We start from the raw sequence: 54961 nt of genomic DNA, 5'->3' as shown, positions 1-54961 counted from the left end.
CACCGACGCCGGCTGGGGTTTCAAATGGAACGTGGATCGGCGCATGGCGCCGGTCCACCGCCTTGAGCTGCGCGCCGACCCGGGCGGCTGGCCGGAGATGGACGCCCAGCGCGCGGAGGTGGACGCCCATTTCGCCAGGAGGGCGGCGGATAATCCGCATCTGTGGAACGGCCCCATATTGCTGCTGCGCGATTATGCCTTTGCCGACGGGGTGCTCTCCGGCGGCTTCCGGCACACGGATTTTGCCGCCTTCACCTTTTGGCGGGATGAAGGCTGGCGCGACCTCGGCATGGTCAACGCCTTCGCACTTGCGGCCATCGAGGGCGCGGACGGCGGCTTCATCCTGGGGGTGATGGGCGCGCACACGGCCTCGGCCGGGCGCACCTATTTTCCCGGCGGCACCCCCGATCCGTCCGACATCACCGCCGACGGGCGGGTGGACCTCCACGCCTCCATGCTCCGCGAGCTGGAGGAAGAGACCGGCCTGCTGCCCTCCGACATCGCCCGCGATGACGGCTTCACCGGCCTGTTCGATGGCCCGCGCGTGGCGCTGCTGGGCCGGCTCGTGTTCGACGCCCCGGCCGAGGCTTTGGCCGCGCGCATCCGTGGCTTCCTGGCGCGGGAGGAGCAGCCGGAGCTGTCCGACGTGGCGGTGGTGCATTCGGAAGCCGACATCACCCCTGCGATGGCGCCGTTCGCCGTGGATTACATGCGGGCGCGCTGGGCGGCGCGGGGGTAGGGCGGCCTTGGCGCTGTCCGCTCAGACTGCGATGCCATCCGAGCGGTGCGTTCTCTCGCGGCTGGAACTGCACGGGTCGCCGTGAATGATCCGGTTGCTGATCTCCCGCTCGACCTGATCACACCAGCGGGACGGGGCGTAGTCCCTCTCCCCCTCGAAAGCTTCGGCGGGACGACAGCGCGCCAAGGCCCCGACCAGCCGGGCGGCGATGCTTGTCCATCTGTGATGAGACACCTTCTCAAACCTCTTCCACGCAAGCCGCTTCAGAGGGCTTGCGGCGCTGCTGAACGCCAATGATCCCAAAGGGGGGAGTGCCATGTTGCCATGGCATGGCGCCCCCTCACCTCCACCGGCGGGGGGCCGTCGCATTGCCTCAGGCGTATTGCGCGAGGCCGAGGCCGAGGGACCAGTTCTCCTTCGTGCCTTCGATGAGGTTCACGAACACGTCCTCGGGCCGGATGCCGGGGCTTTCGCCGAGCAACTCCGCGATGCGCCGGAACAGCGCCTTCTTCTGCTCCACCGTGCGGGTGTTCATGGCGCTGATCTGGATCAGCACGAGGTCGTCGCTCCGGGCGATGCCCCCATAGGACGCGCCATAGCGGAACGTGCCGGCGTCATGCTCGCGGATGGTCATGAACTGGTCGTCTTCCGGCACGTTGAAGGTTTCGCGCATGGCACGGTAGAGGCCATCGAAGATCGCCTGCCGGTAGGCTTCCGGCTTGCCGGCGCGCAGGGAGATGTGAACGAGGGGCATGGCAGGTCCATTCGCTGTTGGGCTGACGCGAAGCTAGGCCCAGCTTCGTCATTTTGATATGCTATCGATGATGATATCAGTGATAACATACCAATATGATTGATCGCCCCCTCGACCTGGATGCGGTGCAGGCCTTCCTGCGCATCGCCGAGCTTGGCAGCTTCACGCGGGCGGCCGAGGCCATGCGCACCACCCAGGCGGCGGTGAGCCTGAAGCTGAAGCGGCTGGAACAGCGGCTCGGCTGCCGGCTGGTGGAGCGCACGCCGCGCCATGTGCAACTGTCCGAGCGGGGGGAAGCCTTCCTTGACCATGCCCGCGCGCTGCTGGAGGCCCATGACCGGGCCCTTGCCCAGTTCTCCGAGGTCCGGCAGCGCCTCACCATCGGCATCAGCGACCATGTGGCGGGGCCCGAGCTTCCCGCCCTGATCGCGCGTATGAACGCGCAGGACCCGCAATTGCTGATCGAGATCCGCATCGGATCGTCGGGTGATCTGCTGCAAAGCTTCGACCGGCGGGAACTCGACACGGTGATGGTCCGCCTGCATGCCGGGCGCAGCGACGGGGAGGTTCTGACAGAGGAAAAATTTGGCTGGTTCGCCGCGCCCGGCTGGCAGCACCGTGCCGGCGAGCCCCTGCCTTTGGCCACCATGGCCGAGCCCTGCGGGGTGCGCGCCATGGCCGGGCAGTTCCTGGATGTGGCCGGGGTGCGCTGGACCGAGGTGTTCGTCGGCGGCGGCGTCGCGGCGGTGGCCGCGGCGGTCATGGCCGGGCTCGGCGTTGCCGCCCTGGCGCCGCGCATGCTGCCGTTTGGTGCGGTCGACGTGGGGCCAAGGCTCGGCCTTCCGGACCTGCCGCGCCTGCCCGTGCTCCTGCACACGCGGGTGAAGGATGGCCGGCCGCGCGCTGCGCTCGCCGCGCTTGCGGCGGCCTTCAGGAGCGTGGTGCGCGGCTAGGGTGCGTTACCGCTTAAGCGCGCGCATAGCGCCCCCCTTGCGCCCGCGCCCTCCCTCCGGTATGAGCATCCTCCCGATCTATCGAGCGAAGAGTAGAGCGCCCCGTGTCGTCCCGTGCGACCAAGACTGCCGCTTCTGCCCCCCGGACCCTCATGGTTCCGGGCAACGCTCTGATTCTGCGCGCGCTTCTTCTCCTTAGCCGCCCCTGAGGGCCGGCCGGGCTTTGCCTGGGCACTCAGGGGACACGCCGCCGCCGGGTTGAAGACCTGGCGCCCGTTTCGGCTTATGATCCGGCAAAACCGCGCCCGACCGATGAAGGGCTCCGCCGGACCGCCAGAAGGACCGTTCCGATGACCGACACTTCCTCCGCCCCCGTCGCCGGCAAGCCCTTATCCGACCGCGACCGCGTCATCATCTTCGACACCACCCTGCGCGACGGCGAGCAGTGCCCCGGCGCCTCCATGACCTTCGAGGAGAAGCTGGAAGTCGCCGCGCTCCTCGACGAGATGGGCGTGGACGTGATCGAGGCCGGCTTTCCCATCGCCTCCATCGGCGATTTCGAGAGCGTGGCGGAGATCGCCCGCCGGACGAAGAATGCCACCATCGCCGGCCTCTCCCGCGCCGCGCTCAACGACATCGACCGCTGCGCCGAGGCGGTGAAGCACGCCCGCCGCGGGCGCATCCACACCTTCCTGTCCACCTCGCCGGTGCACATGAAGTACAAGCTCCAGAAGCAGCCCCACGAGGTGCTGGAGATGGTGGTGGCCTCCGTCACCCGCGCCCGCAACCATGTGGAGGACGTGGAGTGGTCGGCCGAGGACGGCACCCGCACCGAGATGGACTTCCTGTGCCGCTGCGTGGAAGCCGCCATCAAGGCCGGCGCCACCACCATCAACATCCCGGACACGGTGGGCTACACCACTCCGGCGGAGTATGAGGCCCTGTTCCGCACCGTGATCGCGCGGGTGCCGAACTCGGACAAGGCCATCTTCTCGGTGCACTGCCACGACGACCTCGGCATGGGCGTGGCCAATTCGCTGGCGGGCCTTGCCGGCGGCGCGCGGCAGATCGAATGCACCGTCAACGGCATCGGCGAGCGCGCGGGCAATGCGGCGCTCGAAGAAGTGGTGATGGCCATCGAGACCCGCTCGGACGTGTTGCCCTATCGCTCTGGCATCAACACCAAGATGCTCACCCGCGCCTCCAAGCTGGTGTCGGCGGTGACCTCGTTCCCGGTGCAGTACAACAAGGCCATCGTGGGCCGGAACGCCTTCGCCCATGAGAGCGGCATCCACCAGGACGGCATGCTCAAGCACACCCAGACCTACGAGATCATGACGCCGGAGAGCGTGGGCGTCTCCAAGACCTCGCTGGTCATGGGCAAGCATTCGGGGCGCGCCGCCTTCCGCGACAAGCTCAAGACCATGGGCTATGAGCTGGGCGAGAACGCCCTGAACGACGCCTTCACCCGCTTCAAGGACCTCGCCGACCGCAAGAAGGTGGTCTACGACGAGGATATCGAGGCGCTGGTGGATCAGGGCATCGCCGCCGCCTACGACCGCATCAAGCTCATCTCCCTGTCGGTCATCGCCGGCACCCGCGGGCCGCAGCGCGCCACCATGCGGCTGGAGGTGGACGGCGTCGTGAAGACCGAGGAGGCCGAGGGCAACGGCCCGGTGGACGCCACCTTCAACGCCATCAAGGCGCTGGTGCCCCACCAGGTGAAGCTCGACCTCTACCAGGTCCACGCCGTGACCGAGGGCACCGATGCCCAGGCCGAAGTCTCGGTGCGGCTCGAGGAGAACGGCAAGGCCGTGACCGCCCGCGCGGCGGACCCGGACACGCTGGTCGCCTCCGCGCAGGCCTACATCACCGCGCTCAACAAGCTGCACATGAAGCGCCAGACCATGAACCCGCAGAGCGCCGTCGGCTGATCCGGCCCGCCACCGCAAGAGACGGCACGCGCCTGTCCCAATTGGAAAGGCCGCCCGGTTGGGCGGCCTTTTTCTTTGGCCGGCGAGACGGCGCAAACAGGCTTCACCGCCGGCGCGCCGCGCACGGCGCAGGCCCGGCGCCGCGAAAATTGCGCGACGCCTTCGGTCCGGATTTATCCATTGCGCTGCCGCATGACGGTAGCGAGTATATTAATAGATTACAATGAGTTAGCCAAGATTGTGCGGTGCGCTCCGGCGCCGCGGCGGCAAGTATCGCGCCGGTCTCGATACCGGAGCGGCATTCTCACGAGACGGTTACCTCCATTTCGGGCTTGACGGTTGCCGCTACGCGACCTTCAAAAGAAGAAAGGGCGTTCGTCAGAAACCCCCTGGAGGAGGAAATCCCATGCGTATCCTGTCAGCGGCGCTGGCCTTCGCGGCCGCGCTCGGACTTTCGACCGGAACGGCCACCGTCGCCGGCGCCCAGGCCTATCCCAGCCGCCCCATCACCATGGTCGTGCCCTTCGCCGCTGGCGGGCCCACCGACACCGTGGCGCGGCTGGTGGCCGAATCCATGTCCAAGTCGCTCGGCCAGCAGGTGATCGTGGAGAATGTGGGCGGCGCCGGCGGCACCCGTGGCGCCGGACAGGTGGCCAAGGCCGCGCCGGACGGATACACGCTGCTGCTCCACCATATCGGCCACGCCACCGCCGCCAGCCTCTACCGCAAGCTGCCCTACAACCCGGCCACTGATTTCGAGGCGGTGGGCCTCGTCACCGCCGTGCCCATGACCCTCATCGCCAAGAACGGCTTCGCCCCCAAGACCATGGCCGAGGTGGTTGAGTTCGTGAAGGTGAACAAGGACAAGGTCACCTACGGCAATGCGGGCGTCGGCTCGGCCTCGCATTTGTGCGGCATGCTGCTGATGTCCTCCATCGGCGCGCAGATGACCACGGTGCCCTATCAGGGCACGGGCCCGGCCATGAACGACCTCGTGGGCGGCCAGATCGACCTCATGTGCGACCAGACCACCAACACCACCGGCCAGATCAAGGGCGGCAAGGTGAAGGCCTATGGCGTCACCACCAAGGACCGCGTGAAGTCGTTGCCCGACGTGCCCACCATGCAGGAAAGCGGGCTGAAGGACTTCGAGGTGGCGGTCTGGCACGGCGTCTACGTGCCCAAGGGCACGCCGAAGGACATCGTGGACAAGCTGAACGCCGCCATCAGCACGGCGCTGGATGATCCCAAGGTGATCGCCCGCTTCGCCGACCTCGGCACCGAGCCGGAGCCCAAGGACCGCCGCAGCCCGGCTTTCCAGAAGGATTTCGTGATCGCCGAGATCGCCAAGTGGAAGCCGATCATCCAGTCCGCCGGCGTCTACGCCGACTGATGGTTGAGGCGCCGGTCAGGCGCGTGGCGCGAAAGGCTGGCGCCGACAGGTAAAGGCCACCAAGAACAGACGGCCGCACGTGCCGCCGAACGTTCCGCCCGGGGGAGACATCCTCCGGGCGGTCCCGTCCCGGCACCCGCGTGCCCGGCCGCACCCTCACCTTTCACACCGCCGCCGAGGCGCTCATGCACATCATCCGCAATCCCAAGGACGTCCTTTCGGGCCTTCTCTTCATCGTCCTCGCGCTGCTTTTCGCCTGGCAGACGCAGGACTTGCCCATGGGCACCTCGGTGCGCATGGGGCCGGGCTACTTCCCGCTGCTGCTCGCCATCCTGCTCGGGCTCCTGGGGCTGATCGTGCTCGTCAACGGCCTGCGCTTTCCCGGCGAGATGCCGAGCGGCATCGCCTGGTGGGCGCTCGGCATCATCACCGTCGCGGTCCTGTTCTTCGGCTTCGCGGTGCGCCCGCTGGGCTTCCTGCCGGCGCTCGCCATCTCGGTGTTCGTCTCGGCGCTGGCGAGCCGCAAGTTCCATGTGGTGACCGCCCTCGCCATCACGGCGGTGATGGCGGTGTTCGCCTGGGCGGTGTTCATCAAGGGTCTGGGCTTGCCGCTGCCGCTGCTCGGCCCGTGGCTCGGCGGCTATTGAGGGAGGACGGTTATGGAACTCTTCGACAACCTCGCCCTCGGCTTCTCGGTCGCGCTCTCGCTGCAGAACATTCTGTACTGCTTCCTGGGCGTGCTGCTCGGCACCCTCATCGGCGTGCTGCCGGGCCTTGGACCCATCGCCACCATCGCCATGCTGCTGCCCATCACTTTCGGGCTGCCGCCGGTGTCGGCGCTGATCATGCTGTCGGGCATCTATTACGGCGCCCAATATGGCGGCTCCACCACCGCCATCCTCATCAACCTGCCGGGCGAATCGTCTTCCGTAGTGACCGCCATCGACGGCCACCAGATGGCGCGGAAGGGCCGCGCCGGGGCGGCGCTGGCCACGGCGGCGCTGGGCTCCTTCTTCGCCGGCACGGTGGCGACCTTCCTGCTTGCCCTGTTCGCCCCGCCGCTGGCGGATCTGGCGCTTCAGTTCGGCCCGCCGGAATATTTCTCGCTGATGGTGCTGGGCCTCATCGCCTCGGTGACTTTGGCGTCCGGATCGGTGGTGAAGGCCATCGCCATGATCGTGCTGGGCCTGCTGCTGGGCCTGTCGGGTCAGGATATCTACACCGGCGCGCCGCGCTTCACCTTCGACCTGCCGGAACTCTCCGACGGCTTCGACTTCGTGGCGCTGGCCATGGGCATGTTCGGCGTCAGCGAGATCATCCGGAATCTTGAGGACGAGCACCAGCGCTCCCTGGTGGCGGCCAAGGTGAAGAGCCTGATGCTCACCAAGGACGAGTTCAAGCGCATCATCGGCCCGGTGCTGCGCGGCACGGCGCTGGGCTCCTTCCTGGGCATCCTGCCCGGCGGCGGGGCCATGCTGTCGTCCTTCGCCGCTTATTCCATCGAGAAGAAGATCTCGAAGACCCCGCAGGAGTTCGGGCGCGGCGCCATCGAGGGCGTGGCGGGACCGGAGAGCGCCAACAATGCCGGCGCGCAGACCTCCTTCATCCCCATGCTGACCCTGGGCATTCCCTCCAACCCGGTGATGGCGCTGATGATCGGCGCCCTGATCATCCAGGGCATCACGCCCGGGCCGAACGTGGTCACCGAGAAGCCGGACCTGTTCTGGGGCGTCATCGCCTCCATGTGGATCGGCAATTTCATGCTGGTGCTGCTGAACCTGCCGCTGATCGGGCTGTGGGTGCGGCTTTTGACCGTGCCGTACCATGTGATGTTCCCGGCCATCATCGCGTTCTGCTGTATCGGTGTTTACAGCGTGAACAACAATACCTTCGACGTCTATTCCATGGCCCTGTTCGGGGTGCTCGGCTACGCGCTGGTAAAGCTGGACTGCGAGCCGGCGCCGCTGCTGCTGGGCTTCGTCATCGGCCCCATGCTGGAGGAATACCTGCGCCGCGCCATGCTGATCTCGCGCGGCGACCCCATGGTCTTCGTGACCCGGCCCATCTCCGCCATCCTGCTGGGGCTGGCGGCGGCGGCCCTGGTGGTGGTGCTGCTGCCCTCGGTGCAGAAGACCCGCGAGGAGGCGTTCAAGGAATAGGGATGAGCCGGGAGGGGCGGGCTTCCGCAGCGGGTAACGACATGCCTGTGGAAAAACCGCCCCTCCCGCTCTTGCCAGCCCCGAACGCATTCGCTATACGAACGCCTCCTTCCGGGGGCAACCTTGGAACGGGCGCATAGCTCAGTTGGTAGAGCAGCTGACTCTTAATCAGCGGGTCCTAGGTTCGAGCCCTAGTGCGCCCACCAAATAATCCCAACACGTCCAGCGGATTTCAGGTGGTTCCGGTCCCGAGGCTCGGGACGATAGCGGGACAATCTCTTGCTGCGTCCTTGGGGCCTCCTTGCGGGCTCCTGGCGGCGGCGTCCGCAACACTTTGCGATCAATTGTCGTCCCCTCGCCATTCCCGATTCGGCGCGACGACTTGCTCGAGAGCGCTGGCGCGGCGCCTCGGTGTGAGACACGCCCCCGTCGGTGCGGAGGCCGTTCACATGGAACGTTCAATGGAACATTCACGTGGAACGATTGACGCGGCGCAACGTTTTCTCTCGCAGTCGCGGTCAGGCTTGCACGCCGTGGCAGCATGCGTTGATCGAGGAACGAAAATCATGGCCGACGCAAATCTCGCTCAGGACACCCGCGCGAACATCGAAGCGCAGATCATCGAGTTGAGGAATGAGATGGGCCGCCTGAGCAAGTCGCTTCAGGCGCGCGCTTCAGATGTCGCCGAAGATGCCGAGGATGCCTTTGAGACGGTAAAGTCTCGCGCGGCTGGCGCGGCTAAGACCGTCCGCCGGCAGGCTCACGTGGTTTCCGAGGCCATCGGGGACAATCCCGGCACGGCGGCTGCGGTGCTTTCGTCTGCGGGCGTCATGGGGCTTCTGGTGGGCTTCGCCGCCGGCTACATCCTGGCGAGCGGCTCGCGGCGCTGAGCGAGCCGTCGGTCGGTTCTGACCCGAAGGGAGCCTTTCATCCGCGCCGTACCGTCGCGGGGAAGGCCGCCTCATGGGGGTATGGCATGGTGATCGCCGAGGCCAGGGCGCCGCTGGCAAAAAGAGCCGTTGAAGAGCGGTCCGGCAGTGCAGTGCAGCAGGCAAAACGCCTCCCCTTACCGCAATGCGGCAAGAATATATTACCCCCAGACCAAGGAACGGGGTGAAGTCTGCGCGAATTTCTGCTCTACTCTGCGTCCAACAAAGGCTCCCGGAACGACGGGGCGCGGGAGGGATATTGTGACATTCGAGACGAACGGTCGTTCGCGCCGGCCCATTGGACGTGTTGCGGCGAGGAGCATCGCCGCGGGTGATGACATCGCGGGCGACGACATGGCGCGTCAGAGCGCGGCGGTTGTGGTTGTTGCGCTGTCCTGCGCGGCTTCGGGCCTCCTGATGGGGCTTTGCCTGGCGGCTGCCCACTGGCCGGCCTTGGCGTTTGTGTTCGGCGCCGTGCTGGCGGGTACGGGCGCGTGGTTCGCCAAGGGTCTCGTCGCCCAGATCAAGGGCTGATCTCGCGATTTTTCAGGATGGCGTGCGGCCGGCGGGTCGGACGCCATCTTTCGTTTGGGACCAAGCCGTTGTGGACCCTGCTGTTTGCCGGCGCCGCCATGGGCCACCTGCTTTTTCGTCCGCTCGCGCGGTCATCAGTCAGCGGCGAAGGGATGGCGCGCGCTGGCCATCCGCGCCAGCACGTCCGTGGGCCGGGGCGTGCCGCTCACTGCCCGCGCGATCGCAAGGCGCGTGGCCTCGTGGTTGAATGCCTGGATCTTGGCGTTGTCGCTCGCATCCCAGTGGATGAAGACCCCGACGCAGATGAAGACGTCATCGGCCTCCTCCACCGGAATGATGCCCTCGGCCACGCAGTCGGTGACCGCCTTGGCCACCGCATATTGCGCCGGGCCGAACATCTGCACCGCCTGGCGGGCATCCTTGATGGTCACCTTGTTGAACAGCACGGTGGCGGGCTTGGCGAGGAGATTGGGCTCCACCACGGCCAGCAGGGTGGTGAAGCCGTCCTTGTTGTTGGTCAGGGCATTCACGAACGCGGTCTCGGCGGAGGAGCCGCGCGGGCCCATGATGAGGTCGATATGGGCCACTTCGTTGCCCTCGCCCACCAGGGCCTCGCCCACCATCAGGCGATCGATCTTCGGCATGAAACCTCCAAAACTACGCGACGTGCTGAACGGCGCCCCCGGCCTTGCCGGGGCCATTGCGCTGTTGATGCAATAACCTGACCGTGCCGGGGTCAGCGTTTGTCGCAGTGTGCTGGCCGTGGATCTGGCGTGGATCGGGCCGCGCGCCCGAGGCCGGCCTACAGGACCTCGAACGGCAGGTTCCCGGTGGCGGCGGCGCCACGGCCGTCGCGTACCGTCACGAACACGCGGTAACGGCCCGGCGGCAGGCCGGCGATGCGGACCCCGACCGGGTGGGGATCGTGGATGGCCTGGGAAAAGCTCGGGGGCACCGGCTCGGGATCGCCGCCGACGCTGCGCACGGCGGTCTCGGCCATGACCTGCCATTCCACCTTCAGCGAATCGCCGTCCGGGTCGGTGGCGGCGAGGCGGACATGGGTTTCGCCATCGGCGGCCATGCGCGACGGCCCGGCGAAGGCGAGGGCGAGGATGCGCGGGGCGTGGTTGGCCCCGCCCGGCGGCGTGCCGCCCCAGATGTCGGCCATGGCTTCCACGGTCTCGGTCCATTCGCCGGTGGGCAGCAGCAGGGAATACCAGGTGGGCGTCACCTCCTGCTTGTGGCCCCACAGGAAGGGCATGGCGCCCACGCCCGCCTGCCGGGCCGCGAGCAGGTAGCGCCGCACGCGATCGGCCTTCTGCGAGGAGGTGGGCTCCATCGGCGCGCCCCACGGCGCGGTGGGGGCGTCCCAGTGGCCCTGTGCGCCCATTTCGGTGAGCATGATGGGGCCGGTCCAGCCCTGGGCCCGGGCGCGCTTTGCCGAGGTGAGCAGGCCGTCGCCATAGCCGTTGATGCCGAGGACGTCGATGCTCGGCGCATGGCGCTTGACGAGCGCCGCCTTGTCGTTGCCCACCTCGGCGACGGCCGCCATGGTAGGGTGCTGGCTGTCCAGGGTCTTGACGAGCCTGGCGGCTTCCTCGATGGCCGGCCACACCGACATGGCCTCCTCGGGGGAGAGGTCCACCTCCACCTCGTTGCCGATGCCCCACATGAGCAGCGCCGGATGGGTGCGATAGCGCTCCACCATTTGGCGCAACACCTCCAGCTGCTGGGTCACGGCGGAGCGGTTGGCATAATCGAAGCCGACGCGCGGATGGCCGAGCCAGAAGCCGACGATCACCTTCAGCCCGGCCCGCTGGGCGGCGTCGAGGATTTCCCCCGGCTCCTGGCCGTAGGTGCGCACCACGGTGGCGCCGAGGGCTTTCAGCTCGGTGAAGCGGGCCTCGCCGCTGGCGCCGTTGGGAACAAAGGGCTTGCCGTCCACGACGATCTCGGCGCCGCGCACGCTGACCTGCGCGGCGTGAGGGGAGGACGGCATCAGGAACGCGCTGAGCGCGATGAGGAGCATACGACGCACGGGAACCAGACTCGCGTTGAAAACCTTGGCCACTGCACTGCACCATGGAGCGGGCAGGACCGTGACGGCAACATCAACTTATTGCGGGCGGCCGCGTCGGCGCCCTTCCGCCAAGGCTGAGGCGGGGAGCGGGTGAACCGGGCGACCGATCTGCTATAAGGCCGGCGTTCGCGGCTGAAGCTGAGGTTTTCCGCATGTTCGTGCTGGCCCATCTCTCCGATCCCCATCTCGGCCCCATCCCCGAGGCGCGGATCTCCGAGCTTCTGGGCAAGCGCTTCTTCGGCATGATGAACTGGATCGGCGCGCGGCGGCGCAATTTCGGCGCGGCCACCCTCGCGCCGTTGATCGCCGACATGCTGGCCCAGGCGCCGGACCATATCTGCGTCACCGGCGATCTGGTGAACGTGAGCCTGCCGGCGGAATTCGACACCGGCGCCACCTTCCTCGCCTCCCTCGGCGCGCCCCAGAAGGTGAGCGTGGTGCCCGGCAACCACGATGCCTATGTGCGCTCGGCCATGCACTATCACCTGGAGCACTGGGCGCCGTTCCTCGCCGGCGACGACACCCACCCCCACACGCCGGTGGATGTGGACGCCTTCCCCTATGTGCGCCGGCGCGGGGCGGTGGCGGTGGTGGGCGTGTCCACCGCCGTGCCCACCGCGGTGTTCCTTGCCAGCGGGCACGCGGGTCGCGCGCAGCGGGCGCGGCTCAAGGCCCTGCTGGAGCAGCTCAAGGCCGAGGGCCTGTTCCGGGTGGTGATGATCCACCATCCGCCGGTGGGCGAGCGCCCCTTCCACCGCGACCTGCGCGACGCCGCGCAGGTGCGCGCGGTGCTGGCGGAGGCGGGGGCCGAACTGGTCCTGCATGGCCACGACCATCGCGCCTCCCTCGGCCAGATCCCGGCCGATGCCGGGCCAATCCCGGTGGTGGGCGTGCCCTCCGCCTCGGCCGGGCCCACATCGGAGCGCGGTCCCGGCGGCTATTGCCTCTATCGCATCTCCGGTGCGCCCGGGGCTTGGCGCTGCGACATGGAACGGCGCGGCTACGCAAAGGACGCGACGAGCGTCCAGTCGCTGACGCGGCAGGTGCTCATCGGGGAAGAGTATCCATCCTGACCGCTGTGGCGAAAGAGCGCCGACGAAACGGCCTGGATATGACTGATTGTAGGAAAGTGTAATAACTTGTAATTAAAGGCTGATTACAGAACTTTAAGTTGTCCGCGGGCGGCGCCCGGCCGATGCTTCCTTCGCCCTTTGAAGGAGGACTGCACATGAAACGAGCCGTCATTGCCGCCACCGCCGCTGCACTCATCGCCGGCTCGGCGGCGACCTTTGCCGCCAATTCCAACGCCGGTCCCGACACCGGCGGACGCTGGCATCCCAGCGCCGAGGATCGCGCCATCCTGACCGACGCGCGCATCGTCGCCCTGAAGACCGCGCTCAAGCTGACCCCCGACCAGGAGAAGCTCTGGCCCGGCGTGCAGTCGACGCTGCAGCAGGTGTCGAAGGATCGCATGGCCCGCCGCGATGAAGCCCGCGCCGTCCGTCAGGCTGCCCGCGACGCCAACACGGCACCCGATCCCATCGCCCGCATGCGCGCCATGGCCACCCGCATGGATGCCGGCGCCACCGACCTGCGCAAGATCGCCGACGCCGCCGATCCGCTCTACAAGACCCTGGACGACGGCCAGAAGCAGCGCCTGAACCTGATGCTGCGCCAGCAGTTCCACGGCGGCGGCGGGCATCACGGTCCGCGCGGCGACGGCCCCCGCCGCGGCTGATCGGCTGACCCCTGCGGTATCGGTTCACGACCGATGCCGCAGGGGTCCGCCCCGGCAATTCCAACGCCTTGATCGACGGCCGGTGATCCCGTCATCGGCCATCGCGGTCGGCGCAGCGCTGCATCCAGCCGCGCCTTTCATGAGGGTCCTTCATGGGTCCGTTGATCATTATTGATTTTCATTAGGCCCTGCCAATCCATAGAATGGCGAGTGAAAGGCGCCACCAGGTGCCGCACAGCGAGTCATTCCATGTCTGCCACGTCCTCGGTGCCGGCGCCCTCCGGCGCGCGGCATGCGCTTCCGGCCATGCTCATTCTGGTCGCCGGCTGCGTCATCGCCCTCATCACCTTCGGCCCGCGCTCGGTGTTCGGCCTGTTCCTCTTGCCCATGTCGCAGGAGTTCGGCTGGGGGCGTGACGTGTTCGGCCTCGCCGTGGCGCTGCAGAACCTGCTCTGGGGCCTCGGCTCGCCGTTCGCGGGCGCCATTGCCGATCGCTTCGGCACGGTGCGGGTGATGTGCTGCGGCGCGCTGCTCTATGCCGCCGGCCTCGTCCTCATGGCCTATGCCGATACGCCCGGCATGCTGCATCTCACCGCCGGCGTGATGGTGGGCTTCGGCCTGTCCGCCGCCTCGTTCAACCTGGTGCTGGCCGCCTTCGGCAAGCTTTTGCCCGACCAGTGGAAGTCCATCGGCTTCGGCGCGGCGACCGCGGCGGGCTCGTTCGGCCAGTTCCTGTTCCCGCCGCTCAGCCGCGCGCTGATGGACACCATCGGCTGGCACGAGACGCTGATCGTGTTCGGCGCCGCGCTGCTCATCGTCATGCCGTTCTCGCTGGCGCTGGCGACCCGCGGGGTCGCCGCGGCAAAGCCGGGCGCGGCGGCTGCGGCGCCGCAGCAGGGCATCGGCGCCGCCATCGGCGAGGCGCTGCGCCACCCGAGCTACGTCATGCTGGTGCTCGGCTTCTTCACCTGCGGCTTCCAGCTCGCCTTCGTCACCGTGCACATGCCGGCCTTCCTCGTGGATAACGGCATGAGCCTGTCGGTGGGCGCCTACACGCTGGCGCTGATTGGCCTGTTCAACATTTTCGGCTCGCTCACGGCGGGCTACCTGTCCAGCCGGGTCTCGCGCAAGTGGCTGCTGGCGTGGATCTATGCCGGGCGGGGCGTGGCCATCGCCGTGTTCGTGCTGATGCCCATCACGCCGCTCAGCTGCTACGTGTTCGGGGCGGCCATGGGCTTTTTGTGGCTCTCCACCGTGCCGCCCACCTCGGGCCTGGTGATGCTCATGTTCGGCACCCGCTACATGGCCATGCTGTACGGCTTCGCCTTCTTCTCCCATCAGGTGGGCGGCTTCCTCGGCGTGTGGCTGGGCGGGACGCTCTATGTGGCCACGGGCTCCTACAACTGGGTGTGGTGGCTGTCGGTGGCGCTGTCGTTCGCCTCCGCCGCCATCAACCTGCCCATCAAGGAGCGCCCGGTGGCGCGGGCGCCAGTGGCGGCTTAGGGCCTACCTGCTCTAAACCTCCGCCACAGTTCGGGCACGCCGGGCGTTTAAGCCCCAACCAGAGGTCGGAACCGCGCCCCTTTCGCGACATGGAAGGCACGGTCCCGGCAAAATCCGCCGCGGTGGGAGACTTGGGTGTTCTCCTGCTGTTCCGGACTCTTGACAACAACCCGTGGTCTCTGCGCAACGTGGTGGGGATCCAACAGGTATTCGCGAACGAGCCATGCGCAGCATCCTTTTCGCGGCCTTGGGCTTTGCCGCATTCGCCAGTGGCCCGGCCTTAGCCCAGCAGAACTCCGGCCAGCAGCTCTCCGCCCAGCAGGCGCGCGAGTTTGCGGTGGGCAAGATGTTCTCCTTCAGCTGCTTCGAGGGATCGAAGGGGGCAGGGCGAATCTACCCCGACGGCTCCGTCGCCGGCATGATCACCATGCCCGACAGGGAGCCGCGCTTTGTCCGGCTGCCGGCCAACACCCTGCGCGTGCGGGGGGAAAATGTGTGCGGCTTCGTCAAGGGCATGACCTTCGAGCCCTGCTTTGATCTGGTGAAGACCGGGCCGGGCTCCTTCCGCGGCTCGCTGGCCGGCGTGCAGACCATGTGGTGCGAGTTCGTGAGCGCGGGCGGGGACAAGTCCCAGGTGGCCTCGCGCCGCGCCAAGTCCAAGCCCCGCAGCTCCACCGCCGAAGCCTCCGCGGAATAATCCCGGCCGGTCAGACAGCCCGTCGGCCGTCGGCCTGAGCCTGCGCGAGGTCGTCCCGGCGGCGCTCAAGGCAATGCCGTCGGCGCGGGTCTTCAGCCTTCGACCGACAGGCCTTCCGCCGTCGCCATCGCCTCGCGACCTTCGATGCGCCCGCGCAGCTTGCCGATCTCGCGGCCCGCATGCTCCATGAAGGTGCGCACCCGCGCCGTGGCCTTGATGTCCGGATGGGTGAGCAGCCACAGGCCCGATTCCACATCCGCCTGCGGCGGCATGACCTGGACGAGGCCGGGCGTCACCGCGGCGATGAAGCAGGGCAGCACCGCGAGCCCGATGCCCTCGGCCGCGGCTTCCGCCAGCCCCAGCACCGTGTTGACCCGATAGATGATGCGCTCTTCATCCACCCGCTCGCGCAGCCATTTGGCTGGCTTGATGCCGCCGAGATTGTCGGAAAACCCGATCCAGTCGTAACGCCTGAGGTCGCTGGTGCCGAGCGGGGTGGCGGGGGCCAGATCGGCACGGGCATAGATGGCCCAGGCGATGGAGGCCATGCGCCGGCCCACCAGCGTGTCCCCGGGCCGGTCGCTGGCGCGGATGGCCACGTCGGCGTCGCGCTTCGACAGGCTGAGGGACTGGTTGGAGATGACCACGTCGAGCCGGATCTCGGGGTAAGCCTTGAGGAAGGAGGCGAACACGGGCGTGAGCATGTGCACCAGCAGGGTGTCGTTGGTGGTCACCCGCAATTCGCCGGAGGGGCGCAGGTCCTGGCCGGTGATTCGGCGCTCCACGGAGAGCACCTCGTCGGCCATGCGCTCGGCGAGGCGGACCATCTCCTCGCCGATGGCGGTGGGCACGTAGCCGGAGCGCGCGCGCTCGAACAGCCGTGCGCCGAGCTGGTCCTCCAGGGCGCCGAGCCGGCGGAACACGGTGGAGTGGTTGACCCCCAGCTGCTCGGCCGCGCCCGCGAGCGAGCCGCTCTGCGCGATGGCCTGCACCAGGCGGAAATCGTCCCAGGCGATCATTGCAAAACCCACGCACGCATTTGATTTGCGCAAATGCAAACTTCAACTTGATTTCCTGAGTATGGCGTTGCGGCTTTGCGAAAGCTAGAGGTGGTGCCACATCAAACCGGAGATCACTCCCATGGTTGACACCCGCACCGCCCCCTACGGCCTCTTCCTCCTGCGCGTGGCGCTGGGCCTCATGTGGCTTTCGCACGGCCTGATGAAGGTATTCATCTTCACCGTTCCCGGCTTCGCCGGCTTCCTCACCAACAAGTTGGGCCTGCCCGGCTTCCTCGCCATCCCCTTCATCGCGGCCGAAGTGATCGGCGGCCTGCTGCTCATCGGCGGCGTCTATGCCCGCCAGGTGGCCATCCTGCTCATCCCCGTCATGCTCGGCGCCCTCAACTACCACCTGCCCAACGGCTGGGTGTTTTCCGCGGCCGGCGGCGGCTGGGAATATCCCGCCTTCCTCGTGGTGACGTCCCTGGTGGTGGCCCTCGCCGGTGAAGGCGCCTATGCGCTGAAGCCCGCCGCCCTCATCCCCGGCGGCCGCCGCGCCCTCGCCTGATCCTTTCCCCGCGAGCACGAAAAAGGCCGGCTCCGCGAGGGGCCGGCCTTTTGTGTTTCAGAGCGTTTTCGAGCGAAGTGGATACCGGTTCGCGTAAAGAAAACGCGTAAACTCAATGACCTAGAGCATTTCCCCGATTCAGTGAAACGGGGAAATGCTCTAGAGGCGTGTCGCGCCTCGTGGGCCATGAGCCAAGCCCGCGCGGCGTTTGAGCGTGCCCATTTGGTCTCGGTCAAAGACCGAGGCCGATGGCATCAATGGGCGCGGGAGAGGCAGAAATCCACGGCTTCCATCAGCGCGTCCTTGGCCGGGCCGTTGGGGAACAGGGCCAGCGCATCCTTGGCGATGGCGCCGTAGTGGCGTGCCCGCTCCACCGTATCGGCGATGGCCCGGTGGCGCGTCATCAGGCCGATGGCCTGGGCGAGGTCGGCATCGTTGCCCTCGCCCTTTTCCAGGCAGCGCTGCCAGAAGGCGCGCTCGGTGGCGTCGCCGCGGCGGAAGGCGAGCAGCACCGGCAGGGTGATCTTTCCCTCGCGGAAATCGTCGCCCACGTTCTTGCCGAGCTTGGCCTGGCTGCCGCCATAGTCGAGGGCATCGTCCACCAGCTGGAAGGCGATGCCGAGATTCATGCCGTAGGAGCGGCAGGCGGCCTGCTCGGCCTTGGGCCGCTGGCCCAGCACCGCGCCCACTTCGCAGGCGGCGGCGAACAATTCGGCGGTCTTGCCGCGGATGACGGCGAGATAGTCGTCTTCGGAGGTGGCGGTGTTCTTGGCGGCGGCGAGCTGCATCACCTCGCCCTCGGCGATGACGCAGGCGGCGGTGGCGAGGATGTCAAGGCAGGTCATGGAGCCCACCTCCACCATCATCTTGAAGGCCTGGCCCAGCAGGAAGTCGCCCACCAGCACACTGGCCTCGTTGCCCCACAGCTTGCGGGCGGCCAGCTTGCCCCGGCGCATGTCGCTCTCGTCCACCACGTCGTCGTGGAGGAGGGTGGCGGTATGCATGAACTCCACCGACGCCGCGAGCTTCACATGGCCGTCGCCCCGATAGCCGGAGAGCGCCGCGCAGGCGAGCGTCAGCATCGGCCGCAAGCGCTTGCCGCCGGAGGAGATGAGGTGGTTCGCCACCTCGGGAATCATCGCCACGTCGGAGCCGGTGCGCGCCAGGATGGTGGCGTTCACACGTTCCATGTCCGCTTTCACCAGGGCAACCAGGGCCTCGATGGACGGCTCGTTGGGCTCGAACGGTAGGACGAGGGCCAAGAAACGCTCCCGCTTGTCTTTCTTTGGGGCGCACCATAGGGATGCTGACGGGCAACGTGCAAGCGCCGGGCGGTTTTCTTAATGCCGGGCCGCTGCGCACATTGCCGCTAGGTCGGGTGGAATACGATGCAGGAGCTGGTGCGGACCAACGATCTGGTGCTCATCGGCGCCATCGAGGCGCTGTTTGCCTCTGCCCAGATCGGGCACATGGTCGCGGACCAGTACATGAGCGTCATGGAAGGCACCATCGGTATCCTGCCCCGCCGCCTGCTGGTGGTGGACGAGGATGTGGATCGCGCCCGGCGGCTGCTTCAGGAGGCCGGCTTCGGCGCGGCGCTCCGCGATGCCAGCTGACGAAGCGGCATCCACCGTCGCCGGCGCCATCACCACCGACAGTGTTCTCGGCGGATGCCTGACGCTGCGTCAGCCGCTGGCCGGCCACCGGGTGGGGCACGACGCCCTGCTGCTGGCCGCCTTCGCTCCGTCCGACCGCCGCCGCGTCGTGGATCTCGGCGCGGGGGTGGGCAGCTGCGGCCTCGCCTTCCTCACCCGCGTGCCGCAGGCGCAGGCGGTGCTGGTGGAGATTGCGCCGGAGCTGGCCGATCTGGCGCGGGACAATGCGGCGTTGAATGGCCTGTCCGCGCGGGTCGAGGTGGTGGCGGCCGATGTCACCGGCCTCGGCCGGCCCTCCGGGCCCGCGCTGCCGCCGGCGGGGGCGGCGGACCTCGTGCTCACCAACCCGCCCTTCAATGATACGGCGCAGCACCGCACCTCCCCGGATGATGCCCGCGCCCGCGCCCACATGGCGGGTAGCGCGTTGCTGAAGGACTGGGTGCGCGCCGCCGACCGCTGCCTCGCGGCGCGGGGCGTCATCTGCCTCATCCATCGGCCGCAGGCGCTGGCGGAGCTTCTCGCCGCCCTCGATGGCCGCTTCGGCGCGGTGGAGATTTTGCCGGTGCATCCGCGTCCCGACCGGCCGGCGGTGCGGCTTCTGCTGCGCGCGGTGAAGGGGCGCCGGACCCCGCCGACGCTGCTGCCGGGCCTTATCCTCGCCGCGGCGGACGGCACCCCCACCGCCGCCGCCGATGCGGTGTTGCGACACGGCGCAGGTCTCGCGCAGGCGGGTCTCGCGCAGACCTGAAGGTGGGCGGCGTTTCAGTTCGAAGATCTGCCGCTGCGACCGGGACGCGGCGGAACCCTCTCCCGCTCCGAAGCCGGATGTTTCCGGCTTCGGCTCTTTGGGAGCCGAACTCGGCAACAGCCGAGTTCGGGTGAGCCGGATGTTTCCGGCTTCGGCTCTTTGGGAGCCGAACTCGGCAACAGCCGAGTTCGGGTGAGCCGGATGTTTCCGGCTTCGGCTCATGGGAGCCGAACTCGGCAACAGCCGAGTTCGGGCGGGGGAGGGCAGGGAGGGGGCAAGCCCTCTCCGCCGTCCCGCCGCTGGTTGTCTGCCCCGGCGCCTCTGCCCCCTCCCCAACCCTCTCCCGCAAGCGGGAGAGGGAGTCGGCCGGCGCGGGGTGGAGAGCAGGGTTCACCGGCGGCTCTTTTCAAACTGAGGCGCAGTCCTGAAGGTGCGCGGCTTGGGTACTGTCGCCTTGAGCGCGTCACGCCTTGAGCGCGTCACGCCTTGAGCGCGTCACTTGCGCACCCTACATCTGGACCATGGCCGACAGCTTCCTCTCCTCCCTTTCGCGCCGCGTCAGCGGCATCCTCCCCAAGGCGTGGCGCCGGGACCTGCCGGTGGTGCCGGTGGTGCGGCTCTCCGGCGCCATCGGCATGCAGACGACGCCGTTCGCGCGCAGCCTGTCGCTGGCCGGCACCGCGCAGGCGCTGGACAAGGCCTTCGCCGTGAAATCGGCGCCGGCGGTGGCGCTGCTCATCAATTCTCCGGGCGGCTCGCCGGTGCAGTCGCACCTGATCTTCCGGCGCATCCGCGCGCTGGCGCAGGAGAAGGAGAAGCACGTCTTCGCCTTCGTGGAGGATGCGGCGGCGTCCGGCGGCTACATGATCGCCTGCGCGGCGGACGAGATCTTCGCCGATCCCTGTTCCATCGTCGGCTCCATCGGGGTAGTGACGGCGGGCTTCGGCTTCGACAAGGCCATCGAGAAGCTGGGGGTGGAGCGGCGCGTCTACACCGCCGGCACGCGCAAGGTGACCCTCGACCCGTTCCGCCCCACCCAGCCGGAGGACGTGGAACGGCTGGACGTGCTCTTGAAGGAACTCCACACCGTGTTCGTGGACCTCGTGCGGTCGCGGCGCGGCGACGCGCTGCCGGCCGACGACGAGACCCTGTTCTCCGGCGAGTTCTGGCTCGGCACCCAGGCGGCGGGCCTCGGCCTCGTGGACGGGCTGGGCGACGTGCGCTCCATCCTGAAGGCGCGCTATGGCGAGGAGGTGCGGATGCCGCTGGTGCAGGGCGCCTCCGGCTTCCTGCTGCGCCGGCCAAGTGGCTTTTCAGGTGGCTTTTCAGGTGGCCTTTCCGGAGCGCTGGCCGGCACCCTCGCCGCGCAGGCGGTGGACGGCGCCATGGCGGCGGCGGAGGAGCGCGCCTTGTGGTCGCGGCTCGGTTTGTGATCGACAAAAAGCGCCATCCGGGCCGTCGTTTTGGCGCCGGATGAGGCAGATTTTGCGCCTGCCCTTTTCTTGCCCTTTCCCCCCTTCGCAGCTGGGGTTAAATCCGATTTCATGACCATCATCGAGACCAGCCGCGAGATCGGCCCCGCATCCGACGCTCCCGTCGATACCCTTTTCATCGCTGTCGCGCAGCTCAACCCCACCGTGGGCGACGTCGCGGGCAACATGGACCTTGCCCGCCGCACCTGCGCCGGCGCCGGCGCGGCGGGGGCGGACCTCGTGGTCTTCCCCGAGTTGTTCATCGCCGGCTATCCGCCCGAGGACCTGGTGCTGAAGCCGGCGTTCCAGCAGGCCTGCCGCGCCGCCATCGAGACCCTGGCCGCCGAGACCGCGGACGGCCCGGCCCTCCTCATCGGCGCGCCGTGGGTGGAGGAGGGCAAGCTCTACAATTCGGTGCTGCTGCTGGAAAACGGCGGCATCTCCGCCGTCCGCCACAAGGTGGACCTGCCCAATTACGGCGTGTTCGACGAGAAGCGCGTGTTCACCCCCGGCCCGCTGCCGGGGCCGATCCCGTTCAAGGGGGTGCGCCTCGGCGTGCCGATCTGCGAGGACATCTGGGGCGCCGACGTGGTGGAGTGCCTCGCCGAGACCGGCGCGGAACTGCTCATCGTGCCCAACGGCTCGCCCTATCGCCAGAACGTCTATGCCGAGCGCGAGAACGTGGCGGTGGCCCGCGTGGTGGAAAGCAGCCTGCCGCTGCTCTATGTGAACCAGGTGGGCGGGCAGGACGAACTGGTGTTCGACGGCGCCTCCTTCGCCCTCAATCCCGACCGCTTCCTCGCCCTGCAGTTTCCCGGCTTCATGGAGCGGGTGCGCATCTCCAAGTGGCAGCGCTTCGAGAACGGCTGGAAGTGCCTCGGCGCCAACCTCGCCGACCGCATCGAGGGCGATCAGGCGGACTATGCCGCCTGCGTGGTGGGCCTGCGCGACTATGTGAACAAGAACCGCTTTCCCGGCGTGGTGCTGGGGCTGTCCGGCGGCATCGACAGCGCCATCTGCGCCGCCATGGCGGTGGATGCCCTGGGGCCGGAACGCGTCCACTGCATCATGCTGCCCTATCGCTACACTTCCGGCGACAGCCTCGCCGATGCCGCCGCCGTGGCGCAGGCCCTGGCCGTGCGCTACGACATCGTGCCCATCGCCGCCGGGGTGGAGGGCATGGAATCAGCGCTCGCGCCCCTGTTCGAGGGTACCCAGCGCGACGTGACGGAGGAGAACCTCCAGTCCCGCGTGCGCGGCGCGCTGCTCATGTCGGTGTCCAACAAGTTCGGCGCCATGGTGGTCACCACCGGCAACAAGTCCGAAATGTCCACCGGCTACGCCACCCTCTATGGCGACATGAACGGCGGCTACAATCCCATCAAGGACCTCTACAAGACGCAGGTGACCCGCCTGTCGCGCCTGCGCAACCGCTGGAAGCCGGCGGACGCCCTGGGGCCGGACGGCGTCGTCATCCCCGACAGCCTCATCGACAAGCCGCCAACCGCAGAATTGCGCGAGAACCAGAAGGATCAGGATTCCCTGCCGCCCTATGCGATGCTGGACGCCATCCTGGAACGCCTGGTGGAACGCGAGCATTCGGTGGCCCAGATCATCGCCGACGGCTTCGACGCCGCCACGGTGACGCGGGTGGAGCGGCTTTTGAACATCGCCGAATACAAGCGCCGGCAGGCGGCGCCGGGGGTGAAGGTGACGGGCCGCAATTTCGGCCGCGACCGGCGCTATCCCATCACCAACCGCTTCCGCGAGGGGTGAGGCGACAGGACATCGCCGGCCGGCGTGGCCCGCCGGCGTGTCCATGCTACCGCTGCCTGAGTTGCCAAAATCCTTTTTTAAATTGAGCACTTAACGCGGCTCAGCTAGCGTTGCGCCGGGCGCTGCGCTACACCCCGATGCCTTAAGGTTCGCGCGTGCACGTTTCGCTTCGTGCACGGTTCCCTTGGGGGGAGCCGGCCGAAGGCTGGCGTGGCAGCAGACGGGTGCATGCGATGGACGAGTGGGCGCTTCTCATTCTGGTGGTTCTCGCCTTTCCGGTGATGTCGCTGGTCGCCTTCGTGTTCGTCCTCAAGCACCGGGGCCGCATCCGTGTGCTGGAGGCCAGGGTCGCCGCGCTGGAGGCGCAGGCCTTCGGCCTCGTTCCCGATGCGCCGCCCGCCGCTGTCCCGCTGCCCTCGGGTCCGATCACGCTGGCGCCCTTCGCGCCCCGGCCGCCTGAACCCGCATTGCCGCCGGTCGTGCAGGCGCCGCACGTGCAGGACGTGACGCGCCCGCCGTCGCTGTCGGCCCCTGTGCAGCCTGAGGATGACGCGCCGCCGGTCCCGCCCCGTCCGGGCTTTGATGCCGGCCAGCTCAAGGAGCGCTTCGCCGGGTTCGAGGAGAAGGTGGGCGCGCGCTGGGCGGTGTGGGTGGGCGGCCTCGCTCTGGCGCTGGGCGGGGTGTTCCTGGTGCGCTTCGCCGTGGAGCAGGACCTCATCGGCCCGGCCATGCGGGTGGGGCTCGGCCTGCTGCTGGCCGCCGCCTTGCTCGCCGGTGGCGAAGTGCTGCGCCGTCGCGCCCGCAGCGAAGAGCCGGCCGAGGCGCTGGCCCATCTTTCCGTCGCCCCCTCCGCCGGCCCCTTTGCCGGGTTGGGGCGCGTGCCCGACGTGCCGAGCGTGCTCACCGCCGCCGGCACCATGACCGCCTTCGGCAGCGTCTATGCCGCCTATGAGCTGTATCACCTCATTCCGCCGCAGGTCGCCTTCCTGCTGCTGGCGGCCACCGGCGTCGCCACCCTGCTGGCGGCCCTGCTGCATGGCCCGGCGCTGGCGGCGCTGGGCTTCATCGGCGCGGCGGTGACGCCCTTCCTCATCACCTCGCAGGAGCCCAATGCCTGGGGCGTCGCCCTGCTCATCGCCGCGGTGGCCGCGAGCGCCCTGGGCGTGGCGCGGGTGCGGCGCTGGGCGTGGCTGGCCTTCATCGCCATCATCGGCGTGGTGGCATGGGGCCTCACCCTTTTGGTGTTCGGCGTGCCGCAGGCGGTGAGCGCCTCGGGCGCGCTGGGGCTGGTGCTGCTGGCGCTGACGGCTTTGCTGCTGGCGCCGCGCCTGTTCTGGGGCCCCGATACCGGTCCGCGGCCGGAGCCGATCTCGATCCTCGGGGCGGCGGGCGCCCTGCTCGTCACCGCCGTGGCGGCGGTGGACGGGAAGCTGGGCGGGGAGATGGGCGCGCCGGCCCTCGCCGTCTTCGTGCTTGCCGCCGTGGGCGTTCTGGCGCTGGCGTGGCGGGTGAAGCCCATGACATTCGCCACGCTGGCGGTGGCGGTGCTGGCCCCGGCGATCCTGACCCAATGGGTGTTCCCGCCCGAGCCGGGCACGGCGCTGGCGCCCGCAGGCCCCATGGCCGGCGCGCTGCCGGAGCCGGCGCGGCTCTCGCTTGGCCATTTCATGGCCTACGCATTCGGGATGGGCGCGCTGATGCTGGGGGCGGGCCTTGCCGGCGCGTGGCGCGGCGGGCGGTTCCTGGTGCTCGTCGGCTGGGCGGTGACGGGCACCCTCGGCCCGGTGCTGATGCTGATCGCCGCTTATGCGCGCCTCACCGAGCTGGACCGCAGCGTGCCGTTCGCGGCGCTGGCGCTGGCCCTCGCCTTGCTGTTCACCCTCGCCGCCGAGCGGCTGTCGCGGGCCACCCGCGCCTATGGCGGCACCATCTTTGCCGCCGGCGCGGTGGTGACCCTTGCCCTCGCGCTCACCTTCGCGCTGGAGAAGGGCTGGCTCACGGTGGGCCTCGCGCTGGCGGCGCTGGGCGTGGCGTGGATTTCCACCCTGCGGCCGCTGCCGGGCCTGCGCGCCTTCTCCGCCGGGCTCGCTTTGGTGGTGCTGGGGCGCATCATCTGGCTGCCCACCATCGCCGTGGACCCGGGCGCCACCCCCATCTTCAACTGGCTGCTGTGGGGCTATGGCGTGCCGGCCTTCGCCTTTGCCGGCGCTGCCTTCCTGCTCGCCAAATCGGGCGACGACTGGAGCCGCCGGGTGCATGAGAGCCTCGCGCTGCTGTTCGCGGTGATGCTGGCGGCCACGCAGGTGCGCCACCTCGCCCATGGCGGGGATATCTATGCCAGCGGCACCCGCCTGTTCGAGACCGGGCTGCTCGCCACCATCTATGGCGCCTATGCGGTGGGCCTGGCGCGCCTCGCCGCCATCACCGGGCGCGGCTTCTACCGCCTGTTTTCCGACCTCGTCGCCGCCATCGCGGCGCTTTGCGCCCTCAACGGGCTGGCTGAGAACAACCCGTTCATGACGGGAGAGAGCATCGGCGGGGTGGTGTTCAACGACCTGCTGGTCGCCTTCGCGCTGCCGGCGGTGCTGGCGCTGGTGTTCGCCGGGGTGCAGCCGGTGGCGCGCGGGCGGGTGAAGCTGGCGGCGGGCGGGCTCGCCATCGTGCTGGCGCTGGCCTACATCACCTTCGAGGTGAGCCGCCTGTTCCAGGGTGACGTGCTCGATGCCGACAAGATCAGCTCGGCCGAGTGGTACGCCTATTCGGCGGCGTGGCTGGTGTCCGGCATGGTGCTCCTGGGCATCGGCCTGTGGCGGGGATCGCGCACGTTGCGCCTCGCCTCGGCGGCGGTGATGGTGGCAACCGTGCTGAAGGTGTTCCTCTCCGACATGGCAGACCTGGAGGGCGTGCTGCGCGCGGTCTCCTTCATTGGCCTCGGCCTGGTGCTGGTGGCCATGGGCTGGGTCTACCAGCGCCTCCTGGCGCGGGAGAAGGCGGCGCCGCGCGGGCCGGGGCCGGCCTGAGATTCACCCCCGCGGGCCGAAGACGATGACCGCCGCCCCGGCGAGGCACAAGGCCGCGCCGGTGGCGTCCCAGCGGTCGGGGCGCACGCCCTCCACACTCCACATCCAGACCAGCGACGACAGGATATAGATGCCGCCATAGGCCGCGAACGCCCGGCCGGCGGCTTCCGCCTCCACCAAGGTGAGGGCATAGGCGAAGGCGGCGAGGCTGGCGATGCCGGCGATGAGCCACCACGGTGAGCCGCCGAGGCGCACCACGTGCCAGAAAGCGAAGCAGCCGGCGATTTCCCCGAGGGCGGCGAGCAGGAAGGCGGGCAGCGTCATGGAGGGCAGCGTCATGGTAGCGTTCAGCCCTATCTCAGCACCGTGGGCTTCACCCACCAGCCGGGCTCCTGCGCAAGCACGCGCCGTGCCAGCGCGGCGGCGGTGCGGCAGCTGTCGGTGAGGGCGAACACGGTGGCGCCGGAGCCGGACATGCGCACGAGGCGCGCCTCGGGGCCGGCGGCGAGCAGCGCCATGGCCCGGCCGATCTCGGGCGCCAGCGCCAGGGCGGGCGGCTCCAGATCATTGGGCAGGCCGGCGAGAAATGCGCGCAGGGCGGCCCCACTCCCCATCGTCGCCTCCGGCAAGCCGTCCGGATGGGTGGGGCCGGGCAGCGCCGCGCCGGGCGCAAGGCCCAGCGCCCGGAACACGCCGGCGGTGGGCACCGCGACGCGGCAATTCACCAGCACCGCCGACAAGGGCGGCACGGCGAGGGGGGTGGAGAGCACGTCGCCGACGCCGCGCATCAGCCGCGCCCGCGGATCAAGGCACACCGGCACGTCCGATCCGGTGGCGCGGGCGGCGGCAAACAGGCGCGGATCGTCCAGCGCCACGCCGTTGAGGCCGGCGAGCAGGCGCAGCGCCGCGGCGGCGTCGGACGAGCCGCCGCCCAGCCCCGCCGCCACCGGCAGCCGCTTTTCCAGCACGAAGCGGCCGAGCCGCGCGCCGGGCACCCGTTCCGCAAAGGCGCGGGCGGCGCGCAGCACCAGATTGTCGGCGTCCGGGCCGGCGGCGGCGGCGGTGGGGCCGCAGACCTCCAGCGCCAGCGGGCGGTCGGGATGAAGGAAGACGAGGTCGCCGGCGCCGGCAAAGGCGACGAGGCTCGCGAGATCGTGAAAGCCATCGGTGCGACGGCCTTCGATGCGCAACGTCAGGTTGATTTTCGCCGGGGCGCGCGCGCGCATCAGTTCCATGGGCGGGCTTATAGCAGATCGGACCGGGCCGTCACGCCCGCGCGCGGCTGTACGCGGCGGCTGAACTGGGCTGGATTTTCCGCACCGCACACCACCCTGGGATGCGGGCCAGGATGCCTCCCCCGTGGCATTACGCGCACGTAACTTGCGGCGTCACAGGAAAGCCGCCATCCTCCCGCCATCTCGCCCCGCTTGGATCCTTCACCAGTATCTCTGGCGCGCAACCGGCAGGGACGGCATTTTCAGGACATACGATCGGTGACGACTGCACGCCCCTTCTTCTCCGTGGCCCTCGCGGCCGGCTTTGCTGCGGTGCTCCATCTCGCGGCGAGCCCGGCTCGCGCCGAAGCGGTGCCCGACGTCGACACCTCGCTCGCCGGCAATTATCTCGCCGCGCGGCTCGCCAGTTCCGAGCGTGATTCGGATGCGGCGGTCACCTACCTGCGCAATCTGATGAAGCTCGATGCGCGCAACGACGAGATCGTCGAGCGCACCTTCTTCGCCATGCTCATGGACGGCGCCATCGACGACGCCATGAAGCTCGCCGACCGGATGGTGAAGGCGGACCGCACCCACCGCATCGCCCGGCTCGCCCTGTCCGTGCGCGCCATCAAGAAGGCCCACTACCAGACCGCCCGCACCAACCTCGCGCTGTCCGTGCGCGGCCCCATCGGCGATCTCACCGCCACGCTGCTGGCCGCCTGGACCTTCTACGGCTCGGGCAACACCAAGGGCGCGGTGGAACTGATCGACCGCCTGGAAGGCCCCGACTGGTACGTGCCCCTGAAGGAGCTGCATGCCGGCCTCATGCTCGATGCCGCCGGGCAGAAGAAGGAGGCGGGCAAGCGCCTCGAGCAGGCGATGAAGATCGATCCCGGCTCGCTGCGCGCCATCGATGCCTATGCCCGCTGGGCCTCGCGCAACGAGAGCATCGATGCGGCGCTGGCCGCCTATGCCAGCTTCGACAAGCAACTGCCGAACCACCCGGTGGTGCTGGCCGCCATCAAGGAGCTGAAGGCGGGCAAGACTTTGCCGCCTTTGGTCAAGACCGCGCAGGAGGGGTCCTCCGAGGTGCTCTACGGCCTCGGCTCCACGGTGGGCCGGCAGGGTGGCGAGGACCTCGCCCTCGTCTATCTCCAGCTCGCCATCTGGCTGTATCCCGAGCATCCCTTCGCCGGCCTGACCCTCGCCGACCTCTACGAGCAGCTGAAGCAGCCGGCCAAGGCCATCGAGGTCTATGAGAGCGTGCCCGACACCTCGCCGCTGAAGCGCAACGCCGAGGTCCAGCTCGCGGTCAATCTCGACGCCGCCGACAAGTTCAACGATGCGCGCGCCCATCTGGACAAGCTGATCGCCGCCGATCCCAAGGATATCGAGGCCATCGTCGCGTTGGGCAAGATCCAGCAGGCGCGCAAGATGTTCTCCGATTGCGCCGGGACCTATACCAAGGCCATCGCCCTCATTCCGGAGCCGAAGAAGGGCAATTGGGCGCTGTTCTATTTCCGCGGCATCTGCAACGAGCGCTCGAAAAACTGGCCGGCGGCGGAAGTGGACCTGAAGAAGGCGTTGGAGCTGAACCCGGACCAGCCCCATGTGCTCAACTATCTGGGCTACAGCTGGGTGGACCAGGGCATCAACCTCGACCAGGGCGTCGAGATGATCCGCAAGGCGGCGAAGCTGCGGCCCGACGACGGCCCCATCGTCGACAGCCTGGGCTGGGCCTATTACCGCCTCGGCCGCTACGACGAGGCGGTGGTGGAGCTGGAGCGCGCCATCGAGCTGATGCCGCAGGACCCGGTCATCAACGACCATCTGGGCGACGCCTACTGGAAGGTGGGCCGCAAGCTGGAGGCGGGCTTCCAGTGGGCCCACGCCCGCGACCTCAAGCCTGAGCCGGACGACCTCACCAAGATCGTGCAGAAGATCGACAAGGGCCTCGACGCGGTGGACCAGCCGGCACCGGTCCGCAAGGCCGAGGAGACCCAGAAGGGCGGCTGAGGGCGGCGCGCCGCCTCAAGGCCCTGTCGTTGCTTCTCTGAGGGCAAAGCATTTTTGCCGGCGCCATGCTTCCCCCGGGCGGCGGGACCCGATAGGGTCGCGCCGCCCGGGGACTGATGCATGCACGAAACAACCGCCCGCCCGCTCGATCCCTCGTCCGACGCCGCCATCGCCGCCAGCGTGACGCCCCGGCCCATCGCCGAGGTGGCGGACGACCTGGGGATCCCGGCGGACGCGCTCTACCGCTATGGGCCGCACAAGGCCAAGGTGGCGCTGGATTTCATCGCCGGGATCGAGCAGCGGCCGCGCGGGCATCTGGTGCTTGTCACCGCCATCAACCCGACCCCGGCGGGGGAGGGCAAGACCACCACCACCATCGGCCTCGGCGACGCGCTGGCCCGGCTCGGGACCCGCGCCGCCGTGTGCCTGCGCGAACCCTCCCTCGGCCCGGTGTTCGGCGCCAAGGGCGGCGCCACCGGCGGCGGACGGGCGCAGATCATCCCCATGCAGGACATCAACCTGCATTTCACCGGCGACCTCCACGCCATCACCGCCGCGCATAACCTTTTGTCGGCGCTCATCGACAATCACATCCACTGGGGCAACGGCCTCGATCTCGACGCCCGGCGCATCAGCTGGCGGCGGGTGATGGACCTCAACGACCGCGCCCTGCGCCACGTTACCGTGGGCCTCGGCGGTCCCGGCAACGGCTTCCCCCGCGAGGACGGCTTCGACATCACGGTGGCCAGCGAGGTCATGGCCATCCTGTGCCTTTCCACCAGCCTTGCGGACCTGGAGGAGCGGCTGTCGCGCATGGTCATCGGCCAGACCCGCGGGCGCCGGCTGGTGAGCGCTGAGGAACTGGGCGGCGTCGGCGCCATGGTGGCGCTGCTGCGCGACGCCTTCCAGCCGAACCTGGTGCAGACCATGGAGGGCACCCCCGCCTTCGTCCATGGCGGCCCGTTCGCCAACATCGCCCATGGCTGCAATTCGGTGATGGCCACCAGGACCGCCCTCGGCCTTGCCGACGTGGTGGTGACCGAGGCCGGCTTCGGCGCCGATCTCGGGGCCGAGAAGTTCCTGGACATCAAGTGCCGGCAGGCCGGCCTTGCCCCCTCCGCCGCCGTGGTGGTGGCCACCGTGCGGGCGCTGAAAATGCATGGCGGCGTCTCGCTCAAGGAACTGGCCACGCCGGACGTGCATGCGGTCACGCTCGGCTGCGCCAACCTCAAGCGCCACGTGGAGAATCTGGAGAAGTTCGGCCTGCCGGTGGTGGTGGCGCTGAACCACTTCACTTCCGACACGCATGAGGAGACGCAGGCCGTGCGCGCCGCTCTGGCGCCTTTGGGCGTGGGGGTCCACGTCTGCGGCCATTGGGCGAAAGGCGGCGCCGGAGCTGAAGATCTGGCCCGCGCGGTGCTGGAACTGGTGGCCCGTCCCTCCACCTTCCACACCCTCTATCCCGACCAGCTGCCGCTCACCGCCAAGATCGAGACCATCGCCCGCGAGATCTACCGCGCCGCCCGTGTGGACATCGCCCCCGCCGCCGCCCGCAAGCTGCACGAGTTCGAGATCGCCGGCTACGGTGACTTGCCGGTGTGCATGGCGAAGACGCAATATTCCTTCTCCGCCGATCCGGCGGCGCGCAACGCGCCGGAGGGCCATGTGCTGCCGGTGCGAGAGGTGCGGCTGTCCGCCGGTGCCGGCTTCGTGGTGGCGCTGGCGGGGGACATCATGACCATGCCGGGCCTGCCCTCCGCCCCGGCCGCCGAACAGATTTTCGTGATGCCGGATGGCTTTATCGCCGGCCTGTCATAAGGGCCGCCGCACGCCTATCTGAGCCAGGACCAACTTTGGCCGACACCAATGCGGCGTCACGCCGCCGGGAGAACGACATGCCTGCAGGAGATTTGGAGACCAAGGCCGCCATCGTGGGCTGGGCCCATTCGCCCTTCGGCAAGCTTGAGGATGCCGACACCGAGGCGCTGATGGGCCGGGTCGCCGGCGCCGCCATCGAGCATGCGGGCCTTGCCCCCTCGGATGTGGATTCCATCCATGTGGGCGTGTTCAACGCCGGCTTCCAGAAGCAGGACTTCCAGGGCGCCATGCCGGCCCTGAGCGTGCCGGAGCTCGCCCACACCCCGGCGGTGCGGGTGGAGAATGCCTGCGCCACCGGATCGGCCGCCATCCACTCGGCGCTCAATTATATCGAGAGCGGACAGGGCCGCATCGCCCTCGTGGTGGGGGCGGAAAAGATGACCGCCAAGCCCACCGCCGAGGTGGGCGACATCCTGCTCAACGCCTCCTACCGCAAGGAAGAGGCGGACATCGACGGCGGCTTCGCCGGGGTGTTCGGGCGCATCGCGCAGGCCTATTTCCAGCGCTATGGCGACCGCTCCGAGGAACTGGCGCGCATCGCCGCCAAGAATCACAAGAATGGCGTTTCCAATCCCTACGCCCAGATGCGCAAGGATTTCGGCTTCGAGTTCTGCAACACCATTTCCGAGAAGAACCCCTATGTGGCCGGCCCCCTGCGGCGCACGGACTGTTCGCTGGTGTCGGACGGCGCCGCGGCGCTGGTGATCGCCTCGCCCGACGTGGCGCAGACCCTGCAGCGCGCCGTCGCCTTCCGCGCCCGCGCCCATGCCAACGACATCCTGCCCTTGTCGCGGCGCGATCCCATCGCCTTCGAGGGCGCCCGCCGCGCCTGGGTGAAGGCGCTGGAGCAGGGCGGCATCAGCCTCGACGACCTCGACCTGGTGGAAACCCATGACTGCTTCACCATCGCCGAGCTGATCGAATATGAGGCCATGGGCCTCACGGCCCCCGGCGAGGGCTACAAGGCGGTGCGCGAGGGCTGGACGCAGAAGACCGGCAAGCTGCCGGTGAATGCCTCGGGCGGGCTGAAGTCCAAGGGCCATCCCATCGGCGCCACCGGCGTGTCCATGCACGTGCTCTGCGCCATGCAGCTCATGGGCGAGGCCGGCGACATGCAGATCGCCGACGCCAAGATGGCCGGCATCTTCAACATGGGCGGCGCGGCCGTGGCCAATTACGTCTCGGTGCTCGAACGGGTGAAGTGAGGGAAGGGGGCCGATGGCCCCCTATCCCGCCGGCGCCGCGCCGACGGTTGCCGGTCTTGCCCTGCGTGGGCTTCATTCCGTCACGGCCGACAGGATCGCTCCACCGGACGGAAGCTGGACCAGGATCGCGGTGCGCAGTCCGGGCGGCGTCTCGCTTCGGGCGATGCGGAGCGGCATGCCGTCCCAGCCGCCGAGGCGCTCCAGCCGGTGCACAACGCGCACGTGGGGCAGGGTGCGGCCGGAATTCTCACCGCGCCGCACCGGCACCTCCACGATGTTCGGATCATAGGCCACGAGCCAGATGTCGGCCTCGGCCGCCGGCTCGGCTCCCCGGCCGATGGACACTTCCCGTGACCCCAGCGTGATGTGCGGCCCGCTGAGCGTCGGGGCGCTTGAAATGGCGTGCTCGATCTCCGCCAGGTTGAAGCCGACGCGGCTGATGCGGCCGTTCACCACCATCTGCGGCGTGAACGGCCCGCGCTCGCCCAGTTGCGGCTCATAGGCATACTGGCGCCGGGTGAATTCCGGCTTGCCGAAGGTGTCGCGCCAGCCGAGATGGTCCCAATAGGTGACGCTGAAGCTGAGGGCCAGCACGTCCGGCCGCCGGCTGAGGGTGACGAGGTTGGCGTCGGCCGGCGGACAGGAGGAGCAGCCCTGGCTGGTGAACAGCTCCACCACGGTGAGGCGCTGGTTCTGCGGCGCGGCGACCGCCGGTGTCGCGGCGGCAGTGGCGAGCGCCACCATCAGGCCGACGGTGTGCGTCAGGCGTGCGCGTCGGGAAGGGCGTGTCAGTGCGGGCATCGGCGTTCTCCGGAGCTTGGCGCCGTTCGCCGCGACACGGCCGAACGCGCTCTTTGAGCGCTTCGGCCGGGGCTTGTGCCGGGTTACACCCTCACGTCATCGTGCGTGCCTCACCCCCGTGACAGGCCGTTGTCCTCCAGGGCCTTGAGATAGGCGCCGAATTTCTCCTCCTGCTCGACGCCGTAGGCGTGGAGCAGCGGCCAGGTGTAGAGGCCGGTGGAATGGCCATCGTCGAAGATGAGCCGCACGGCGTAATTGCCCACCGGCTCCACCTGGGCGATGCGCACATTGCGCTTGCCGGGCACGAGGATCTTCTCCTCCGGATTGTGGCCCTGCACCTCGGCGGAGGGGCTTTCCACGCGCAGGTATTCGGCCGGCAAGGTGAAGCTCTGGCCATCATCGAAGGTGACGGCGAGGGCGTGCCGCTCATTCACCACGCGCAGCTCGGTGGGCCATGCCGCGGCGGGGGCAGTCGCTGTGGGCATTTCGTTCTCCAATCGCACGTTCGGGCGCTGCCACACCGGAATGTGTAGCGGCCCCGACCCTATCCATGGGTTGCTTGAATACGATATATAGAGCGTGCGCCGAAGTCCGCGCACTGCCGCAGCCTGCAGTGCCTGACCTTCGAGATCGGCAGGAAAGCCGGCGGGAGAAGCGGCGCAGGGTGGATGTGGGAGTGGTCTCGTGAGCGATGTGTTGAGGGATCTGATCGACAGGCCAAGCGTTGCAGCGGCGGCTCAGGCCGGGCCGCTGGTGGATACGTTCGGCCGCGCCGTCACCTACCTGCGCGTCTCGGTGACCGACCGCTGCGATTTCCGCTGCGTCTATTGCATGGCCGAGCACATGACCTTCCTGCCCAAGCAGGACCTGCTCAGCCTGGAAGAGCTGGACCGCCTGTGCAGCGCCTTCGTGCAGCGCGGGGTGCGGAAGCTGCGCCTCACCGGCGGCGAGCCGCTGGTGCGCCGGGATGTGATGACCCTGTTCCGCAGCCTGTCCCGGCACATGGAGACCGGCCAGCTGGAAGAGCTGACCCTGACCACCAACGGCTCCCAGCTTGCGCGCCACGCGGCCGACCTTGCCGCCTGCGGGGTGAAGCGCATCAACGTTTCCATCGATACGCTGGACGTGGCGAAGTTCCGCGCCATCACCCGCTGGGGCGAACTGTCCAAGGTGCTGGAGGGCGTGAAGGCCGCCAGCGCGGCCGGGCTCAAGGTGAAGATCAACGCGGTGGCGCTCAAGGACGTGAACGAGCACGAGATCGCGTCCATGATGGAATGGGCCCACGGCGAGGGGCACGACCTCTCCCTCATCGAGGTGATGCCGCTGGGCGAGGTGGGCGAGGAGCGGGTGGACCAGTATCTGCCTCTCTCCGACGTGCGCGCGCGGCTGGAAGAGCGCTTCACCCTCACCGATATCGATTATCGCACCGGCGGGCCGGCCCGCTATGTCGAGGTGAAGGAGACCGGCGGGCGCCTCGGCTTCATCACGCCCATGACCCATAATTTCTGCGAGGGCTGCAATCGCGTGCGGGTCACCTGCACCGGCACCCTCTACATGTGCCTCGGCCAGGACGATGCGGCGGACCTGCGCGCGCCGCTGCGGGCCTCGAAGGACGATGCCCTGCTACAGGGGGCCATTGACGAGGCCATCTTCCGCAAGCCCAAGGGCCACGATTTCGTCATCGATCGCCGCACCCGCCAGCCGGCGGTGAGCCGCCACATGAGCACCACCGGCGGCTGATGCCCCCCTCGGTAACGGGCTGATCCTGACCGGCGGGTTGTGTCCGGCGCCCTAAAATGCGGCTCTGAAATGCGGCGCCAAGGTGGCCGGGGCATGCGGCGTGCGAAGGGCTCGGGCGCGAGCCATCGGGATTCCGCAAGGCGCGATTTACCTGAAATCAGCTACATCTGGTTCACCTAATCGATGAGGTGCGGACGAGACGTTCGCGCCGTGGGAGCAAACCCCAAGAGGTCGATCGTGAGCCTGCCCCAGGCCGCCGTGCGCCTGCGCTTCGGCGACAGCTGTCCTGCCGCCCTGTCCGCCTCTCCCGTCGCCGGCTGTCCGGCGGGGGGCGCGGCATGAACCGTCTTCCGCAATCGGCGAAGCCGGACTCCGCCCACCCGGCGGCGGCGAAGCCGGCCATGTCGGGGACGGTGAAGGGGCTGGTCGCCATGGCCCTCTCCATGGCGCTCTTCGTCACCAACGATACCTTCCTCAAGCTCTCCATCCGGGAAATCCCGCTCGGGGAGGCGCTCGGCCTGCGCTCGTTTCTGGCCGGCATCGTGCTGTTCATGCTGATCGTGCGGGCCGGGGATCTGCCGGCCCTGCGCTATGCCTTCCACCCCCGGGTGGTGATGCGCTCCACGCTCGATACGCTGACCACCTTCGTCTATGTGGCGGCGCTGTCGGTGATGGCCATCGCGTCGTCCACGACGATCTATATGGCAACGCCGCTCATCACCACGGCTTTGGCCGTGCCCATGCTGGGCGAGAAGGTGGGCTGGCGCAGCTGGTGCGCCATCGTGGTCGGCTTCTGCGGCGCGGTGATCGTGACCCGGCCGGACCCCTCCACCTTCGAGGCCATCGCCATCCTGCCGCTGCTCGCCGCCCTCTTCGGCGCGATCCGGGACGTGTCGACCCGCGGCATCGGCCGGGAGATTCCGGGCACGGTGGTGGGTTTTTCCGGCACGCTTGTCCTGTGTGCCACCGCTGCGGTGTTCATGGCCTGGGAGAGCTGGACGCTGCCGTCGGTGACGGTCATGGCCTATATCGTCGCCTCGGGCGTGGCGTTTGCCGGTGGCACCCTGTGCCTCGTCTTCGCCTTCCGCAACGCGCCGGTCGCCTCGGTGTCGCCCCTGCGCTACCTGCTGGTGTTTGGCGCGCTGGTATCGGGCTATTTCGTCTTCGGCGACCTGCCGGATGCGTGGACCACCGTGGGCATGGCGCTGGTGGTGGGCGCGGGCCTCTATGCGGTGCACCGCGAGCACGTGAAGAGCCGCGCCGCGCGCCGCGCCGCCGCTCCAGCCGCTGTTCCAGCCGCCGTTCCAGGTCTGGGCGCCGCCGCACCCGGTTGCCGGCCGGCTGCAGCCTGCGCGCCCGCGCGGGACTGATGAGCCGCCGGGAGCGGTCTTCGACCGATGCCCGGTGGCAGGCTCGCTCAAGAGCGTTTTCGAGCGAAGTGGATACTGGTTCGTGTAAAGAAAATGCGTAAACTCAACGACCTAGAGCATTTCCTCGATTCAGTGAAACGGGGAAATGCTCTAGGCGGCCTTGTTCCGCTGGGCTCCGGCCTCCAGCTTTTTTGCGCCTTCAGCCTTGCTTGCACGTTCAGCCCTGAACGTTCAGCCTTGCCTGGGCCGGTAGTCGCCGGTGACGGGATCGCGCTCCAGCGGCACGGCTTTCATGTCACCCGCTTCTGACGCGCGATGGCGATCCAGCGCCCCGTTGATGCGGCGTGTCTCGGCGGCAATCACCTTGGCCAGGGCGGCGGCGCCGAGGGCACCCAGCGCGACGATGAGGAACGGGGGCACGGGTTTTCTCCCTTCAGGCCTCCGGGACGGACGCCTGAAGCAGTCTCACCATACGCCCATGGCGAAAAATCGTCGCGCGGCTCCGGCCTGCCTCACTGCGCCGCCTGCGGGAACACCTTGTAGCGGCGGGGCAGCAGGCCCACCCTGGTGCCCGGCTCCAGCGTCTGGCCGTGGGGAACCGCCGCTTCCACCACCACGGGGCCGCCGGTGCTGGTCAGCTCCACATCCGCGCGGCGGGTGGGGCCGAAGGTGCGCACGGCCAGCACCTTGCCGGCGAAGGGCGTGGTGCCCGGATCGGCCAGGTCCACATCATGCGGGCGGGCGAGGATGCGCGCCGGGCCGTCGGCCACCCCCTGCGGGTCGAGGCCCAGTGCGTGGGTGCCGAAGAAGAGCGCGCCGCCGCGCACCTCGCCGGGCAGGGCGATGGTCTCGCCGATGAAGTCGTGCACGAAGGCGGTGGCGGGATTGTCGTAGACCTCGGCGGGGGAGCCGACCTGCTCGATCTTGCCGTGGCCCATCACCACCACCCGGTCGGCGAGTTCCAGCGCCTCCTCCTGGTCATGGGTGACGAGAACCGAGGTCACCGGCAGTTCCTCATGCAGGTGGCGCAGCCAGCGCCGCAACTCCTTGCGCACCTTGGCGTCGAGCGCGCCGAACGGCTCGTCGAGCAACAGCACCTTGGGCGAGATGGCGAGCGCGCGGGCGAGGGCCACGCGCTGACGCTGGCCGCCGGACAGCTGGGAGGGATAGCGCTCGGCCAGCCAGTCGATCTGGACGAGGGAAAGCAGCTCGTTGACCTTCTCGCGGATGGCGGCTTCCGGCAGCTTGTTGGCGCCGCGGCGCACGCGCAGGCCGAAGGCCACGTTCTCGAACACGTTCATGTGCCGGAACAGGGCATAGTGCTGGAACACGAAGCCCACGTTGCGCTCGCGCACGGAGCGCGACAGGGCATCCTCGCCGTCGAAGCGCACCTCACCCGTGTCCGGCCATTCGAGGCCGGCGATGATGCGCAGCAGCGTGGTCTTGCCCGAGCCGGACGGGCCGAGCAGGGCCACAAGCTCGCCCGAGCGGATGGTGAGGCTCACATTGTCGAGCGCGGTGAAGGTCTTGAAGCGCTTGGTGACGCCAACCACGTCGATGGTCATCGGTCTTCCTCGGCGAGGCGGTGTTCCAGGATGGCTTTGGCGACGAGGGTCACCAGCGCCAGCAATGCCAGCAGCGACGCCACCGCGAAGGAAGCAACGAACTGGTACTCGTTATAAAGGATCTCGATGTGCAGCGGCATGGTGTTGGTGAGCCCGCGCACATGGCCGGACACCACCGAGACCGCACCGAATTCGCCCATGGCGCGGGCGTTGCACAGCAGCACGCCATACAGCAGCGCCCATTTCACATTGGGCAGGGTGACGCGGAAGAAGGTGGATAGGCCCGACGCCCCCAGCGAGATGGCCGCCTCTTCCTCCGAGGTGCCCTGCTCCTGCATCAGCGGGATCAGTTCGCGCGCCACGAAGGGGAAGGTGACGAAGATGGTGGCGAGCACGATGCCCGGCAGGGCGAAGATGATTCTGATGTCCCACGCCTGAAGATAGGCGGCGAACAGGCCCTGGGCACCGAACAGCAGCACGTAGATGAGGCCGGCCACCACCGGGGAGACCGAGAAAGGCAGGTCGATGAGGGTGATGAGCAGGCTCTTGCCCGGAAACTCGAACTTGGCGATGGCCCAGGAGGCCACCAGCCCGAACAGCAGGTTCGCCGTCACCGAGATGGCCGCCACGATGAGGGTGAGGCGGATGGCGGCGAGGGCGTCGGGCTCGATGATGGCCGCCACATAGGCCGCCCAGCCGCGCCGGAACGCCTCGTAGAACACGCTCACCAGCGGCAGGCCGATGAACAGGCCGAGGAAGGCCAGCGCCACCAGGATAAGGGCGATGCGCACGGCGCGCGGCTCGGTGCGCACCGGCCGCCCGCCATGATGGGCATAGGTATGGGATTGCGCCAGCGCCGGGGGCAGGCCCTCGCTGGCGCCGTGGATCGTGGTCTGGACGGGGTGGTCGAGCGCGCTCATGCGTTGCGTCCCCCCCGCAGTTCCGCCCAGCGCTGCAGGCGGTTGATGACGAGCAGGAGCAGGAAGGAGGCCACCAGCATCACGGTGGCGATGGCGGTGGCGTCCGCATAGCGGAACTCCTCCAGCCGGATGACGATGAGCAGCGGCGCGATCTCCGACACCCCCGGCAGGTTGCCGGCGATGAAGATCACGGAGCCGTATTCGCCCACCGCCCGGGCGAAGGCGAGGGCGAAGCCCGTGAGCAGCGCCGGCCAGATGGAGGGCAGCACCACCTTGACGAGGGTCTGGATGCGGCTGGCACCGAGACTGGCGGCGGCCTCCTCCAGCTCCTGGTCGAGGTCTGCCAGCACCGGCTGCACCGTGCGCACCACGAACGGCAGGCCGATGAAGACGAGGGCCACCACGATGCCCAGCGGCGTGAACGACACCTGGATCCCGAGCGGCGCCAGCAGGGAGCCTACCCATCCGTTCTCGGCATAGAGCGCGGTCAGCGCGATGCCCGCCACCGCGGTGGGCAGGGCGAAGGGGATGTCGATGAGGGCGTCCACCACCTTCTTGAAGGGGAAGTCGTAGCGCACCAGCACCCACACCACGATGGCGCCGAACACCACGTTCACCAGCGCCGCCACCAGCGCCAGCCCGAACGACACCTGCAACGCGTGCAGGGTGCGGGCGGCGGTGACGATGGCGATGAAGCGATCGAAGGTGAGTTCGCTGGTCTTGATGAACAGGGCCGACAGGGGCAGCAGCACGATGAGGCCAAGCCAGGTCAGGGTCAGCCCCATGGTGAGGCCGAAGCCGGGGATGACGCTCTGCCGCCTAAAGGCGATGCGGGACGAAGAGGCGCTCATGAGGATTTATAAACTCTGGCAGAGATCGCGTCTCGGTGTCCCGGAAACGGCCGCCGCCGGGAGGGGCGACGGCCGCGGTGATGAAGGCTCAGTTGCCGGTGATCTGATCGAACACGCCGCCGTCGGCGAAGTGGGTCTTCTGGGCCTTCTGCCAGCCGCCGAACACCTGATCGATGGTGAACAGCTCCACCGGGGCGAACTTGTCCTTGAACCTGGCCGCCACCGCCTCGTTGCGCGGGCGGTAATAGTGCTTGGCGGCGATTTCCTGGCCCTGGGGCGTGTAGAGGAACTTCAGATAGGCCTCGGCGGTGGCGCGGGTGCCCTTCTTGTCCACCACCTTGTCCACCACCGCCACCGGCGGCTCGGCCAGGATGGAGACGGAGGGGGTGATGATGTCGAACTTGTCGGGCCCCAGCTCGTTGACCGAGAGATAGGCCTCGTTCTCCCAGGCGATCAGCACGTCGCCGATGCCGCGCTCCACGAAGGTGACGGTGGAGCCGCGGGCGCCGGTGTCGAGCACCGGGGCATTCTTGAACAGCGCCTTCACGAACTCCTTGGCCTTGGCTTCGTCGCCGCCGCTCTTCTTGAGCGCATAGCCCCATGCGGCGAGATAGTTCCAGCGGGCGCCGCCGGAGGTCTTCGGGTTGGGCGTGACGATCTTGATGCCGGGCTTCACCAGGTCGTCCCAGTCCTTGATGCCCTTGGGATTGCCCTTGCGCACCAGGAACACGATGGTGGAGGTGTAGGGCGCCGCATTGTCCGGCAGGCGCTTCTGCCAGTCGGGAGCCAGCTGGCCGCGCTCGGCGATGGCGTCGATGTCGTAGGCGAGCGCCAGCGTCACCACGTCCGCCTCCAGCCCGTCGATGACCGAGCGCGCCTGCTTGCCCGAGCCGCCGTGGGACTGGTTGATCTTCAGCGTGTCGCCGGGATGGGCCTTCAGCCACTCGGCCGAGAACGCCTTGTTCACTTCCACATACAGCTCGCGGGTGGGATCGTAGGACACGTTGAGCAGCGTGGTGTCGGCGGCGACGGCCGCGCCGGCCGAAAGGGCCAGAGCCGTGATGGCACCCAGCGAACTGCGCAGGAAAGAGCGGCGAGACGACATGGGAGCCTCCAGCGAAGTTCATCCGGCAAACGGATCGTTTGTTCGATAAAACAAACGATGGCACTGGCCTCGCGAAGGGTCAACACCTTTTATCACAAAATCGATGGAATTAAATTATTTCCCATCGCCCACATGGATACCGCATTCGGTCTTGGATTTTCCGCGCCAGCGGCCGGCGCGCGGGTCCTCCCCCGGCTTCACCCGTGAGGTGCAGGGCATGCAGCCGATGGAGGGAAAGCCGAACTTCTCCATGGGGTGCCGCGGCAAGGCGTGGGCCTCCATGTAGGCGAGCAGATCCTCGCGACCGAGCGCCGCCAGCGGGTTGAACTTCACCCGCGCCCCGTCCTCTTCCACGAAGGGAATGTCGGCGCGGGTCGACGCCTGGTAGCGCTTGCGCCCGTTGATCCAGGCCGCATAGGGGCCGAGCGCGCGGGCCAGCGGCTCCACCTTGCGCAGGCCGCAGCAGGCATCCGGATCATCCGCCCACAGGGCCTTCTCGGGATCGCGCGCGGCGAGCGCCACAGGATCCGGGGAGAAGGTGAGGACCTGCGTCAGCCCGAGCTGGCCGATGAGGGTGTCGCGATAGGCCAGCGTTTCCTCAAACAGGTGGCCGGTATCGAGGAAGAGCACCGGCGTCGCTTTGTCCACCTGCGCGATCATGTGCAGCAGCACCGCCGATTCCGTCCCGAAGGAGGAGACGGCGGCGATGCGGCCCGGAAAGGCGGCAAGGCCCGCGGCGATGACTTCCAGCGGCGACGCGGACCTGAGCTTGGCATCGAGCGCCGCCACGTCGAACCCGGACGCGTTCAGGGTGTGCTCGGCGTGCGTCACAAGGTCGAACGGGGCAGGGGGGAGGCTGGCGCTGGGGCTGGCTGTCATGGGACTATCCCCCTGTGGCCGCCGATGCCGTGCGGGCATCGCGGACGGTGGGGCGCTGGTCGCCCGTGGGCTGGTAGAAGACGGAATAGGTGGCCACCGCCTTGCCGAACGCCTCCACGTCCGCCGCCTTCTCCAGGGCAAAGGCGTCGAAGCCGGCGCGCACCATCATCAGCACCTGGTCGCGCAGCACGTTGCCCACGGCGCGCAGCTCGCCCTTGTAGCCGTAGCGCTCGCGCAGCAGCCGGGCCTGGCTGTAGGCGCGCCCGTCCCGGAACTTGGGGAAGGCGAGGGTGACCAGCGACAGCCGCGACAGGAAGGGCTGAAGCTCGGCCACATCCTTGTCGTTGGGCCAGGCGACGCCGATCTCGCCGTTGCGGGCGAGGAGGGCCGGGCCATCCGCCAGCAGGCGCGCGGCGGAGACGATCACCGGCCCGTCGGGCAGAGGGTCGCCGTCGGCGACGGTGACGAAGAGGTCGGCGGCGGGCGCCCCGGTCTTAACGAGGGGCATAGGCGCGCTCCTTGAAAGGCTCGATTCCCAGGCGCTCCACCGCCGCCACGAAGGTCTCGGCGGGCGAGGTGCGCAGATCGAGATAGGTATCGACCAGGCTTTCCACCACGTCCACGATCTCGCTTTCGGCGACGGCCGGGCCGATCAGCTCGCCGATGCGGGCCTTGGAATTGCCCTTGCCGCCCAGGGTGATCTGGAAGAACTCCTCGTCCTTCTTCTCCACGCCCAGAATGCCGATGTGGCCCACATGGTGGTGGCCGCAGGCATTGATGCAGCCGGAAATGTTCACATGCAGCCGGCCGATGTCGGCGATGCGCGCCTCATCGGCGAAGCGCTCGGTGAGCTTCTGCGCGATGGGGATGGAGCGGGTATTGGCCAGCGCGCAATAATCGAGGCCGGGGCAGGAGATGATGTCGGTGATGAGGCCCACGTTCGGGGTGGCGACGCCGATCTCCTTCAGCTTCGCCCACAGCGCCGGCAGGTCCTTCTGCCGCACATAGGGGAAGGTGAGGTTCTGCTCGTGGGCGACGCGGATTTCGCCATAGGCATACTGGTCGGCGAGGTCGGCGATGGCGTCCATCTGGTCCGCAGTCGCATCGCCGGGCGGGGCGCCCACGGGCTTCAGCGAGAGCGTGACGATGGCGTGCCCCTTCGCCTTGTGGGGCGCCACGGAATTGGCGTGCCAGCGGGCGAAGGCGGCGTCGGTGGCGAGCGCGCGGGAAAGCTCCGCGGGCGCATCGTCCAGCCCCTCGAGGTCCGGCAGCTGGAAGCGGTCGCGGATGGCGTCGAGGGCGGCTTCGTCCAGCTTCAGGGCGCCGTCGCGGATCTCGGCCCATTCGGCCTCCACCTTCTTGGCGAAGGCCTCGGCGCCCATCTCGTGCACCTGGATCTTGATGCGCGCCTTGTAGATGTTGTCGCGCCGGCCGCCCAGATTATAGGTGCGCAGCACCGCCTCCAGATAGGAGAGCAGGTGCTCCTTCGGCAGGAAGTCCTTGATGGTCTTGCCGATGAAGGGCGAGCGCCCGAGCCCGCCGCCCACCATCACCTCGAAGCCGGTCTCGCCGTCGCGCTTGTGGAGGCGCAGGCCGATGTCGTGCACGCGGATGGCAGCGCGATCATGCCTGGCCGCCGTGATGGCGATCTTGAACTTGCGCGGCAGGTAGGTGAATTCCGGGTGCAGGGTGGACCACTGCCGGATCACCTCCGCATAGAGGCGCGGGTCCTCCACCTCGTCCGCCGCCGCGCCGGCCCAGGGGTCGGTGGTGGTGTTGCGGATGCAGTTGCCGGAGGTCTGCAGGCCGTGGATGCCCACCTTGGCAAGGTCCGCCATGGCGTCCGGCAACTCGTTCAGCTTGATCCAGTTGAACTGGATGTTCTGCCGCGTGGTGAAATGGCCGTAGCCGCGATCATACGTGCGGGCCACGGCGCCGAGCGCGCGCAACTGCTGCGACGACAGGGTGCCGTAGGGAATGCACACCCGCAGCATGTAGGCGTGGAGCTGCAGGTAGACGCCGTTCATGAGGCGGAGCGGCTTGAACTCCTCCTCGTTCAGCTCACCCGACAGGCGGCGCGCCACCTGGTCGCGGAACTCGGCGACGCGCTCCTCGAGGAAGGTGCGATCGAACTCGTCATAGACGTACATGAGGCCTACTCGCTTGGGCGTCGGGGACCCTTAAGGGATCTCAGGCGGCGCCGGGCAGGGAAATGGTGGGGCCTGAAACGCGGATGCGCTCGCGCAAATTGGCCGGTTGAGGCGTGCCGTCGTCCGCCAGGATCACGCCGGCGGAATAGGCGCCGACCGCGGTGTTCTCGTCCGCATGGGCGATGTCGAGCAGCTCCAGCACCGCGTCGCTGGTGGTGCCCACCGCGGCGTCGGCGATGGTCTCGCTCCAGCCCCCGGCAGCGGTGAGCCACACCGAAACGCCGTCCGCGAGGCGGTTGGCGGTCACCACCGTCGGTCCGCTGATCTTGAGCTTGCGCTGCAAGGGGGAGGTCATGAAAGCCACTCCGCGCGCCCGATTTCCCATCTCACAGCGGGAGAGCGCTAAATAATCCAGTTGACGTGTGTCTTAAGCTAAATTACCGATCAAAAATGCGCAATATGAAAATAACCGCTTCTCGTCAATGTAAATTCTACCAGTTTGGTAGACTTTAAATGTCGCCCGCCGTCTGTGGCGCCCGGACCCGGGCGCGGTCAAGGCGGAAAGGGAGGGGCGGTTCTGGTTTGGATTGGCGCCGGGCCGGCGTGTCCCGCTTCAGCGGGCAGACGCAGGCCGGGGCAGACCGGCGCCTTCAGCGGCGCCACGAAGGAATGACGTCATGACGCGTCTCGATGCGCTGGAAGCGCAGAGCATCTTCATCTTCCGCGAGGCCTTCGCCCAGCTGCGCAAGATTGCCATCCTGTGGTCGCTGGGCAAGGATTCCAACGTGATGGTCCACCTGGCGCGGAAGGCCTTCTTCGGCCGCCTCCCGTTCCCGGCCATGCATGTGGATACCCACCGCAAGTTCGCGGAGATGTACGCCTTCCGCGATCATTACGCCAAGGAATGGGAACTCGACCTCATCGTCGAGGACTGCCCGCCCATCGAGAGCACCGACCCCACCCTGCCCCCCGCCGCCCGTTCCGCCGCCCGCAAGACGGAAGGGCTGCGCATGGCGCTGGCCAAGCACGGCTTCGACGGCGTCATCGCCGGCATCCGCCGCGACGAGGAGCCGACCCGGGCCAAGGAGCGCTTCTTCTCGCCACGCGGCACCGACGGCGCCTGGAACGTGCGCGAGCAGCCCCCGGAATTCTGGGACCAGTACAACACCGCCTTGACCCCCGGCGCCCATGTGCGCATCCATCCCATCCTGCATTGGACCGAGATGGACATCTGGGCCTACACCCAGCGCGAGGGCATCCCGGTGATCCCGCTGTATTTCTCCAAGGACGGCAAGCGCTACCGCTCGCTGGGCGACCAGGACATCACCAGCCCGGTGGAGTCGGAAGCCTCCACGCTGGACGAGATCCTGGCAGAGCTCGCCATCACCAAGACCTCCGAGCGCTCGGGCCGCGCCATGGACCACGAATCCGAGGACGCCTTCGAGCGCCTGCGCACCGCCGGCTACCTGTGAGGCCAGCCAGCCACGCGCGCCGCCTCCCGAGATTTTGAAGAGATCATTGCCCATGTCCGCTACTTCGTCCGCTTCCTCGTCTGCCACTTCGCCCGCCGTGCCGCCGGACGCGTCCCCCTCCGTGCCGGCGGCAAAAGAGCGTGAGCTTCTGCGCATCGTCATCGTCGGCCATGTGGACCATGGGAAGTCCACCCTGGTCGGCCGCCTGCTGCACGAGACCGGCTCGTTGCCCGACGGCAAGCTGGAGATGCTGAAGGAGGTCTCCGCCCGCCGCGGCATGCCGTTCGAGTGGTCGTTCCTGCTGGACGCGCTGCAGACCGAGCGCGACCAGGGCATCACGGTGGACACCAGCCAGATCCGCTTCAAGACCGCCCAGCGCGACTATGTGCTCATCGATGCGCCCGGCCATGTGGAATTCCTGCGCAACATGGTCACCGGCGCCGCCCAGGCCGATGCCGCCGTGCTGCTGGTGGATGCGGGGGAGGGCGTGCGCGAGCAGACGCGCCGCCATGCCTTCCTGCTGCACCTGCTCGGCCTGCGGCAGGTGGCGGTGGTGGTGAACAAGATGGACCGCGTGGCCTTCGACCAGGAGGCGTTCGCGGCCATCGAGGAGGATGTGAGCGCCTATCTCGGCGGCTTCGGCCTGCGCCCCACCTTCGTCATCCCGGTTTCGGCCCGCGACGGCGACTTCATCTCCGAGCGCACCGCGCGCCTGCCCTGGTATTCCGGCCCCACGGTGGTGGAGGCTCTGGACGCCTTCACCGCGCCGCCGAGCCTGTCCGACCAGCCGCTGCGCTTCCCCATCCAGGCGGTCTACAAGTTCGACGAGCGGCGCATCCTCGCCGGGCGCATCGAAAGCGGGCGCCTCTCGGTGGGCGACGAGCTGGCCTTCGAGCCGTCGGGCGCCACCGCGCGGGTGAAGTCCATCGAGGCGTGGCCCGGCCCGGGGCCGACCACGGTGGAGGCCGGCCAGTCGGTGGGCATCACCCTCGACAAGGACATCTTCGTCACCCGCGGCGACATCGCCGCCCATGGCGACCAGCGCCCGCGCGCCGCCAAAAGCCTGAAGGTGCGCCTGTTCTGGCTCGACGACGCGCCGCTGAAGGCGGGCGACCCGGTGGTGGTGCGCCTGTCCACCGCCGCGGCGCCGGGCGTGGTCTCGGCGGTGACCAGCGCGGTGGACCCCGCCAACCTTGTCACCGAGGGGCAGGCGAGCCTCGGCCGCAACCATGTGGGCGAGGTGGAAATCACCCTGCGCCAGGCCCTGCCGGCCGATCCCTATCACCTCATCGCCTTCACCGGCCGGGTGGTGGTGGAGCGCGAGCGGCGCATCTGCGGCGGCGGCATCATCCTGCACGCGGCCCGCGAGGCCCGGCTGGAGGCGCCGAAGCGCGGCCCGGTGGTGGCGGTGGATTCGGCCGTCACCCCGGCGGAGCGGGTCACGCGCTTCCATCACCAGGGCGCGGTTCTGTGGCTCACCGGGCTGCCGGCCTCCGGCAAGTCCACCGTGGCGCGGGCCCTGGAGCGGCGCCTGTTCGACCTCGGCGGTTCGCCGGTCTATTTGGATGGCGACACCCTGCGCACCGGGCTGAATGCGGACCTCGGCTTCTCGCCGCAGGAGCGCTCGGAGAACATCCGCCGCGTGGCCCACATGGCCGGCTTCCTCGCCCGCAACGGCCATATCGCCATCGTCGCCTTGGTGTCGCCCACGCGCGCCGACCGGGAGCAGGCGCGGGAGGTGGGCGCGCGCTTCTTCCACGAGGTGTTCATCCGCGCCCCGCTGGAGGTGTGCGAGAGCCGCGATCCCAAGGGCCATTACGCCAAGGCCCGCAAGGGCGAGATTGCCAGCTTCACTGGCATTTCCGCGCCCTATGAGGAGCCGGAGGCGCCCGAGCTGGTGCTCGACACCACCGGCGACATCGCAGCCGCGGTGGCCGCGCTGGAAGCGTATCTGGAAGAGGCCGGCGTGCTGTTCCCGCCGGATACCGATTCGCCGATCTGAGATCGGGGCGTTCGGCACTCCGCGTCGGCGCCGGGCCTGAAAACTCTCGGCCCGGCCGCCTTGTGGCGATGCTCCGGCTTTGGCAGCTTGGCGGTCCCAATCCGCAAGGCCGCCGCCGCATTCCCGCGTGCGGTTCGAGCCGATAAAGCCCGAGGAACGCCCCTGATGAGCGCCCCCACCAGCGCCGCTGACGAAAATCCCATCCGCCTCGACATCGCGGACGGCATCGCCCGCATCCGTTTCAACCGCCCCCATGTGCTGAACGCCATCAACGAGGCGGCGGTGCTGGCCTTCAAGGCGGCGGTGGATCAGGTAGCCAAGGACGAGAGTGTCCGCGTGGTGGTGCTGTCGGGGGAAGGTAGGGCATTCCTGGCCGGCGGGGACGTGGGCCGCTTCCACGAGGCGGGCCGTGACGCGCCGAAGGTGGTCAGCGCCATCATCGATCCGTTCCACCATGCCATCGTCTCGCTCGCCGCCATGCCGGCGCCGGTGATTGCGTGCCTCCATGGCGCGGTGGCGGGCGCGGGCGTCTCGGTGGCGCTGGCCGCCGACCTTGCTATCGCCGCCGACGACATGAAGATGACCCTGGCCTACACCCGCATCGGCACCTCGCCGGACGGCTCGTCCACCTTCTCGCTGCCGCGGGTGGTGGGGCTGCGCAAGGCCATGGAGATCGCCTTGCTCTCCGATACGATCGAGGCGGCGGAGGCGCTGCGGCTGGGGCTTGTGAACAAGGTGGTGCCGGCGGCCGATCTCCAGGCTGAGACGGAGGCGCTGGCGAAGCGCCTCGCGGCCGGGCCGACGCTGGCCTATGGCCGCATCAAGCACCTGCTGCGCGCCTCCTTCAACCACAGCCTGTCGGACCAGCTGAACGCCGAGCGCGATGCCTTCATCGCCAGCGCCGGCACCCACGATTTCGCCGAGGGCGCCACCGCCTTCGTGGAAAAGCGCGCGCCCCGCTTCGAAGGACGGTAGCCCGACCGGACGACCTGCAAGTCCGGCCCGTCGGCTTCCGTCGGCGGGCAGGGGCGATTCAAACCACATAACACATAATAATAATGTTTATTGACGATATTCACTTTCCATATAAAATGACCGGACATGATGGGAAGTGAATTATGACCATAGCACGCGGGCGTGTCCTTCGGGACAGCTTCCTCTTCGTTCTGGCCTACGGCGTTATCGCCGCCGCGGTCGTTTTCGGCTGATCCGCAGCGGCGTTGCTGCGTTGCTGCGCCATGGCCGTCTGTCGGCGGCGGGTGGCCACGCACGCTCCGCGTTCCCCGCCGTTCCTGTCCTTGCCGCGGGTGCGGCATCCCGCGCAAAGCATAAGCCTCTGTCGGGCTTGGCATCTCGCTCCCACTCCGGCACCCTTTCCACCATGGGGCGGATGACAGGGACGATGAAGACGCGATGCGAGACCTGATCCCCGCTGCCGGCAAAGCGGCCGAGACCGGCCGTGAGGCGGCGCGGACCAGCGGCGTCGCGCCCCGCCTGCACGAGCGGGCCTTCGACATTCTGGCGGCACAGATCGTTTCCGGTGCGCTCCGGCCCGGCGAGCGGCTGCTCGAATCCCGGATCGCCGAGCGCTTCGGCATTTCCCGCGCTCCGGCCCGCCAGGCCCTTGCCCGTCTGGAGCAATTGGGCCTCGTGCGCCGCGCCGAGGGCCATGGCTTTGTGGTCGAGCTGCCCATCGGACCCGTGCCGGCCTTTACCGAACAGGCGCCGGCGGGGGATATCCAGCTTGCCCCCGAATCCACCTGGGAGCGCATCTACAAGGAGGTGGAGCACGAGGTGGTCACCCGCAGCGCCTTCGGCGCCTTCCGGGTGGTGGAGAATCACCTCGCCGCCGCTTACGGCGTCAGCCGCACGGTGGCGCGGGAGGCGCTGTCGCGGCTTCACCAGCGCGGGGTCGTGCGCAAGGATGCGCGCCAGCACTGGTATGCGCCGGCATTGACCCCCGCATATGTGGCCGAACTGTTCGAAATGCGCGCCATTCTGGAGCCCGCGGCCCTGCGGCTCGCTGCCCCGCGGCTGCCGCCGGCGACCCTCGCGGCGCTCAAGGGGAACCTCGCCCATGCCATGGCCGCCCCCGAGGCGGTGGACGGCGCGCGCCTGAGCGCGCTGGAGGAGGAATTGCACATCAGCCTGCTGGGCCATTGCGGCAACGCCACCCTCATGGATGCCCTCTCCACCTACCAGACATTGCTGGTGGCCCTGACCTTCCTTTATGACGCCGCCGCCCGCGCCCCCGGCGTGGAGCCGTTCCTGGCCGAGCATCTGGACGTGGCGGAGCGGCTCGCCGCCGGCCATGCGGAAGCGGCGGTGGAGGCGCTCAAGAGCCACCTCGATGGCTCCTTCGCCCGCGCCATGGAGCGCCTGGAGCGGGTACGGCAGGCCCCCGCGCCCGGGCCGCTGCCCTATCTTTCGCCCTTGTAGCGCCGCGCCGCTGTCCCGGGCCACGCCAATGGGCCGTCTGTGACGCGGCAGCCTCGTCTTTTGAGCCAGCTGCTTTTGCGCGGCGGCGGCGTTGGCCCGCTGCAAATAGAGGCCGGTGGGCGGTCACATGGACGTGACGCCCCTCGTTGCTGCGGAGGCGGCACCTATTTGTTGATCCAGACGGGTGGCGCGCGGCACGAACGGGGTTAAGATCAACTTCTTCGTCGGCACAGATCCTGTCTGCTTGCCGACGCTCGTCGCAAGCGTCCTGGAGGAGGATCTCCATGTCCCTCATTGCCGGTTCCGCCCTCGCCCTCGCAGCTCTGGTCGGGGCCATGGTGCTCGCCCAGCTCGCGGCGCGGCAGAAGCAGGCGGTACCCGTGCGCGTGCGGGCGCGCCGCGGCAGCCGTTGAGGCAGCGCCTTTTCCTTTGTCCGAGCGCCCCGCCGGGTCACGCCCTTCGCCGATCTGCCTTCGCCCTTTCGCCGGAATTGCTTTAGACGGAATCGCCTAGAGCGTTTTCGAGCGAAGTGGATACCGGTTCGCGTAAAGAAAACGCGTAAACTCAATGACCTAGAGCATTTCCCCGATTCAGTGAAACGGGGAAATGCTCTAGCGATTCGGTGGCGGGGCGGCCGGCGCGCGCCGGGCTGTCGCGGATAGAGCAAACCCCATGGATACCGACATCGAGATCCGCGTCGAGCGGGTCTCGCAGCTGTTCAATATGCTCGATCCCTTCCCCTTCCGGGAGCGGGATCTCGCCCCCGAGGCCGAGGCGTATATCGTCGCCTGGGCCCGGGAGCTGCCGCGCCGCGCGCCGGTGCGCATCGTCGTGCACCTGCCCGAAACCGAAGCCGCCACCCCCGAGGCGCAGGGCTTGCCCGAGGCGATGCGCCATTATTTCGTGGATCGCGAGGCCGCGGTGTCGGGCGAGCTGGAGGAATTGTTCCGCATCGGGCGGTTGTCGCTCGCCATCGGCTGCGCCGTGCTGGCCTTCTGCCTGGGCGTGGCCGGCCTGATCGGCGAGGGGGCTTTTTCGCGGAACCTGGCGGGATTTGCGGCCGAAGGCCTGCTGATCCTCGGCTGGGTCGCGCTGTGGCGGCCCATGGAGATCTTCCTTTACGACTGGTGGCCCATCGCCCGCCAGCGCAGCCTGTTTCGGCGCCTTGCCGCAGCCGAGGTGGCGGTGCGAAGCGCTGCCCGCCCCGCCTGATCCGAGCGTGGTTGATGGCCGGGCCAAGCGCGGTGCCCAAGTCCAAGCCTTTGCAACGGACACCTTTGCAACGGACACCTTTGCAACGTGCGCCCTTGCAAAACCAAAAAGCGGGAACCGGCCCCGAGGTTCGGGGCCGGGCTGCCTCAGGCGGCGGCGAGGGCCGCGCGGGCGTGGCCGCGGATGCGTTCCACCATGGAGCGCAGGCCGTTGGAGCGCTGCGGCGTCAGGTGACCCTCAAGTCCGATCTGCCGGAACACGCCGAGGATGTCCGTCTCCATGATCTCCTTCGGGCTGTGGCCCGACACGAGATGGAGCAGCACCGCCACCAGACCGCGCACGATGTGCGCGTCCGAATCCCCCTGGAATTCGATGATGGTGCCGGCCGGCGTCTGCTTCAGGTCGGAGATGAGCCACACCTGGCTGGCGCAGCCCTGCACCTTGTTGGTCTCGTTGCGTTCCGCGTCCGGGAAGGCGGGCAGATTCTTGCCCAGTTCGATGACGTGCCGGTAGCGGTCTTCCCAATTGTCCAGGAATTCAAAATCGGCAATGAGGTCGTTTGCATTCATGAGGCCAATTCCTCGTCTCACCTGAGGCGCCCGCCCGGAAAACGGAAGGGGCACCCATAGAACCTTGCGCTGCAGCATAACACAGCCGGCAAGAAATGCGGTCACTTTGATTCGATGCGGCAATTTCAGGCAGGGTGCCAGCCACCCGGCGTCAGGCCGGCCGGCGCGGCGGCAGGGGCGGAGCCGCAGGGGCGGCGGGCTGGGTGCCGCCCTGGGTGCTGCCCTGGGGCATGACCGTGCGGCCGTTCTCGCCGCCGCCCCAGACCGGCAGCAGATCCTGGGGCGAGAGATCGAGTGCACCCGCCTGACCTGCCCCCGCCTGACCTGCACCCGGCAGGGCGGCCGGCGGATGGGGCGCGCCCTCTCCCGAAGGGGCGGAGCCGATGGAATCGTGGAGCCATTTTGCGCCCACCTGCGCCTTTTCCACGAGGTGGGTCGCCATCTGCCCGCCCACCGCGCAGGCCTGCGGCTGGCGCTCGCAGAAGCCCTTGAGGTCGGCCACCAGTGCCTGCGCGGCGCCGAAGGCGTCGAACACGCTCACCTCCTTGCCGTCGGTGCCCTTGAGGCCGAGCGGCAGAAGCAGCAGCACGAGGCCGATCCAGAAGGCGAGGCGCAGCAGAAAGAACATGGCTCCCTCGTCAAGACGTGCGGGCCTGATGCCGGCGCCTGTGCAAAATACCAGAGCCGGCGCCTGCGTGGGCCGGCAGGGATGCCGAAACCGCGCACATTTCAAGACATCGTTAACGCTGAAAGCGGGTGGTGCCGTTCCGGCTTAGCGTTCGCTTAAAGCCTGCCGTGGCAGGGTCTGACTTCAGGCGCCGGGAGTCCGGGGCTCAGATTTTCAGGCATCCGGCCCGCACCTGCGGGCCTGCGACAGGGGGCGGCGTGCGTCACCTCGGCATCGGCGAAGCGGCGACAGATCCTCGTCCCGGCCCCAAGCGGGCTGCGGGTGGCGAGAGCCTGCCGCGTCTTGCCGTGCTCGGGCGGGTCACCGGCGCCACGCTCACGGGCCTCGGCGTGCTGGCGCTGGGCTGCGGCGCCATCGCGCTTCTGGCCGAGGTCACGGGCCTGGTCCAGGGCGCATTCCTGAATGCCACGGCGCTGGTCGCCACCGGCCTCGTCTCCACCGCCCTGGCGGCGGTGGCCGGCGGCCTTGCCCGTGCCGCCACCCGCGCCAGCGAAGAAATTCCCGACGATGCCCTCCTCGTCACCCGCCACGGCCTGCGCGGCGAGGTGGCGGTGGTGGAAGCCATGGAGGGGCCGTTCGCCGACGCATCGGCTTCCGCTTTTGCCGGCCTCGCCCTGTTCGAGCGCGTGCTGGTGGCCGACCGGCCGGCCTTCCTCTCCGCGGTGCAGGCCGCGGCCCACGGCAAGGCGCAGCGCTGCGAACTGCGGCTGCGCTGCGACGGCAAGGCGGAGGCCGCGCCGGCCTTCATGACCGTGGAAGCGCGCTGCACGGCCCTGCGCTCGGGCCAGGTGCGCATCGTCTGGCGCGCGCCGTGGCAGGCCGCCGCCGCCGAACGGCTGAAGGCCGATGACGCCGCCCGCGCCCGTGCCGAAGCGGAAGAAGCCAATGCTGCGAAGAGCCGCTTCCTCGCCGCCATGAGCCACGAGCTGCGCACCCCGCTCAATGCCATCCTCGGCTTTTCCGAGCTGCTGGCCACCGAGACCGGCGCGCCCCTCGATGACGCCCGCAAGGCCGACTACGCCCGCATCATCCACGAGAGCGGCCAGCATCTGCTCGGTCTGGTGAACGACATTCTCGACCTCTCGCGGGTGGAGGCGGGAGCCTACGAACTGGACCGCGAGGCGGTGGACATGGCCGCCCTCGTCGCCGGCTGCGCGGAAATGGTGGCCATCGATGCGGGACGGGCGGGGGTGGCGGTGAAGACGGTGTTCGCGCCCCGCCTGCCCGCCATCGACGCCGACCGGCGGGCATTCAAGCAGATCGTGCTCAATCTGTTGTCCAACGCCGTGAAGTTCACGCCCGAGGGCGGCCGCGTGCAGGTGAGCGTGCGGCGCGAGGGCGAGGCGGTCGCCATCCGCGTGCGGGATACCGGTCCCGGCATGCGGCCGGAGGATGTGGCGCGGCTTGGCGAGCCGTTTTTCCAGGCCGGCGACTGCACCCAGCGGGCCCGGGGCAGCGGCCTCGGCATCGCGGTGGTGAAGGGGCTGGTGAAGCTGCACGGCGGCGCATTTCGGGTGGAGAGCGCGCCGGGGCGGGGCACCAGCGTCACCGTGACATTGCCGCTTGCGGCTGAGCCGGCGGTCCGGGGCGAGGGCGTGGTGGCGCCGTTTCCCGCCCGCCTCGACGACACGCGCGCGAAGAGGATGGCATGAAGCTGGAACCGGTCATGGTGGGGGAAACGGCGGGGCGATTGGGGGACGACGCGCCTACGGCGGTGGACCCGTCGGCGGCGGTTACCCGGGCGAATGAGGAACGGCGCCTGCGCCGGCTCGACATGGCGGCCGGCTCCGTGGCGCTCGGTGCCGCTGGGGCATTCCTCGTCAACATGCTGCTGCTGCAGGCGCCGCCAGCCGGTGCGCCGCTGCCGGAGGCGCGGCCGGCCGGGGCCATCCAGGCCCTCGACCGCGGCAAGACCAGCCGCACCACGGTGCCGCTGCCGCCGCCCAGCCCCGGCGGCTCGCCCGCAGCTTCCGCCGGCGGCGCCACCGATGGCGCGCTCGGCTACCTGTCCATTCGCACCACCGTGACCGGTACGGCGGTGCCCCTGGTGCCCGGCACGGCGGCGGCTGGCCGCGCGACCTCGCAGGCCCATGCCGATCCGGTGCCGCGCCGTCCGCCGGCCAGCGTCGGCGCGGGACCGGAGGTGACCGGGACGGTGCGTCCGCCGAACGACGTGCCCGCCTCGCCGCGCCTTCTCGCCGTGCAGAAGGCGCTGGCGAAGCTCGGCTATGGCCCGCTGAAGGTGGACGGCCGGCCGGGCGGCGAGACCCGCACCGCCATCCAGCGTTTCCAGCGCGACCGCAACATGACGGCCGATGGCGAGATCAGCGACAAGCTCGTGCGCGAGTTGGCCTCGGTCTCCGGCGTCACGGTCAACTGAATGCGGCTCAAGAGCGCCATCTTCGTCTCCGCGCTCCTGCGCCGTGCCCAGGTGGAAGGCGCCTATGGGGTCGTGGTGCGCCGGGGCTCCGAGGAGGCGGGGGCCATCTTCGTCAAAATCTCGCGCCTCGACGGGACCTCCGCCCTTTATGGACCTGCGCCGCAGAGCGCCTTCGACGAAGGCTTCCCGGGCGATCGCCTGTTCTCGGTCCTGGTGGAGCCGGGCCGGCCGGAGGCGGATGCGGACGCGCGCATCGCCAGGGAACTGAAGTTTGACCCGGACATCTTCGTGGTGGAGATCGAGGACCGCGCCGGCCGGCATTTCCTGGATCTGGCCAAGGACTGACGCAAGGGCAAGCGAGGTCGACAGCAGAGAGGTAAGGGGCCCGTCCGCCATCATCGGTTAATTCGCCGTTCAGGTGGACGAAACCATAAGGACGCCAGCGACGTTGTGGTCACGGCTCTCGATGGAGGAGCAGGGCATGAGCACTGTCATTGCGTTCCCCGATACCTGGACCCTGGAGGCGCGTCGTCCCGCCGCCCGTAGCCGGGATAAGGATGATGTTCGGACTGAAAGCGCCGAGATCGTGATCCTGCCGGTGGTGCGTGTGGAGCGGTACGATGCGCATCTGCCCGGCCCGGTGCCCCGCAGCAACAACGGTCGGCGTGCCCGCTGAGCTAGTTGGACGGCGTGCAGGTGGCGGCTTCGAGCTGGCGCCGCACGATGGTCCGCGTGCCCCGCTCGCGCACGAACGCGCGGACTGCAACGATGCCCTCAAGGGCGGGCGATTCGATCACCAGCCGGTCGGCGGCGGTGATTTCCTCATCTTCCGGCAAGGCCGCCTTCTGG

Annotated in this window: 54 protein-coding genes and 1 tRNA gene (2 of these 55 running past the window's edge); 34 read left to right on the top strand and 21 right to left on the bottom strand. The window is 68.6% G+C overall.

All coding sequences use genetic code 11. The features are described 5' to 3' along the window. Positions 1 to 739, top strand: the 3' portion of a protein-coding gene (locus V5F48_RS02640) for an NUDIX hydrolase (RefSeq protein WP_394039795.1). Its footprint begins 5 nt before the window's first position; the window shows 739 of its 744 coding nt (coding positions 6-744); the start codon falls outside the window, past its left edge; it ends in the stop codon at positions 737 to 739. 373 nt (positions 740 to 1112) lie between these two features. Here the strand turns inward: V5F48_RS02640 and V5F48_RS02635 are convergent, their stop codons facing one another. Further along, positions 1113 to 1493: a tautomerase family protein gene (locus V5F48_RS02635; protein WP_394039793.1), complete on the bottom strand. Its 381-nt coding sequence runs from the start codon at positions 1491 to 1493 to the stop codon at positions 1113 to 1115. Between the two features lie 95 nt (positions 1494 to 1588). On the opposite strand from V5F48_RS02635, the gene V5F48_RS02630 reads away from it, so the two are divergent. The 8 genes from V5F48_RS02630 (at position 1589) to V5F48_RS02595 (ending at position 9395) form a co-directional block, all read left to right on the top strand. Beyond that, on the top strand, positions 1589 to 2446 hold the full coding sequence (locus V5F48_RS02630) for a LysR family transcriptional regulator (protein WP_394039791.1): 858 nt from the start codon (positions 1589 to 1591) through the stop codon (positions 2444 to 2446). Positions 2447 to 2796: 350 nt separating this feature from the next. Further along, positions 2797 to 4380 carry a 2-isopropylmalate synthase gene (locus V5F48_RS02625; protein WP_394039789.1) on the top strand — a complete coding sequence of 528 codons (1584 nt, stop codon included), beginning with the start codon at positions 2797 to 2799 and terminating at the stop codon, positions 4378 to 4380. Positions 4381 to 4786: 406 nt separating this feature from the next. After that, positions 4787 to 5773 (top strand): tripartite tricarboxylate transporter substrate-binding protein, encoded by a 987-nt coding sequence (locus tag V5F48_RS02620; protein ID WP_394039787.1) that lies wholly within the window; start codon positions 4787 to 4789, stop codon positions 5771 to 5773. A gap of 140 nt (positions 5774 to 5913) precedes the next feature. After that, positions 5914 to 6420 (top strand): tripartite tricarboxylate transporter TctB family protein, encoded by a 507-nt coding sequence (locus V5F48_RS02615; RefSeq protein WP_394039785.1) that lies wholly within the window; start codon positions 5914 to 5916, stop codon positions 6418 to 6420. Positions 6421 to 6432: 12 nt separating this feature from the next. Then, entirely contained in the window at positions 6433 to 7932 is a 1500-nt protein-coding gene (locus V5F48_RS02610) for a tripartite tricarboxylate transporter permease (protein WP_394039783.1), read from the top strand. A 130-nt stretch (positions 7933 to 8062) separates the two neighbouring features. Beyond that, a tRNA-Lys gene (locus V5F48_RS02605) sits at positions 8063 to 8138 on the top strand. Between the two features lie 243 nt (positions 8139 to 8381). Beyond that, positions 8382 to 8822, top strand: a complete 441-nt coding sequence (locus V5F48_RS02600; protein ID WP_394039781.1) for a DUF3618 domain-containing protein — start codon at positions 8382 to 8384, stop codon at positions 8820 to 8822. Positions 8823 to 9122: 300 nt separating this feature from the next. Beyond that, a complete protein-coding gene (locus V5F48_RS02595) occupies positions 9123 to 9395 on the top strand; it encodes a hypothetical protein (protein ID WP_394039779.1) in 273 nt (90 codons plus the stop codon). A 134-nt stretch (positions 9396 to 9529) separates the two neighbouring features. Here the strand turns inward: V5F48_RS02595 and fae are convergent, their stop codons facing one another. Both fae and V5F48_RS02585 read right to left on the bottom strand, forming a co-directional pair. Next, positions 9530 to 10039: a formaldehyde-activating enzyme gene (gene fae / locus V5F48_RS02590; RefSeq protein WP_394039777.1), complete on the bottom strand. Its 510-nt coding sequence runs from the start codon at positions 10037 to 10039 to the stop codon at positions 9530 to 9532. A 158-nt stretch (positions 10040 to 10197) separates the two neighbouring features. Then, on the bottom strand, positions 10198 to 11424 hold the full coding sequence (locus V5F48_RS02585; protein WP_394040155.1) for a glycoside hydrolase family 2 TIM barrel-domain containing protein: 1227 nt from the start codon (positions 11422 to 11424) through the stop codon (positions 10198 to 10200). A gap of 203 nt (positions 11425 to 11627) precedes the next feature. Between V5F48_RS02585 and V5F48_RS02580 the strand changes: the two genes are divergently transcribed. The 4 genes from V5F48_RS02580 to V5F48_RS02565 all read left to right on the top strand — a co-directional run bounded on the left by V5F48_RS02580 (position 11628) and on the right by V5F48_RS02565 (position 15413). Further along, complete coding sequence (locus V5F48_RS02580) at positions 11628 to 12548, top strand: metallophosphoesterase family protein (protein ID WP_394039775.1); 921 nt, start codon at positions 11628 to 11630, stop codon at positions 12546 to 12548. A 155-nt stretch (positions 12549 to 12703) separates the two neighbouring features. Next, entirely contained in the window at positions 12704 to 13213 is a 510-nt protein-coding gene (locus V5F48_RS02575) for a Spy/CpxP family protein refolding chaperone (RefSeq protein WP_394039773.1), read from the top strand. A gap of 249 nt (positions 13214 to 13462) precedes the next feature. Continuing rightward, positions 13463 to 14716 carry an MFS transporter gene (locus V5F48_RS02570; protein ID WP_394039771.1) on the top strand — a complete coding sequence of 418 codons (1254 nt, stop codon included), beginning with the start codon at positions 13463 to 13465 and terminating at the stop codon, positions 14714 to 14716. A 223-nt stretch (positions 14717 to 14939) separates the two neighbouring features. Continuing rightward, a complete protein-coding gene (locus V5F48_RS02565) occupies positions 14940 to 15413 on the top strand; it encodes a hypothetical protein (RefSeq protein ID WP_394039769.1) in 474 nt (157 codons plus the stop codon). A 92-nt stretch (positions 15414 to 15505) separates the two neighbouring features. Here V5F48_RS02565 and V5F48_RS02560 read toward each other — a convergent pair whose 3' ends face one another. After that, positions 15506 to 16432: a LysR family transcriptional regulator gene (locus V5F48_RS02560; RefSeq protein WP_394039767.1), complete on the bottom strand. Its 927-nt coding sequence runs from the start codon at positions 16430 to 16432 to the stop codon at positions 15506 to 15508. A gap of 121 nt (positions 16433 to 16553) precedes the next feature. Between V5F48_RS02560 and V5F48_RS02555 the strand changes: the two genes are divergently transcribed. Further along, positions 16554 to 16982, top strand: coding sequence for a DoxX family protein (locus V5F48_RS02555; RefSeq protein ID WP_394039765.1), 429 nt, complete (start codon positions 16554 to 16556; stop codon positions 16980 to 16982). 254 nt (positions 16983 to 17236) lie between these two features. On the opposite strand, the gene V5F48_RS02550 is transcribed toward V5F48_RS02555, so the two are convergent. Then, on the bottom strand, positions 17237 to 18244 hold the full coding sequence (locus V5F48_RS02550; RefSeq protein WP_394039763.1) for a polyprenyl synthetase family protein: 1008 nt from the start codon (positions 18242 to 18244) through the stop codon (positions 17237 to 17239). Between the two features lie 126 nt (positions 18245 to 18370). Here V5F48_RS02550 and V5F48_RS02545 point away from each other — a divergent pair, with 126 nt between their 5' ends. From V5F48_RS02545 to V5F48_RS02525, 5 genes are all read left to right on the top strand, one after another. Continuing rightward, positions 18371 to 18598: a putative signal transducing protein gene (locus tag V5F48_RS02545; protein WP_394039761.1), complete on the top strand. Its 228-nt coding sequence runs from the start codon at positions 18371 to 18373 to the stop codon at positions 18596 to 18598. After that, positions 18588 to 19385, top strand: coding sequence for a tRNA1(Val) (adenine(37)-N6)-methyltransferase (locus tag V5F48_RS02540; protein WP_394039759.1), 798 nt, complete (start codon positions 18588 to 18590; stop codon positions 19383 to 19385). Before V5F48_RS02545 ends, V5F48_RS02540 begins: the two co-directional genes overlap by 11 nt. A 521-nt stretch (positions 19386 to 19906) precedes the next feature. Further along, positions 19907 to 20818 (top strand): S49 family peptidase, encoded by a 912-nt coding sequence (locus V5F48_RS02535; protein ID WP_394040153.1) that lies wholly within the window; start codon positions 19907 to 19909, stop codon positions 20816 to 20818. Positions 20819 to 20929: 111 nt separating this feature from the next. Next, positions 20930 to 22633, top strand: coding sequence for an NAD+ synthase (locus tag V5F48_RS02530; protein ID WP_394039758.1), 1704 nt, complete (start codon positions 20930 to 20932; stop codon positions 22631 to 22633). Positions 22634 to 22866: 233 nt separating this feature from the next. Further along, the gene (locus V5F48_RS02525) at positions 22867 to 25653 is read left to right on the top strand and encodes a DUF2339 domain-containing protein (protein WP_394039756.1); all 2787 of its coding nucleotides are present in this window, start codon (positions 22867 to 22869) and stop codon (positions 25651 to 25653) included. Positions 25654 to 25656: 3 nt separating this feature from the next. On the opposite strand, the gene V5F48_RS02520 is transcribed toward V5F48_RS02525, so the two are convergent. Continuing rightward, positions 25657 to 25977: a YnfA family protein gene (locus tag V5F48_RS02520; RefSeq protein ID WP_394040151.1), complete on the bottom strand. Its 321-nt coding sequence runs from the start codon at positions 25975 to 25977 to the stop codon at positions 25657 to 25659. A 29-nt stretch (positions 25978 to 26006) separates the two neighbouring features. After that, positions 26007 to 26888 carry a 4-(cytidine 5'-diphospho)-2-C-methyl-D-erythritol kinase gene (locus tag V5F48_RS02515; protein ID WP_394039754.1) on the bottom strand — a complete coding sequence of 294 codons (882 nt, stop codon included), beginning with the start codon at positions 26886 to 26888 and terminating at the stop codon, positions 26007 to 26009. 258 nt (positions 26889 to 27146) lie between these two features. Between V5F48_RS02515 and V5F48_RS02510 the strand changes: the two genes are divergently transcribed. From V5F48_RS02510 to V5F48_RS02500, 3 genes are all read left to right on the top strand, one after another. Further along, on the top strand, positions 27147 to 28886 hold the full coding sequence (locus V5F48_RS02510) for a tetratricopeptide repeat protein (RefSeq protein ID WP_394039752.1): 1740 nt from the start codon (positions 27147 to 27149) through the stop codon (positions 28884 to 28886). A 120-nt stretch (positions 28887 to 29006) separates the two neighbouring features. Further along, positions 29007 to 30704 (top strand): formate--tetrahydrofolate ligase, encoded by a 1698-nt coding sequence (locus V5F48_RS02505; protein WP_394039750.1) that lies wholly within the window; start codon positions 29007 to 29009, stop codon positions 30702 to 30704. A gap of 77 nt (positions 30705 to 30781) precedes the next feature. Next, positions 30782 to 31969, top strand: a complete 1188-nt coding sequence (locus V5F48_RS02500; RefSeq protein WP_394039748.1) for an acetyl-CoA acetyltransferase — start codon at positions 30782 to 30784, stop codon at positions 31967 to 31969. Positions 31970 to 32041: 72 nt separating this feature from the next. Here the strand turns inward: V5F48_RS02500 and V5F48_RS02495 are convergent, their stop codons facing one another. Beyond that, positions 32042 to 32770 carry a DUF1223 domain-containing protein gene (locus V5F48_RS02495; RefSeq protein WP_394039746.1) on the bottom strand — a complete coding sequence of 243 codons (729 nt, stop codon included), beginning with the start codon at positions 32768 to 32770 and terminating at the stop codon, positions 32042 to 32044. A gap of 110 nt (positions 32771 to 32880) precedes the next feature. Next, positions 32881 to 33255 (bottom strand): gamma-butyrobetaine hydroxylase family protein, encoded by a 375-nt coding sequence (locus V5F48_RS02490; protein ID WP_394039744.1) that lies wholly within the window; start codon positions 33253 to 33255, stop codon positions 32881 to 32883. A 208-nt stretch (positions 33256 to 33463) separates the two neighbouring features. Between V5F48_RS02490 and moaA the strand changes: the two genes are divergently transcribed. Together moaA and V5F48_RS02480 are read left to right on the top strand one after the other, a co-directional pair. After that, on the top strand, positions 33464 to 34510 hold the full coding sequence (gene moaA, locus V5F48_RS02485) for a GTP 3',8-cyclase MoaA (protein WP_394040149.1): 1047 nt from the start codon (positions 33464 to 33466) through the stop codon (positions 34508 to 34510). 338 nt (positions 34511 to 34848) lie between these two features. Then, the gene (locus V5F48_RS02480) at positions 34849 to 35880 is read left to right on the top strand and encodes a DMT family transporter (protein ID WP_394039742.1); all 1032 of its coding nucleotides are present in this window, start codon (positions 34849 to 34851) and stop codon (positions 35878 to 35880) included. A gap of 231 nt (positions 35881 to 36111) precedes the next feature. Here V5F48_RS02480 and V5F48_RS02475 read toward each other — a convergent pair whose 3' ends face one another. From V5F48_RS02475 to V5F48_RS02435, 9 genes are all read right to left on the bottom strand, one after another. Beyond that, a complete protein-coding gene (locus V5F48_RS02475) occupies positions 36112 to 36300 on the bottom strand; it encodes a hypothetical protein (protein WP_394039740.1) in 189 nt (62 codons plus the stop codon). Positions 36301 to 36392: 92 nt separating this feature from the next. Continuing rightward, a complete protein-coding gene (locus tag V5F48_RS02470; protein ID WP_394039738.1) occupies positions 36393 to 37445 on the bottom strand; it encodes a sulfate/molybdate ABC transporter ATP-binding protein in 1053 nt (350 codons plus the stop codon). Continuing rightward, on the bottom strand, positions 37442 to 38365 hold the full coding sequence (gene cysW / locus V5F48_RS02465; RefSeq protein WP_394039736.1) for a sulfate ABC transporter permease subunit CysW: 924 nt from the start codon (positions 38363 to 38365) through the stop codon (positions 37442 to 37444). Before cysW ends, V5F48_RS02470 begins: the two co-directional genes overlap by 4 nt. Next, positions 38362 to 39216, bottom strand: coding sequence for a sulfate ABC transporter permease subunit CysT (gene cysT, locus V5F48_RS02460; RefSeq protein ID WP_394039734.1), 855 nt, complete (start codon positions 39214 to 39216; stop codon positions 38362 to 38364). Before cysT ends, cysW begins: the two co-directional genes overlap by 4 nt. Before the next feature lie 88 nt (positions 39217 to 39304). Next, positions 39305 to 40321 (bottom strand): sulfate ABC transporter substrate-binding protein, encoded by a 1017-nt coding sequence (locus tag V5F48_RS02455; protein WP_394039732.1) that lies wholly within the window; start codon positions 40319 to 40321, stop codon positions 39305 to 39307. 114 nt (positions 40322 to 40435) lie between these two features. Then, positions 40436 to 41200 (bottom strand): phosphoadenylyl-sulfate reductase, encoded by a 765-nt coding sequence (locus V5F48_RS02450; protein WP_394039730.1) that lies wholly within the window; start codon positions 41198 to 41200, stop codon positions 40436 to 40438. Positions 41201 to 41204: 4 nt separating this feature from the next. Next, positions 41205 to 41708: a DUF934 domain-containing protein gene (locus V5F48_RS02445; protein ID WP_394039728.1), complete on the bottom strand. Its 504-nt coding sequence runs from the start codon at positions 41706 to 41708 to the stop codon at positions 41205 to 41207. Further along, positions 41695 to 43350 (bottom strand): nitrite/sulfite reductase, encoded by a 1656-nt coding sequence (locus V5F48_RS02440; RefSeq protein WP_394039726.1) that lies wholly within the window; start codon positions 43348 to 43350, stop codon positions 41695 to 41697. Before V5F48_RS02440 ends, V5F48_RS02445 begins: the two co-directional genes overlap by 14 nt. 40 nt (positions 43351 to 43390) lie before the next feature. Then, positions 43391 to 43705, bottom strand: coding sequence for a DUF2849 domain-containing protein (locus V5F48_RS02435; protein ID WP_394039724.1), 315 nt, complete (start codon positions 43703 to 43705; stop codon positions 43391 to 43393). Positions 43706 to 44027: 322 nt separating this feature from the next. Here V5F48_RS02435 and cysD point away from each other — a divergent pair, with 322 nt between their 5' ends. The 6 genes from cysD to V5F48_RS02405 all read left to right on the top strand — a co-directional run bounded on the left by cysD (position 44028) and on the right by V5F48_RS02405 (position 50475). Next, positions 44028 to 44822, top strand: a complete 795-nt coding sequence (cysD, locus tag V5F48_RS02430; protein WP_394039722.1) for a sulfate adenylyltransferase subunit CysD — start codon at positions 44028 to 44030, stop codon at positions 44820 to 44822. A 52-nt stretch (positions 44823 to 44874) separates the two neighbouring features. Then, the gene (cysC, locus tag V5F48_RS02425; protein WP_394039720.1) at positions 44875 to 46824 is read left to right on the top strand and encodes an adenylyl-sulfate kinase; all 1950 of its coding nucleotides are present in this window, start codon (positions 44875 to 44877) and stop codon (positions 46822 to 46824) included. 165 nt (positions 46825 to 46989) lie between these two features. Next, positions 46990 to 47799, top strand: coding sequence for an enoyl-CoA hydratase/isomerase family protein (locus V5F48_RS02420; RefSeq protein WP_394039718.1), 810 nt, complete (start codon positions 46990 to 46992; stop codon positions 47797 to 47799). A 438-nt stretch (positions 47800 to 48237) separates the two neighbouring features. Next, positions 48238 to 49263 (top strand): GntR family transcriptional regulator, encoded by a 1026-nt coding sequence (locus V5F48_RS02415; RefSeq protein ID WP_394039716.1) that lies wholly within the window; start codon positions 48238 to 48240, stop codon positions 49261 to 49263. A 284-nt stretch (positions 49264 to 49547) separates the two neighbouring features. Next, the gene (locus V5F48_RS02410) at positions 49548 to 49676 is read left to right on the top strand and encodes a hypothetical protein (RefSeq protein ID WP_394039714.1); all 129 of its coding nucleotides are present in this window, start codon (positions 49548 to 49550) and stop codon (positions 49674 to 49676) included. 259 nt (positions 49677 to 49935) lie between these two features. Next, complete coding sequence (locus tag V5F48_RS02405; protein ID WP_394039712.1) at positions 49936 to 50475, top strand: hypothetical protein; 540 nt, start codon at positions 49936 to 49938, stop codon at positions 50473 to 50475. Positions 50476 to 50621: 146 nt separating this feature from the next. Here V5F48_RS02405 and V5F48_RS02400 read toward each other — a convergent pair whose 3' ends face one another. Both V5F48_RS02400 and V5F48_RS02395 read right to left on the bottom strand, forming a co-directional pair. Next, positions 50622 to 51044, bottom strand: a complete 423-nt coding sequence (locus tag V5F48_RS02400; protein ID WP_394039710.1) for a SufE family protein — start codon at positions 51042 to 51044, stop codon at positions 50622 to 50624. Positions 51045 to 51195: 151 nt separating this feature from the next. After that, the gene (locus tag V5F48_RS02395; RefSeq protein WP_394039708.1) at positions 51196 to 51672 is read right to left on the bottom strand and encodes a DUF5330 domain-containing protein; all 477 of its coding nucleotides are present in this window, start codon (positions 51670 to 51672) and stop codon (positions 51196 to 51198) included. A 257-nt stretch (positions 51673 to 51929) separates the two neighbouring features. On the opposite strand from V5F48_RS02395, the gene V5F48_RS02390 reads away from it, so the two are divergent. The 4 genes from V5F48_RS02390 to V5F48_RS02375 all read left to right on the top strand — a co-directional run bounded on the left by V5F48_RS02390 (position 51930) and on the right by V5F48_RS02375 (position 54788). After that, positions 51930 to 53384, top strand: coding sequence for a sensor histidine kinase (locus V5F48_RS02390; RefSeq protein ID WP_394039706.1), 1455 nt, complete (start codon positions 51930 to 51932; stop codon positions 53382 to 53384). Further along, positions 53381 to 54112 (top strand): peptidoglycan-binding domain-containing protein, encoded by a 732-nt coding sequence (locus tag V5F48_RS02385; RefSeq protein ID WP_394039704.1) that lies wholly within the window; start codon positions 53381 to 53383, stop codon positions 54110 to 54112. The genes V5F48_RS02390 and V5F48_RS02385 overlap by 4 nt, the downstream gene beginning before the upstream one ends. Then, the gene (locus V5F48_RS02380; RefSeq protein ID WP_394039702.1) at positions 54113 to 54457 is read left to right on the top strand and encodes a DUF1491 family protein; all 345 of its coding nucleotides are present in this window, start codon (positions 54113 to 54115) and stop codon (positions 54455 to 54457) included. 136 nt (positions 54458 to 54593) lie between these two features. Then, the gene (locus V5F48_RS02375; protein WP_394039700.1) at positions 54594 to 54788 is read left to right on the top strand and encodes a hypothetical protein; all 195 of its coding nucleotides are present in this window, start codon (positions 54594 to 54596) and stop codon (positions 54786 to 54788) included. Position 54789: 1 nt separating this feature from the next. On the opposite strand, the gene V5F48_RS02370 is transcribed toward V5F48_RS02375, so the two are convergent. Further along, positions 54790 to 54961, bottom strand: partial view of a DUF1254 domain-containing protein gene (locus tag V5F48_RS02370; protein WP_394040147.1) — the final stretch only. 359 nt of this gene lie beyond the right edge of the window; the window shows 172 of its 531 coding nt (coding positions 360-531); its start codon lies beyond the right edge, outside the window; its stop codon occupies positions 54790 to 54792.

It is taken from the genome of Xanthobacter autotrophicus ATCC 700552 (assembly GCF_043194565.1).
Taxonomy (GTDB): Bacteria; Pseudomonadota; Alphaproteobacteria; order Rhizobiales; family Xanthobacteraceae; genus Xanthobacter; species Xanthobacter autotrophicus_F.
This window is presented reverse-complemented; position numbering and strand designations above follow the sequence as displayed.

Bases quoted from the DNA above. Each gene is read 5' to 3' on its own strand.
- V5F48_RS02380 (WP_394039702.1), top strand. From the start codon at position 54,113: ATGCGGCTCAAGAGCGCCATCTTCGTCTCCGCGCTCCTGCGCCGTGCC.
- cysT (WP_394039734.1), bottom strand. From the start codon at position 39,216: ATGAGCGCCTCTTCGTCCCGCATCGCCTTTAGGCGGCAGAGCGTCATC.
- V5F48_RS02500 (WP_394039748.1), top strand. From the start codon at position 30,782: ATGCCTGCAGGAGATTTGGAGACCAAGGCCGCCATCGTGGGCTGGGCC.
- fae (WP_394039777.1), bottom strand. From the start codon at position 10,039: ATGCCGAAGATCGATCGCCTGATGGTGGGCGAGGCCCTGGTGGGCGAG.
- V5F48_RS02545 (WP_394039761.1), top strand. From the start codon at position 18,371: ATGCAGGAGCTGGTGCGGACCAACGATCTGGTGCTCATCGGCGCCATC.
- V5F48_RS02580 (WP_394039775.1), top strand. From the start codon at position 11,628: ATGTTCGTGCTGGCCCATCTCTCCGATCCCCATCTCGGCCCCATCCCC.
- V5F48_RS02410 (WP_394039714.1), top strand. From the start codon at position 49,548: ATGTCCCTCATTGCCGGTTCCGCCCTCGCCCTCGCAGCTCTGGTCGGG.
- V5F48_RS02400 (WP_394039710.1), bottom strand. From the start codon at position 51,044: ATGAATGCAAACGACCTCATTGCCGATTTTGAATTCCTGGACAATTGG.
- V5F48_RS02375 (WP_394039700.1), top strand. From the start codon at position 54,594: ATGAGCACTGTCATTGCGTTCCCCGATACCTGGACCCTGGAGGCGCGT.
- V5F48_RS02575 (WP_394039773.1), top strand. From the start codon at position 12,704: ATGAAACGAGCCGTCATTGCCGCCACCGCCGCTGCACTCATCGCCGGC.
- V5F48_RS02450 (WP_394039730.1), bottom strand. From the start codon at position 41,200: ATGACAGCCAGCCCCAGCGCCAGCCTCCCCCCTGCCCCGTTCGACCTT.
- V5F48_RS02600 (WP_394039781.1), top strand. From the start codon at position 8,382: ATGGAACGTTCAATGGAACATTCACGTGGAACGATTGACGCGGCGCAA.
- V5F48_RS02385 (WP_394039704.1), top strand. From the start codon at position 53,381: ATGAAGCTGGAACCGGTCATGGTGGGGGAAACGGCGGGGCGATTGGGG.
- V5F48_RS02525 (WP_394039756.1), top strand. From the start codon at position 22,867: ATGGACGAGTGGGCGCTTCTCATTCTGGTGGTTCTCGCCTTTCCGGTG.
- V5F48_RS02420 (WP_394039718.1), top strand. From the start codon at position 46,990: ATGAGCGCCCCCACCAGCGCCGCTGACGAAAATCCCATCCGCCTCGAC.
- V5F48_RS02555 (WP_394039765.1), top strand. From the start codon at position 16,554: ATGGTTGACACCCGCACCGCCCCCTACGGCCTCTTCCTCCTGCGCGTG.
- V5F48_RS02470 (WP_394039738.1), bottom strand. From the start codon at position 37,445: ATGACCATCGACGTGGTTGGCGTCACCAAGCGCTTCAAGACCTTCACC.
- V5F48_RS02495 (WP_394039746.1), bottom strand. From the start codon at position 32,770: ATGCCCGCACTGACACGCCCTTCCCGACGCGCACGCCTGACGCACACC.
- V5F48_RS02530 (WP_394039758.1), top strand. From the start codon at position 20,930: ATGACCATCATCGAGACCAGCCGCGAGATCGGCCCCGCATCCGACGCT.
- V5F48_RS02560 (WP_394039767.1), bottom strand. From the start codon at position 16,432: ATGATCGCCTGGGACGATTTCCGCCTGGTGCAGGCCATCGCGCAGAGC.
- V5F48_RS02505 (WP_394039750.1), top strand. From the start codon at position 29,007: ATGCACGAAACAACCGCCCGCCCGCTCGATCCCTCGTCCGACGCCGCC.
- cysC (WP_394039720.1), top strand. From the start codon at position 44,875: ATGTCCGCTACTTCGTCCGCTTCCTCGTCTGCCACTTCGCCCGCCGTG.
- V5F48_RS02435 (WP_394039724.1), bottom strand. From the start codon at position 43,705: ATGACCTCCCCCTTGCAGCGCAAGCTCAAGATCAGCGGACCGACGGTG.
- V5F48_RS02440 (WP_394039726.1), bottom strand. From the start codon at position 43,350: ATGTACGTCTATGACGAGTTCGATCGCACCTTCCTCGAGGAGCGCGTC.
- V5F48_RS02540 (WP_394039759.1), top strand. From the start codon at position 18,588: ATGCCAGCTGACGAAGCGGCATCCACCGTCGCCGGCGCCATCACCACC.
- V5F48_RS02445 (WP_394039728.1), bottom strand. From the start codon at position 41,708: ATGCCCCTCGTTAAGACCGGGGCGCCCGCCGCCGACCTCTTCGTCACC.
- V5F48_RS02565 (WP_394039769.1), top strand. From the start codon at position 14,940: ATGCGCAGCATCCTTTTCGCGGCCTTGGGCTTTGCCGCATTCGCCAGT.
- V5F48_RS02585 (WP_394040155.1), bottom strand. From the start codon at position 11,424: ATGCTCCTCATCGCGCTCAGCGCGTTCCTGATGCCGTCCTCCCCTCAC.
- V5F48_RS02520 (WP_394040151.1), bottom strand. From the start codon at position 25,977: ATGACGCTGCCCGCCTTCCTGCTCGCCGCCCTCGGGGAAATCGCCGGC.
- V5F48_RS02405 (WP_394039712.1), top strand. From the start codon at position 49,936: ATGGATACCGACATCGAGATCCGCGTCGAGCGGGTCTCGCAGCTGTTC.
- V5F48_RS02635 (WP_394039793.1), bottom strand. From the start codon at position 1,493: ATGCCCCTCGTTCACATCTCCCTGCGCGCCGGCAAGCCGGAAGCCTAC.
- V5F48_RS02630 (WP_394039791.1), top strand. From the start codon at position 1,589: ATGATTGATCGCCCCCTCGACCTGGATGCGGTGCAGGCCTTCCTGCGC.
- V5F48_RS02535 (WP_394040153.1), top strand. From the start codon at position 19,907: ATGGCCGACAGCTTCCTCTCCTCCCTTTCGCGCCGCGTCAGCGGCATC.
- V5F48_RS02415 (WP_394039716.1), top strand. From the start codon at position 48,238: ATGCGAGACCTGATCCCCGCTGCCGGCAAAGCGGCCGAGACCGGCCGT.
- V5F48_RS02490 (WP_394039744.1), bottom strand. From the start codon at position 33,255: ATGCCCACAGCGACTGCCCCCGCCGCGGCATGGCCCACCGAGCTGCGC.
- V5F48_RS02515 (WP_394039754.1), bottom strand. From the start codon at position 26,888: ATGGAACTGATGCGCGCGCGCGCCCCGGCGAAAATCAACCTGACGTTG.
- V5F48_RS02625 (WP_394039789.1), top strand. From the start codon at position 2,797: ATGACCGACACTTCCTCCGCCCCCGTCGCCGGCAAGCCCTTATCCGAC.
- V5F48_RS02455 (WP_394039732.1), bottom strand. From the start codon at position 40,321: ATGTCGTCTCGCCGCTCTTTCCTGCGCAGTTCGCTGGGTGCCATCACG.
- V5F48_RS02480 (WP_394039742.1), top strand. From the start codon at position 34,849: ATGAACCGTCTTCCGCAATCGGCGAAGCCGGACTCCGCCCACCCGGCG.
- V5F48_RS02395 (WP_394039708.1), bottom strand. From the start codon at position 51,672: ATGTTCTTTCTGCTGCGCCTCGCCTTCTGGATCGGCCTCGTGCTGCTG.
- V5F48_RS02610 (WP_394039783.1), top strand. From the start codon at position 6,433: ATGGAACTCTTCGACAACCTCGCCCTCGGCTTCTCGGTCGCGCTCTCG.
- cysD (WP_394039722.1), top strand. From the start codon at position 44,028: ATGACGCGTCTCGATGCGCTGGAAGCGCAGAGCATCTTCATCTTCCGC.
- cysW (WP_394039736.1), bottom strand. From the start codon at position 38,365: ATGAGCGCGCTCGACCACCCCGTCCAGACCACGATCCACGGCGCCAGC.
- V5F48_RS02570 (WP_394039771.1), top strand. From the start codon at position 13,463: ATGTCTGCCACGTCCTCGGTGCCGGCGCCCTCCGGCGCGCGGCATGCG.
- V5F48_RS02620 (WP_394039787.1), top strand. From the start codon at position 4,787: ATGCGTATCCTGTCAGCGGCGCTGGCCTTCGCGGCCGCGCTCGGACTT.